This is a genomic window from uncultured Victivallis sp. (genome assembly GCA_944389935.1).
Lineage (GTDB): Bacteria > Verrucomicrobiota > Lentisphaeria > Victivallales > Victivallaceae > Victivallis.
On sequence record CALXOE010000012.1, the window covers coordinates 1 to 57,151 of the forward strand.

Annotated in this window: 53 protein-coding genes and 1 riboswitch (1 of these 54 cut by a window edge); of the genes, 18 read left to right on the forward strand and 35 right to left on the reverse strand. The window is 59.3% G+C overall.

Going from position 1 to position 57,151, the window contains the following annotated elements; all coding sequences use genetic code 11:
* Positions 1-73: 73 nt before the first annotated feature.
* From Q0J85_RS05435 to Q0J85_RS05450, 4 genes are all read right to left on the reverse strand, one after another.
* Positions 74-958, reverse strand: a complete 885-nt coding sequence (locus Q0J85_RS05435; RefSeq protein WP_294478965.1) for a hypothetical protein — start codon at positions 956-958, stop codon at positions 74-76.
* 110 nt (positions 959-1,068) lie between these two features.
* Entirely contained in the window at positions 1,069-2,037 is a 969-nt protein-coding gene (locus Q0J85_RS05440) for a LacI family DNA-binding transcriptional regulator (protein ID WP_294478967.1), read from the reverse strand.
* Positions 2,038-2,058: 21 nt separating this feature from the next.
* On the reverse strand, positions 2,059-2,862 hold the full coding sequence (locus Q0J85_RS05445) for a metallophosphoesterase (protein ID WP_294478971.1): 804 nt from the start codon (positions 2,860-2,862) through the stop codon (positions 2,059-2,061).
* A gap of 24 nt (positions 2,863-2,886) precedes the next feature.
* Positions 2,887-3,453: a hypothetical protein gene (locus tag Q0J85_RS05450; protein WP_294478972.1), complete on the reverse strand. Its 567-nt coding sequence runs from the start codon at positions 3,451-3,453 to the stop codon at positions 2,887-2,889.
* Between the two features lie 137 nt (positions 3,454-3,590).
* On the opposite strand from Q0J85_RS05450, the gene mtaB reads away from it, so the two are divergent.
* The 5 genes from mtaB (at position 3,591) to Q0J85_RS05475 (ending at position 10,851) form a co-directional block, all read left to right on the forward strand.
* The gene (gene mtaB, locus Q0J85_RS05455) at positions 3,591-4,880 is read left to right on the forward strand and encodes a tRNA (N(6)-L-threonylcarbamoyladenosine(37)-C(2))-methylthiotransferase MtaB (RefSeq protein WP_294478973.1); all 1,290 of its coding nucleotides are present in this window, start codon (positions 3,591-3,593) and stop codon (positions 4,878-4,880) included.
* A gap of 18 nt (positions 4,881-4,898) precedes the next feature.
* The gene (locus Q0J85_RS05460; RefSeq protein WP_294478974.1) at positions 4,899-5,822 is read left to right on the forward strand and encodes a PTS sugar transporter subunit IIA; all 924 of its coding nucleotides are present in this window, start codon (positions 4,899-4,901) and stop codon (positions 5,820-5,822) included.
* A gap of 28 nt (positions 5,823-5,850) precedes the next feature.
* The gene (locus Q0J85_RS05465; RefSeq protein WP_294478976.1) at positions 5,851-7,173 is read left to right on the forward strand and encodes an FAD-dependent oxidoreductase; all 1,323 of its coding nucleotides are present in this window, start codon (positions 5,851-5,853) and stop codon (positions 7,171-7,173) included.
* Positions 7,174-7,621: 448 nt separating this feature from the next.
* Positions 7,622-9,586: a hypothetical protein gene (locus Q0J85_RS05470; protein ID WP_294478978.1), complete on the forward strand. Its 1,965-nt coding sequence runs from the start codon at positions 7,622-7,624 to the stop codon at positions 9,584-9,586.
* 515 nt (positions 9,587-10,101) lie between these two features.
* Positions 10,102-10,851 (forward strand): hypothetical protein, encoded by a 750-nt coding sequence (locus tag Q0J85_RS05475; protein WP_294478979.1) that lies wholly within the window; start codon positions 10,102-10,104, stop codon positions 10,849-10,851.
* Positions 10,852-10,908: 57 nt separating this feature from the next.
* Here the strand turns inward: Q0J85_RS05475 and Q0J85_RS05480 are convergent, their stop codons facing one another.
* From Q0J85_RS05480 to Q0J85_RS05500, 5 genes are all read right to left on the reverse strand, one after another.
* On the reverse strand, positions 10,909-12,036 hold the full coding sequence (locus tag Q0J85_RS05480; RefSeq protein ID WP_294478980.1) for a substrate-binding domain-containing protein: 1,128 nt from the start codon (positions 12,034-12,036) through the stop codon (positions 10,909-10,911).
* A gap of 341 nt (positions 12,037-12,377) precedes the next feature.
* Complete coding sequence (locus Q0J85_RS05485; RefSeq protein WP_294478981.1) at positions 12,378-15,092, reverse strand: hypothetical protein; 2,715 nt, start codon at positions 15,090-15,092, stop codon at positions 12,378-12,380.
* Between the two features lie 14 nt (positions 15,093-15,106).
* On the reverse strand, positions 15,107-15,760 hold the full coding sequence (locus tag Q0J85_RS05490) for a type II secretion system protein (protein ID WP_294478982.1): 654 nt from the start codon (positions 15,758-15,760) through the stop codon (positions 15,107-15,109).
* Between the two features lie 235 nt (positions 15,761-15,995).
* Positions 15,996-19,148 carry a hypothetical protein gene (locus Q0J85_RS05495; protein ID WP_294478983.1) on the reverse strand — a complete coding sequence of 1,051 codons (3,153 nt, stop codon included), beginning with the start codon at positions 19,146-19,148 and terminating at the stop codon, positions 15,996-15,998.
* A 202-nt stretch (positions 19,149-19,350) separates the two neighbouring features.
* Complete coding sequence (locus Q0J85_RS05500; RefSeq protein ID WP_294478984.1) at positions 19,351-20,088, reverse strand: hypothetical protein; 738 nt, start codon at positions 20,086-20,088, stop codon at positions 19,351-19,353.
* A 443-nt stretch (positions 20,089-20,531) separates the two neighbouring features.
* On the opposite strand from Q0J85_RS05500, the gene Q0J85_RS05505 reads away from it, so the two are divergent.
* Positions 20,532-20,960: a helix-turn-helix domain-containing protein gene (locus Q0J85_RS05505; protein WP_294478985.1), complete on the forward strand. Its 429-nt coding sequence runs from the start codon at positions 20,532-20,534 to the stop codon at positions 20,958-20,960.
* A gap of 124 nt (positions 20,961-21,084) precedes the next feature.
* Here Q0J85_RS05505 and Q0J85_RS05510 read toward each other — a convergent pair whose 3' ends face one another.
* From Q0J85_RS05510 to Q0J85_RS05520, 3 genes are read right to left on the reverse strand one after another with little or no spacing between them, the layout of a single operon-like run.
* The gene (locus Q0J85_RS05510) at positions 21,085-21,981 is read right to left on the reverse strand and encodes a D-hexose-6-phosphate mutarotase (RefSeq protein WP_294478987.1); all 897 of its coding nucleotides are present in this window, start codon (positions 21,979-21,981) and stop codon (positions 21,085-21,087) included.
* Positions 21,978-23,135, reverse strand: a complete 1,158-nt coding sequence (locus Q0J85_RS05515) for a hypothetical protein (protein WP_294478988.1) — start codon at positions 23,133-23,135, stop codon at positions 21,978-21,980. Before Q0J85_RS05515 ends, Q0J85_RS05510 begins: the two co-directional genes overlap by 4 nt.
* Entirely contained in the window at positions 23,119-23,628 is a 510-nt protein-coding gene (locus Q0J85_RS05520; protein WP_294478989.1) for a nitroreductase family protein, read from the reverse strand. Before Q0J85_RS05520 ends, Q0J85_RS05515 begins: the two co-directional genes overlap by 17 nt.
* Before the next feature lie 174 nt (positions 23,629-23,802).
* Between Q0J85_RS05520 and hisF the strand changes: the two genes are divergently transcribed.
* The 4 genes from hisF to Q0J85_RS05540 are packed head-to-tail and all read left to right on the forward strand — an operon-like array spanning position 23,803 to position 27,839.
* Positions 23,803-24,567 (forward strand): imidazole glycerol phosphate synthase subunit HisF, encoded by a 765-nt coding sequence (hisF, locus tag Q0J85_RS05525; RefSeq protein ID WP_294478991.1) that lies wholly within the window; start codon positions 23,803-23,805, stop codon positions 24,565-24,567.
* Between the two features lie 48 nt (positions 24,568-24,615).
* Complete coding sequence (locus tag Q0J85_RS05530; RefSeq protein ID WP_294478993.1) at positions 24,616-25,950, forward strand: malic enzyme-like NAD(P)-binding protein; 1,335 nt, start codon at positions 24,616-24,618, stop codon at positions 25,948-25,950.
* Between the two features lie 33 nt (positions 25,951-25,983).
* On the forward strand, positions 25,984-26,895 hold the full coding sequence (locus tag Q0J85_RS05535) for a nucleoside hydrolase (RefSeq protein WP_294478994.1): 912 nt from the start codon (positions 25,984-25,986) through the stop codon (positions 26,893-26,895).
* 35 nt (positions 26,896-26,930) lie between these two features.
* The gene (locus tag Q0J85_RS05540; protein WP_294478996.1) at positions 26,931-27,839 is read left to right on the forward strand and encodes a family 43 glycosylhydrolase; all 909 of its coding nucleotides are present in this window, start codon (positions 26,931-26,933) and stop codon (positions 27,837-27,839) included.
* Between the two features lie 96 nt (positions 27,840-27,935).
* Here the strand turns inward: Q0J85_RS05540 and Q0J85_RS05545 are convergent, their stop codons facing one another.
* Complete coding sequence (locus tag Q0J85_RS05545; protein ID WP_294478998.1) at positions 27,936-28,649, reverse strand: SDR family oxidoreductase; 714 nt, start codon at positions 28,647-28,649, stop codon at positions 27,936-27,938.
* A gap of 92 nt (positions 28,650-28,741) precedes the next feature.
* On the opposite strand from Q0J85_RS05545, the gene Q0J85_RS05550 reads away from it, so the two are divergent.
* Positions 28,742-29,350, forward strand: a complete 609-nt coding sequence (locus Q0J85_RS05550) for a type II secretion system protein GspG (protein ID WP_294479000.1) — start codon at positions 28,742-28,744, stop codon at positions 29,348-29,350.
* A 95-nt stretch (positions 29,351-29,445) separates the two neighbouring features.
* On the opposite strand, the gene Q0J85_RS05555 is transcribed toward Q0J85_RS05550, so the two are convergent.
* The 4 genes from Q0J85_RS05555 to Q0J85_RS05570 form a co-directional block, all read right to left on the reverse strand.
* Positions 29,446-30,114: a hypothetical protein gene (locus Q0J85_RS05555; protein ID WP_294479003.1), complete on the reverse strand. Its 669-nt coding sequence runs from the start codon at positions 30,112-30,114 to the stop codon at positions 29,446-29,448.
* A gap of 156 nt (positions 30,115-30,270) precedes the next feature.
* Positions 30,271-30,951 carry a hypothetical protein gene (locus Q0J85_RS05560; protein WP_294479004.1) on the reverse strand — a complete coding sequence of 227 codons (681 nt, stop codon included), beginning with the start codon at positions 30,949-30,951 and terminating at the stop codon, positions 30,271-30,273.
* A gap of 28 nt (positions 30,952-30,979) precedes the next feature.
* Positions 30,980-31,756, reverse strand: a complete 777-nt coding sequence (locus tag Q0J85_RS05565) for a type II secretion system protein (RefSeq protein ID WP_294479006.1) — start codon at positions 31,754-31,756, stop codon at positions 30,980-30,982.
* 259 nt (positions 31,757-32,015) lie between these two features.
* Positions 32,016-32,429, reverse strand: coding sequence for a hypothetical protein (locus Q0J85_RS05570; protein ID WP_294479008.1), 414 nt, complete (start codon positions 32,427-32,429; stop codon positions 32,016-32,018).
* A gap of 173 nt (positions 32,430-32,602) precedes the next feature.
* Here Q0J85_RS05570 and Q0J85_RS05575 point away from each other — a divergent pair, with 173 nt between their 5' ends.
* A complete protein-coding gene (locus Q0J85_RS05575; RefSeq protein WP_294479010.1) occupies positions 32,603-33,247 on the forward strand; it encodes a GDSL-type esterase/lipase family protein in 645 nt (214 codons plus the stop codon).
* Positions 33,248-33,249: 2 nt separating this feature from the next.
* Here Q0J85_RS05575 and Q0J85_RS05580 read toward each other — a convergent pair whose 3' ends face one another.
* From Q0J85_RS05580 to Q0J85_RS05640, 13 genes are all read right to left on the reverse strand, one after another.
* A complete protein-coding gene (locus Q0J85_RS05580; protein WP_294479012.1) occupies positions 33,250-33,543 on the reverse strand; it encodes a hypothetical protein in 294 nt (97 codons plus the stop codon).
* Positions 33,536-34,966 (reverse strand): hypothetical protein, encoded by a 1,431-nt coding sequence (locus Q0J85_RS05585; protein ID WP_294479014.1) that lies wholly within the window; start codon positions 34,964-34,966, stop codon positions 33,536-33,538. The genes Q0J85_RS05580 and Q0J85_RS05585 overlap by 8 nt, the downstream gene beginning before the upstream one ends.
* An 84-nt stretch (positions 34,967-35,050) precedes the next feature.
* Complete coding sequence (gene amrA / locus Q0J85_RS05590) at positions 35,051-35,599, reverse strand: AmmeMemoRadiSam system protein A (RefSeq protein WP_294479016.1); 549 nt, start codon at positions 35,597-35,599, stop codon at positions 35,051-35,053.
* Positions 35,600-35,636: 37 nt separating this feature from the next.
* The gene (locus Q0J85_RS05595; RefSeq protein WP_294479018.1) at positions 35,637-36,962 is read right to left on the reverse strand and encodes an LptF/LptG family permease; all 1,326 of its coding nucleotides are present in this window, start codon (positions 36,960-36,962) and stop codon (positions 35,637-35,639) included.
* A gap of 31 nt (positions 36,963-36,993) precedes the next feature.
* On the reverse strand, positions 36,994-37,728 hold the full coding sequence (locus tag Q0J85_RS05600) for a UPF0489 family protein (protein ID WP_294479019.1): 735 nt from the start codon (positions 37,726-37,728) through the stop codon (positions 36,994-36,996).
* The gene (locus Q0J85_RS05605) at positions 37,725-39,656 is read right to left on the reverse strand and encodes an ATP-binding protein (RefSeq protein WP_294479023.1); all 1,932 of its coding nucleotides are present in this window, start codon (positions 39,654-39,656) and stop codon (positions 37,725-37,727) included. Before Q0J85_RS05605 ends, Q0J85_RS05600 begins: the two co-directional genes overlap by 4 nt.
* Before the next feature lie 23 nt (positions 39,657-39,679).
* Complete coding sequence (locus Q0J85_RS05610; RefSeq protein WP_294479025.1) at positions 39,680-40,591, reverse strand: hypothetical protein; 912 nt, start codon at positions 40,589-40,591, stop codon at positions 39,680-39,682.
* A gap of 1 nt (position 40,592) precedes the next feature.
* Entirely contained in the window at positions 40,593-41,150 is a 558-nt protein-coding gene (gene gmhB / locus Q0J85_RS05615) for a D-glycero-beta-D-manno-heptose 1,7-bisphosphate 7-phosphatase (RefSeq protein ID WP_294479027.1), read from the reverse strand.
* A gap of 10 nt (positions 41,151-41,160) precedes the next feature.
* A complete protein-coding gene (locus tag Q0J85_RS05620; RefSeq protein WP_294479029.1) occupies positions 41,161-41,580 on the reverse strand; it encodes a DUF721 domain-containing protein in 420 nt (139 codons plus the stop codon).
* Between the two features lie 8 nt (positions 41,581-41,588).
* Positions 41,589-41,951 carry a hypothetical protein gene (locus tag Q0J85_RS05625; RefSeq protein ID WP_294479031.1) on the reverse strand — a complete coding sequence of 121 codons (363 nt, stop codon included), beginning with the start codon at positions 41,949-41,951 and terminating at the stop codon, positions 41,589-41,591.
* 36 nt (positions 41,952-41,987) lie between these two features.
* The gene (locus Q0J85_RS05630; protein ID WP_294479033.1) at positions 41,988-43,118 is read right to left on the reverse strand and encodes a UDP-N-acetylglucosamine--N-acetylmuramyl-(pentapeptide) pyrophosphoryl-undecaprenol N-acetylglucosamine transferase; all 1,131 of its coding nucleotides are present in this window, start codon (positions 43,116-43,118) and stop codon (positions 41,988-41,990) included.
* Positions 43,115-44,359 (reverse strand): FtsW/RodA/SpoVE family cell cycle protein, encoded by a 1,245-nt coding sequence (locus tag Q0J85_RS05635; RefSeq protein WP_294479035.1) that lies wholly within the window; start codon positions 44,357-44,359, stop codon positions 43,115-43,117. Before Q0J85_RS05635 ends, Q0J85_RS05630 begins: the two co-directional genes overlap by 4 nt.
* A gap of 12 nt (positions 44,360-44,371) precedes the next feature.
* Complete coding sequence (locus Q0J85_RS05640; RefSeq protein ID WP_294479036.1) at positions 44,372-45,799, reverse strand: UDPGP type 1 family protein; 1,428 nt, start codon at positions 45,797-45,799, stop codon at positions 44,372-44,374.
* Positions 45,800-46,003: 204 nt separating this feature from the next.
* Here Q0J85_RS05640 and Q0J85_RS05645 point away from each other — a divergent pair, with 204 nt between their 5' ends.
* The gene (locus Q0J85_RS05645) at positions 46,004-46,705 is read left to right on the forward strand and encodes a hypothetical protein (RefSeq protein WP_294479038.1); all 702 of its coding nucleotides are present in this window, start codon (positions 46,004-46,006) and stop codon (positions 46,703-46,705) included.
* Positions 46,702-47,589, forward strand: coding sequence for a tRNA-dihydrouridine synthase family protein (locus Q0J85_RS05650; protein WP_294479040.1), 888 nt, complete (start codon positions 46,702-46,704; stop codon positions 47,587-47,589). The genes Q0J85_RS05645 and Q0J85_RS05650 overlap by 4 nt, the downstream gene beginning before the upstream one ends.
* A 100-nt stretch (positions 47,590-47,689) precedes the next feature.
* Here the strand turns inward: Q0J85_RS05650 and Q0J85_RS05655 are convergent, their stop codons facing one another.
* Positions 47,690-48,859, reverse strand: a complete 1,170-nt coding sequence (locus tag Q0J85_RS05655) for a cation diffusion facilitator family transporter (RefSeq protein WP_294479041.1) — start codon at positions 48,857-48,859, stop codon at positions 47,690-47,692.
* Positions 48,860-49,104: 245 nt separating this feature from the next.
* On the opposite strand from Q0J85_RS05655, the gene Q0J85_RS05660 reads away from it, so the two are divergent.
* The 3 genes from Q0J85_RS05660 (at position 49,105) to ribB (ending at position 53,888) form a co-directional block, all read left to right on the forward strand.
* Positions 49,105-50,637, forward strand: a complete 1,533-nt coding sequence (locus Q0J85_RS05660; RefSeq protein WP_294479042.1) for a potassium/proton antiporter — start codon at positions 49,105-49,107, stop codon at positions 50,635-50,637.
* Positions 50,638-50,854: 217 nt separating this feature from the next.
* Positions 50,855-52,999 carry a hypothetical protein gene (locus tag Q0J85_RS05665; RefSeq protein WP_294479043.1) on the forward strand — a complete coding sequence of 715 codons (2,145 nt, stop codon included), beginning with the start codon at positions 50,855-50,857 and terminating at the stop codon, positions 52,997-52,999.
* Between the two features lie 43 nt (positions 53,000-53,042).
* A riboswitch (FMN riboswitch) is annotated at positions 53,043-53,170 on the forward strand.
* A gap of 106 nt (positions 53,171-53,276) precedes the next feature.
* Positions 53,277-53,888, forward strand: coding sequence for a 3,4-dihydroxy-2-butanone-4-phosphate synthase (gene ribB, locus Q0J85_RS05670; RefSeq protein ID WP_294479044.1), 612 nt, complete (start codon positions 53,277-53,279; stop codon positions 53,886-53,888).
* A gap of 13 nt (positions 53,889-53,901) precedes the next feature.
* On the opposite strand, the gene Q0J85_RS05675 is transcribed toward ribB, so the two are convergent.
* The 4 genes from Q0J85_RS05675 to rpe are packed head-to-tail and all read right to left on the reverse strand — an operon-like array spanning position 53,902 to position 56,497.
* Positions 53,902-54,339 carry a hypothetical protein gene (locus tag Q0J85_RS05675; RefSeq protein WP_294479046.1) on the reverse strand — a complete coding sequence of 146 codons (438 nt, stop codon included), beginning with the start codon at positions 54,337-54,339 and terminating at the stop codon, positions 53,902-53,904.
* Positions 54,336-54,686 (reverse strand): hypothetical protein, encoded by a 351-nt coding sequence (locus tag Q0J85_RS05680; RefSeq protein WP_294479047.1) that lies wholly within the window; start codon positions 54,684-54,686, stop codon positions 54,336-54,338. The genes Q0J85_RS05675 and Q0J85_RS05680 overlap by 4 nt, the downstream gene beginning before the upstream one ends.
* A complete protein-coding gene (locus tag Q0J85_RS05685; RefSeq protein WP_294479048.1) occupies positions 54,683-55,789 on the reverse strand; it encodes a glycine cleavage T C-terminal barrel domain-containing protein in 1,107 nt (368 codons plus the stop codon). Before Q0J85_RS05685 ends, Q0J85_RS05680 begins: the two co-directional genes overlap by 4 nt.
* A gap of 3 nt (positions 55,790-55,792) precedes the next feature.
* A complete protein-coding gene (rpe, locus tag Q0J85_RS05690; RefSeq protein WP_294479050.1) occupies positions 55,793-56,497 on the reverse strand; it encodes a ribulose-phosphate 3-epimerase in 705 nt (234 codons plus the stop codon).
* Between the two features lie 210 nt (positions 56,498-56,707).
* On the opposite strand from rpe, the gene Q0J85_RS05695 reads away from it, so the two are divergent.
* Positions 56,708-57,151: the 5' end (the start) of a flippase gene (locus tag Q0J85_RS05695; protein WP_294479052.1), read on the forward strand. The gene runs 864 nt beyond the window's last position; 444 of the gene's 1,308 nt are visible here — the first part of the coding sequence; its start codon is at positions 56,708-56,710; the stop codon falls past the right edge of the window.

Consider the following 57,151-nt stretch of genomic DNA (forward strand, 5'->3'; position numbering starts at 1 on the left):
GCTTCGGCAGATCGTTCATTTTTCCTCCAGGTTTGATAGTCCCAGAGTTAAGATGAACCTTCTGCCTCTTTTTTCATTCCGCCGAATTAAAAACTTTTGAAATTACCTCGTAAAACATATACATGTCTCCCCCTTTCTCACGTCCACCCGGAGGAGAATGCAGGTCGATCACAAAAAGGATGCCATACTTCCGGGCTTTTCCGAACACCTCTTCGAGATGATCGAGTTTGCCGTCAAGCCAGCGATCGTATTCCGCCAGATCCCGATCGGTGTCGGCTTTTCCCCAGTCCCGCGTGATCTGGGCGCGAATCAGCTTGACGTTCCAGCGGGACAGAGTCTCAAGATCGTCATCGGTGAACGAGTGCGGCGACATCACGCCCCGCAGCGGCGGCATGGAGGCGACCCGTTCCGGATAGGAAACCCGGTAATCGCGGTTCACCGGCGAGAACAGGGTGTACACCTGCAGACTGGCCAGATCGAACTCCACTTTTCCGGAACTGTCCTGAAGCCCGAGCTTGAGACTTCCTTTCTCCGCAGTCGGGGAGATGGCACATGAGAACGAGATTTCCCGCCAGTCGAACGTCCCTTTCAGATGTGAGGGATGATGCCAGTACTCCTGCCCGTCGGCATCCCGGTAATAAAGCATGAATTTGATTCCGTTCCAGGAGTCCCGGGGCGTCGAAACATTCCACGCCCGTCCGCGTATGGTGAAACAGAGCGACTGGCCGCGGAACGGCACGAGATCTATCTCCGTACCGGCACAATTCATGGCGGCTTTCGCCTGTTCCGGCACCTCGATCACAAGCCGCTCTCCGGAAACCGTTCCGAAAGAGCCCGGCGCCCAGCGCGACGCCGGAATTTTAAACTCTTTCAACGGAGTCGGCTCCCCGCAGAAAACCACAGCGGGCAGTATCGACATCACGATCGTGCAGATCGCAGAAACCAGGATTTTCATCATTCACACCTCTCCATGCTGATCTTCTCCGACTCCGGGATAATCTGCTGTGAAATACCGGCTGATCGAACGGCAAAGCGTCAATATCGTCTACGGAAGCCCGGCGACCGGGATTACGCATTCAGATTCCTCACGCTCGAACGCACGATGAGCGAACTCGGCAGACGGATGTCTTCGCGCGGAGAGTCCGGTTCCCGAATCCGGGCGAGCAGCAGCGAAACCGTCTTTGCGGCAAGCGCGTCGAGATCCTGATTGATCGTCGTCAGTTCCGGCGTGAGCCAGCGGCAGATGTCTTCAAGTTCGGAAGTGATCAGCGAAATATCCTCCGGAATCCGGAGTCCGCGCTTCCGCAACCCGCAGGCCGCCTGGAGCGCCACACTCTCCCCGCAGACCACAAGCGCGGTCGGCCGCGCCGCGAGCACGCGGTCGAGCTCCCGCTGCGACTCCTCCCCGCCGGAGTTGTGGAAATGCCCCACTGGCAACGGCTCGATTCCGCTCTCTTTTGCAAAAGCCGTGTAAGCGGCAATGCGCTCCTGCCCCGCCTGATTTTCGATCCGGTCGACCGTAAGCCCGATACGCCGATGGCCGTTCTCATACAAATGCCGCAACGCCAGCGTCACCCCCTGCCCGTGATCGGTGTTGACCGAACTGCTGAACGGATACTGCTTGTTCACAGTCACGATCGGCATCGGCAACCGCTCGAACTCCGCCAGATGCTCCTCGATGTGGGGTTCGGAAAGCAGCAGCAGGACCGCCCGCGTGTAACTGTCGTAAAGCCGGGAGAGATCCCGGACCGGTATCACCTCCGTCAACATCCGGTTGCGGGTGATCTCGAAAACCGCCGAGGTGAGCAGCCGTTCGGAAAAACTCAGCCTCCGCTGCGGCGACGGCAGATCCGCAATCACGATCGCCACGCAGTCGCGCGCCGCAACCTGCTGCGGACGGTAATTCAGTCTGCGGGCGGCGGCCAGCACACGCGCACGCACTTCATCGCTGACCCGCGCCCGGCCCGTGAACACGCGAGAGATCGTCGCTTTCGAGACCCCGCACTGCCGCGCAAGTTCGTTGATGTCGCTCGCCACTTTCTGCTCCTCCCGTCGTGCTCAAAGCGTGATCGTGCGGAACGAAAAACTCCCGCGCGGCAAATCGCAGTCGATCTCGACCATGCTGCCGTTGCGCGTGACCGAACCGGCACAACACTCTCCACGCCCCTCGGCATCGACTTTCAGATACGGCTTGTGCACGTGACCGCAGAGCGAAAGATCGATCTGATGCTCCCGGAGCAGTTCCAGAACCCGCTTCTGCCCGAAAAGCCGGTGACGCATCCGCAGAATCGGATGCTCCTCCGTCATCGGATAATGCGACAGGAGAATGCGCGGACCTTTCTTCGGTTCCGCGCAGACCGACTCGATCCACCCCGAATCAGCGCGGGAGAGAAATCCCCAGGAGCAGAGCAGATTCGATGGGCGGCTCGTATTGACCAGCAGAAACTCCACCCCCGCATATTCGCGCCGGATCGGCAGTTCCGGGAAACGGTAATCCCCTTTTGACAGATACTCCGTCATCTCGCGCACAGCCCGCACGCACTTCGGACGCCGGACGTAACAATCATGGTTGCCGGGCAGATAGAGCAGCGGAATCTTCGAGTCGCGCAGCGGCGCGAGGATCGGACGCACTTTCGCAAATTCTCCCGGCTGCCCCGTACTCGTGAGATCCCCGGTACAGACCGCGACATCGGGTTTCGTGTCGAGAATATATTCGACCGCGCGCTCGAGTTTCCCGAGATCGTGCCGGAACTGACGCCGGAATTTGTAGTTGAATACGCCGACCCAGCGTTTATCGATATAAGCCATCCAATCCTCAGCCGCGCCGCCCGCATGCGGATCGGAAAAGTGAACGATCCTCATTACCACTCTCCTCTCCTCTGCGCCTCAATGGAACAGCACGATGAGCGTGACCGCAACGATCAGCGCCGAGACAACCATGGCCGCCGCGACCGGCATCCACACCGCAGTTGTTCCGTGCCGGATACCCTCGCGTTCCGGAGCGGAGGCGGAATCGCCTCCCCCTTTCAGGAACGCCGAGACCCGTCCGGAAGCCCGGTAATAGGCGAAACGGAGCTTTTCAAACTCACGCAGAACTTCCGGAGTTTCGCCGGGGGCGAGATTGCGGAATCCCTGCTCAAGCGAATCGAGCGCCTGGGAAAACCGCTCAAGTTCAGCGATTTTCCGGGATTCAAGTTCAAGTTCGGCCGCGACGGCGGCGCGATCGCGTTCGAGCCGGCAGCCGAAATCGCGCCGCTGGCGGTCGAATCCATCGGTTCGATCCGGGGTCTGCCGCATCGGAATCCGCGTCGAAAGCGGCGGCGGCGGTGCCGATTCCGTTCCCGTTTTGTCCTCCCGGGGGACGGCGGCGGGAGCTCCGGCCCGCGCCGCATTTTCCTTGAGCCGTTCGCGCATATGAACGAGGTTGTCGCTGATAAAATCGTTTTTCGCCATCTCGCGTCTCCTGCGTATTGTCGTTCGCTTCGCGTTAATATACCCTTTCTCCCGGGTTTGTGCAAGAAAATCAGACACTTCGAGTTGCAAAAAACAGGAAACGGTTCTATGTTACCAGCGGGAAAGGAAGTTCCATCTTGAATCGAAAAGCCATTGTTTTCACCCTCGGATGCCGGCTGAATTCCGCCGACAGCGCGCTGCTCGTCTCGCGCCTGACGGAAGCGGGCTATGAGGTTTCGGAGTCGGCGGAAAACGTCGCGCTCATCATCGTCAACAGCTGCACGGTCACGGCCGAGGCCGCGCGCAAAAGCCGCCAGATGGTGCGGAAATTCCGGAGCATGCACCCCGAAGCGGTGATCGTGGTCACGGGGTGCAGCGCCGAACTCGACCGCGAAGCGTTCCTCGCGGACAGCGCCGCGGACGTCGTGCTGACCAATCCGGAAAAGCGGTCGCTGCCGGAACTCGTGGGGGAGTTTCTCGCCGGACACGCCGGACTCGGCGGCGCGCTGAAAAGCATGCAGCAGCCAGTCACTCCTTTCCGGGAGAATGCGTTCGGGAGTTTTCCGTTCCGCAGCCGGGCGTTCCTGAAGATTCAGGAGGGGTGCGGCAACTTCTGCAGCTACTGTATCGTCCCTTACGCACGCGGGCCGGAGAGGTCGCGCGCATTCGACGAAGTGCTCGCCGACTGCCGGAAAGCGGTCGAAGCGGGCTTCCCGGAACTCGTGCTGACCGGCGTCAACATCTGCGCCTACTCCGATTCCGGGCGGGATCTTGGCGCGCTCGTTCATGAGATCGCCCGGATCGACGGCGAATTCCGCATCCGGCTGAGTTCGACGGAACCGGCACCGGGGAACCGTTCCCTGCTCGACGTGATGAGTTCCGAACCGAAAGTGTGCCGGTTTCTGCACCTCGCGCTGCAGAACGGCAGCGACCGGATTCTCGCGGCGATGAACCGCCACTACACGACAGCCGAATATGCGGATTTCGTGCGCGCCGCGCGCGAACGGATTCCGGGGATCCACCTCGGCAGCGACCTCATCGTCGGATTTCCCGGCGAAACGGAGGAGGATTTTGCGGAGAGCTGCCGGTTCGTTGAATCGATGGAATTCGCGAATCTGCATATCTTCACCTATTCGCCGCGCGCGGGCACCCCGGCCGCCGCACTGCCCGGCCGGATTCCGCCGGATGTCGCGAAAGAGCGCCACAAGCGGCTCGAAGTGATTGCGGCGGAGTCGAAACGGCGTTTTATCGCCGGCCTGTACGGACAGAAACTCCCGGTGATCTTTGAACGGATCGATTCCGACGGGATGGCGCGCGGCTGGAGTGACAATTACGTCGAACTGCGCGTACCGGCGGACGAGGTTCCGCTCGACCGGATCGTCCCCGTCGAAGCCACCGCGGAAAATACGGCAAGCAACCTGGTTTGACAGATGCAAGGAGGAGCCATGACCGACAACGCAACCCATTTCTACAGTTATCTCGCCACAGGAAACATCATCTGCCGGAGCAGTTCCCAGACCGGGTCGGAGGTGATCGAGGAACTCGCGAAACTGCTGGCACGCAACAATGCCGGACTCTCCGCCGCCAACATCGTCAACGAAGTTCTCGCGCGCGAAGCGATGTTTCCGACCGTGATCGCTCCGGGGCTGGCGGTGCCGCACGCGCGCCTCGCGGAACTCGACAAACCGCTGGTCGCGATGGCGACCAGCACGCAGGGGATCGACTTCGGCGTTCCGGAAATGGGTCCGGTGAAAGTCGTCGTGATGCTGCTCACGCCGGGGGACGACCCCGGGCTGCACCTGCAGCTGCTCTCGGCGCTCGCGAAAGATTTCGGGGCGGGGGATGAGATCGAAACGGTGGCGGCTCTGCCGACTCCGGAAGCGGTCACGAGTCACTTCAGCGGCTCGGGGTTCACGATCCCGGAATTTCTCCGGGTCCGCGACGTGATGACGCGCCAGGTCACGACCATGCTGGAACAAGATACGCTGCAGCGTGCGATCGAGCTCTTCGCCACGACCGGGGAATTCGAGATCCCGGTCATCGACGATGATGGAGATTTGCGCGGCGTGATTTCGCTGCTCGATCTGCTGCGGTTCAGCATGCCGGAACATGTTCTCTGGCTGGAAGATCTGACGCCGATGTACCGGTTCCAGCCGTTCTCGGAGGTGCTCAAGGGGGCGAACGACACGAAAGTGGCGGACGTCATGCGCACGGAGTTCGTGAGCGTCGATGAATCGGTTCCGGCGGTTCAGCTTGCGAAGCTCTTCCTCGTCAACAACATCAAGCAGCTCATTGTCATTGATTCTGCCGGGAAGCTCGCCGGAATCGTCAATCTGAAGAAATTCGCATCCCGGCTTTTCTGGGAATAAGTTCAAACTCGTTCTGTGGCAATGGGAAATGGAATCGTATCGCTATCACGGGAAAATCGGAATCTCACCGGCTTGGGATGTCATCGTCGTCGGCGGAGGTCCGGCGGGGTGTGCGGCGGCAGCGGCGGCGGCGCGCGCCGGAGCGAAAACCCTGCTGCTCGAAAGCACCGGGGCACCGGGCGGCATGGGAACCTCGGGGCTGGTTCCGGCCTGGTGTCCATTCTCGGACGGAGAGAAGATCATCTACCGCGGCCTCGCTGAAACGGTGTTCCGCCGGGCGAAGTCCGGAATCCGGCATGTGAATGAAAAACTGCTGAACTGGGTTTCGATCGATCCGGAGTCGCTGAAGCGGACCTACGACGATCTGCTGGAAGAATTTGGCGTCCATGTGCTCTTTCACACATTTGTCGCGGCCGTGGAAAAGGCCGACTCCGGCAGGATCGACGCGGTCATTGCGGGCAGCAAAGCGGGATTGACCGCTTTCCGGGCGAAGATGTTCGTCGACGCGACGGGTGACGGCGACATCGCCGCATGGGCCGGCGCGGAATTCAAACTCGGGGACGAAGTCACCGGGGAGACGCAGCATGCCACGCTCTGTTTCCAGCTCTCGAACGTCGATTCCTACTATTATCAGCACAGTTGCCGTCTGCACGGCAGCAATCCGGACTCGTCCATACACCGCATTGTGAAAGAGGGGAAATATCCGGAGATCATCGACACGCACCTCTGCCAGAATTTCAACGGTCCCGGTACGGTCGGATTCAATGCAGGGCACCTGAAAAACGTCGACAGCACCGATCCGGAACAGGTTTCCGCGGCGATGATCCGGGGACGGAAAATCGCCCGGGCGTTCCTGAATGCGCTCAAAGAGTACGAGCCGGAGGCATTCGGCGGCGCCTTTCTCGCGTGCACGGCGAATCTGCTCGGGATTCGGGAGGGGCGGCGCATTGCCGGAGAGTACGAACTTACTTACCACGACTATCTTGCGCGGCGCGATTTCGAGGATGAGATCGGGCGCAACTCCTACTATCTCGACATTCACGGCATGAGTGCGGATATGCGCGCGGTGATCGACAAGGCCGGGCGCTACAAACCCGGCGAGTCGCATGGGATTCCGTTCCGCTGTCTGCTGCCGAAGAAGCTCGACAATTTGCTGCTTGCCGGACGGTGCATCTCGAGCGACCGGATGACCTACGGCAGCGTCCGGGTCATGCCGGTCTGCCTCGTGACGGGGGAAGCCGCCGGGACGGCCGCCGCGATGGCGGCCGTGCAGGGCAGCGCTCCGCGGGAACTCGACGTCGCCCGCCTCCGGCGTGACCTGCTCGCCCACGGCGCATACTTCAACCCGTAAACGGGATACCGGCTCAAAACACCGGCTCCTCCCGGGGAGAGGGGGCGGCGTGCGGAGAGTTTCTTCAAAGGGAAATTTCTCCGCCGAAACAGGAGATTTTCGAGTATGAAATTTCTGCCTCGGATTGAAATCGTGGTCTTTCTCTTCTGGGTGGCTATTTTCGCCGGCTGGTTGATCCGTCTCTTTCCGCTGCACCAGGAGTGGAGCGGGCTCCAGTGGATCGGCCCGGACGGAGCGCTCATCGGCGCGGGAGTGCTGCTTGTACTTTTCGTTCTCGGGAAATTCGCCGCAGCGATCCGGAAACAGACTCTCCGGCGTAAACTCGAAACTGCAGGAAATCTGCCGAAACCGGCAGGAGACGGCTGCCGCCCGGACATTCCACTTTCCCTGGAACCGGAGGAGTCCGCGACAAGCCCCCCCTTTTCCGGAGAAAACAGAAAACGCTACGTTGAAGGGACTCTTTGCGGAAAATGTCCGTTATGTGCGGGCTGCCGGTTCTGCCGTGCTGGGGCTGGCGACCCTGCCCGGCGTTCTGCACGAAGTCGAACCGTACTTCTGTTCGAGAGAGGATCATACTGTTTACCTCTTTGAGCTGCTCGTCCTCTTTCTGCCGCTTTTGACGGCCGCCAGCGTCTGTGCTGTTGCGCTGGGGATCGCTCTTCAGCAGAACCGCTGGATCGCGGTCATGCGGGAAGAACGGCGTCATCGGAGCATTTCGACATGGGAGGATCTCCGGCTCTGCCTGCCGGGAATCCGCTACTGGTTCCTCGGCCACTCGCTTGCCGGAGAGCTTCCGCGTTCGTCGCACTGGTTGCCGTGGGGAATGATCGCGGGGGCGGCGCTTTACTGGATTACGGGACTCGTCATCGGCCCGTTGAATCCGATCCCGTTCTGCGCGCTCGCGGTGAGCGCGGGTTGCTGGCTCGGAGCGGGCCGACGCATCGCCGATGTGCCGATGGAAAGACGGGAATGGCTCGGCTGGCTTGGGTTGCTTATCGCTTTTCTGCTGGTGACGCTGCCGGGATACCTCCTTTATTACGAAACACAACATGAGATTTGGAGGGAAACCCGTCTGCTCCAGAATATTGGAGTTCCCGTCAACCGCGGGGAATTGAAGCAATTTTTGAACCGGGGAGGAGCGCCGAATGCGGAATTCGGAGCGCTGGTGAATCGCTGTCGAAACTTTCCGCTGCCGATGTCGACGATGGAGTATTTCGCCTCTCCGGAGAGCGGACGACGGAAGCTCAAAGCCTGTCTTGCCGGGAAAGAGTACCGGGCGGATTTCCTGCCGCCTGAGTCGCTAATCGCATCGGGTGAAAGTTTGAAATATCCGCGTCCTATTCCGGACGGATTGCTGATCGATCCAGGATTTCGTTCCGAGAGCTATCTGATTGCCGCCGCGCGCTGTTACAGTCTCAGGATCATAGCGGCGCTCGAGGAACAGAACGGGCAGGAAGCCATGCGGTTGTTCCGGCTCATGACCCGTTTTCTGGATTTGATTCCGGAAAGCGATTTTCTCCTCGAAGCGCTGGCAGTTCAAGGGATCGAAAGCATTCGATGCGATACCATCGGCGCGCTGCTGGGGAGCGGTCTGCTGAATGATGCGCAACTGCGGGAAGTCGCCGACTCCAATCGCGGCCGGCTCGATCGACTTCGAGCCTCCTTTCATGGCGGGCGACGCGGTACCGCGTACCTTTCCCTGGAATTGCTTCCCGCGCTGGCGGTTCCGTATCCGGATGTGCTGCTGGTTTTGAGGCTGAACGTGCAAAATTACATCGGACCGGAGATTCGGGACGGCACGCTGGAGTTTCTCTTCCGCGGCAATACGCCCCTCTTTCCGACGCTCCCGTGCCTCTGGACGGAAACCGTTCAGCAGCAGGACCGGCTGCTTGCGATGCGGCATCTGCGAATCGTGACGGAGTATCTCGACCATCCGGAGAAGTGGAGTCCTGCGGCGGACGAGGCCCTGAAGCGGGAATTGGCAGACGCGAAATGGTATCAGGAGCCGTTCGTCGGCAGGAATCCTTTTTTCGGACGGGATCAGCTGCTGCGGGCGGAGACGCGCTGCCGCATGACGGAACTGGCCTTGCAGGTCGAAAGGTATCGGCGCGGGAAAGGGCGTCTGCCGGAAACGCTTGAGGAGCTCGGCACCCCGCTTCCCGTGGATGCCCTGAGCGGAGAAGCGATCCGTTTCACGCATATGGCCCGAGTGTTCCGGCATGAGAACGAGCGTATCGTTCCGATTGATTTCCCCGGCTGGCAGCTCTCCGCGCCGGGAGAGAATTACCGAATGCCGCCGAAATTCCAAAAGGAGTGGCGGCGCGACACCTTCACGGTCCTCACCGAATGGCCCGCTCCCGCGCCTCCGGAACCGAACCAATTACGTCCCCCCTGCAACTCAGATACAGACTGAAGCGTAAAGACGCGGCAGGTTCCCGGAAGAGCAAATTCATTCTCCGCTTTTCGCGGATAACGTCCGGAAAATCGAGCATATTTTAAAGAAGATACTTGAAAAAAAACCGTTTCCGGCTTGATTATAGTGAAACCGTCATTTAAAGAAGCACAACAACTTAAAAAGGCAGTGTCCGATATTTTGTGAACATTTGTTCCAAGTAATTGCAGATTGCAAATATGACTTGAACCTGCATAAGTTCTTACAATTCAGAAAATGCTATCGCGGAGATTCAACGGCGTCCATTGCGAAACTTGCAATCGGCAAACGATGGGACATAGTAACGCAAGGCTTTTACACCAACCTTTTCATAAAAGTTGTCCACCCCAGGGGAGAGGCGCAGAAAATGCAGCGCCAGCGGCTATCCCGTATGGACACAAATCAGGAAAAAGAGTCCCGGCGGATAGACAAATCCGCCGGAACTCACACTTTCCGGGGCGCAGGAAGTAACCATTCCGCCGGGGCAGTGCAGAACAATGCCGATATTGCTGCGAGGCGGCAGCGCGTTCCGCGCCGTTCACCCGGCCGAGATGAAAGTCAAATGCGAAATCGAAGTCGGCGCCATGCGCGAAACGCTGTCGATTCCGGTGCGGGCCGCATGGCTGATGCCGTATGGCTCCTACAGCCGGGAACCGGTGATCCGACTGAACCGGCAGGAACAAGTTTATCAGCATGTTCCGTTCGGCGCGGAATTCATCGACATGGTATGGAGCGGTCCGGAGGATTTGAGCGCGGAAATTTATCCGAAGTACGACAATCGCTCTTTCCAGGTGAAAATCGTCGTCAGAGATGACGTTCATTCCCAGCCGTTTCCGGCGGCAAACGGTACGAATGGCGACAGCGTCCAGCTCGCGTTCGGCCTGCCCGACCGGAAAGGACACTGGGAGTTCTGCCTGATTCGGCGTGACGACGGAACGCCGGTCATTGCCGGAACATTGGCACCCGATGGAGTTAATCCGGCCGTCACGGCCCGGCAGCTCAAGCTGCGCACAAGCCGCGACGAAACAGCGAAACAGACCGTCTACGAAGTTGAAATTCCATGGAATGCGGTTGGACTTGACCAGCCTGAACGGCTGAAGCAGTTCAGGATGAGCCTGATCGTAAACGATTGCGACAACGGCAAAACCCGCGAAAACTCCATTCTGGTTTCCGATGGCGTTATGGGCAATAAGGAGGTGAAACGGATCGACACGTTCCCGGTCGTCGATCTGATGCCCCGGAGATAACCACCGTACGACAATGCCGGAGGGAGGCGTCCGCCCTCCCCCGCAAGCGGCGGAAAATCAGGCGGGACGGGCGGGGACGGGGACGAGGCCGACGCTCCCGCCCTCGCAGAGCGTCATGTTCAGCAGGATGTGTCTGCCACCGGCATCCGGGTTGCGGATGCGTTCGAGCAGCGCCTCAAGTCCGAGTTCTCCGAGGCGGCGCGGATCACAGCACATCGTGCTCAACTGCGGTGAACAGAACTCCGCAATCTGCGCGTCGCGGCCGATCGCCATGATCGACAGATCCGCGGGAATCCGCATGCCCGCCTCCTGGAACACCCGCATCGCCCCGAACGCCATGTGGTCGTTCAGCGCCAGAATCGCGCTGGCGTCGTTCAGACCGTCCCGCAGCAGCCGACGGGCGCAATCCTCTCCGCCGGAGACAGTATCGCCGTCCCAGTCGGTCTCCTCAATGAATGCGATCTGTCCGGCCAGCCCCAGACGGTGCATCTCCGCATAGAAACCGGCCATGCGTTCGTTGAGCCGCATCTTGCGGGGTTTGACGGAGATCATGCCGATCCGCCGATGGCCGTGCTCATGCAGATAACGCACCGCCCGGGCCGCGCCGCCGAGATTGTCCTGCGTCACGCAGATGGTTGACTCCAGATCGCTCTGGTTGTCGATCAGCACCACAGGCACAGAACACTTGGCGATGAACTGCTCAGCAATGAAATCCGGCGTCGGCCCGACCAGCATCGCTCCGGAAATGCGCCGACTCGGGAAAGCCAGACGTTCGAGCGAAAAATTCCGCTCGTTGGCGCTCCACGGCAGTGTAAAATAGACGAGATTGACGGTCTGCCCCGGAAACCCGGCCGCCTCCGCGCCGTTGAGAATCTCCGAGAACATCGAAGACTGAATCCCTTTTTCAATCCAGCGCGGCAGCACAAACGCGATCTGCAATTCGGCTGAAGCATGGAACAAACCGGCGGCGAGTCCGGCGTTGCGCACCCGGAATCCGCGTCGCGGCAGCGCTTCGAGAACGCCCGCTTCCACGAGTTCGCGCAGCGCGAGGTGGATCGTCTGACGGCAGGAGGTGAGTTCCGGCTCCAGCTCCCGGATCGACGGCAGAAACTGCCGTTCCGGGGTTTTCCGTTCGACGATCCGCTTGAGGATCCGCTGCTGTACGGTGTTGATTTTGCTGCTCATTTTTCCCCAACCGCAAACGGGAGCGGCCTCTTGACGCAATCCGCCGTGACATTTTCCGCGAGCGGGACATCTCCCCGGAATAAGGGGGTAAACCCGCTCGAATCGTGACCGTTCGATGTACTCCCAACATACACCTCCCTCGCGCAGTCGTCAAGGTGAAGCTCTCTGATTTTTCTGAATTCGCCGCATTCCGGGATGCAGAATGCGAACCGGCTACCGTCTTTCCATCGGAAAATTCCACCGCGAAACGTCTGCCCCCAGAAGTTCTCTTTCCGAGCCCGCAGATCGCACACTGCATATCGTAGCTGATGAATCAACATGAATGCTTTCTCCGGAGTGCTTCAGGGCATAACGGTCACATTCATGACTGAGTCGGCGATCCGCCCGAACTCTTCGGAATCAACAATGCTCCGAAGCTTTACCGGCGCGGAAGAGTTCTTCGCCTTGATTTTGAACTCGGCGACAATCTGACGTTCCGTCCCGGCCGGAATCTCATAACCGACGCTCTCCGGAGTGCAGCTCCACTCCTCCGGCAGCTCCAGGCGGACGGTTCCCTTTTGAGTCCCGGAAGAAAGGTTCGTCAAGCGTACAAAAACCGAGTGTTCCTGCCCGGGGGTGAAGTTCATGGCAATATTCTCCCGGTCATAGACTGACTTCCGTTTCGGGAATGTTTTGGATTCCGGAAGAATGCATTGAATGAGCGGATGCCACAATTTCGCGGCAGCGGTACGACCCGGTTTCCGGAAGATCGTCAGGGAATGTCTGGCCGCCTCGTCCAATATTGCCGGAGATGCTCCGAAAATGAATTGAGGTTCATCTGAGAGCTTCAGGTGTAAGATGCCGCCGTGACAGGACTCCGTCCGGGCATTTCCCATCATGTCATGAACGATGACCTCGGGAACATCGACCGGAATCGATATCGGGATCGGCTCCGGCTCCATATTGAGGACAGAACCATTCCACAAGATGCTCTTTCCCGGCATCTGCCCTTTCCAGGCGGATGTAGGGACACGTTGCGACACGACACGCTGGCGGGTCAACGTAGCCCAACAGGCCAAAATCGGTTTTCCGGCCGGATCACGAAACGCCCGGATGAATGGAATCGGTTTCAACGAGAGATCCGGAGTGTCCGTCACAACGGCTCCATGTCCGGACTCAAGGACTTTTTCCTCCCCTTCCGTTGCCTGACCGAACCAGCTACGGATGAATGTCTCCCGGTCGGATGCGTCGTTCGGGGAATCGACCGATGAAAGTTCGCCAATGTATTCCGCGCCGTCGAGCATGGCAGTCATTGCCGCATAAGCGGCCAATCCCGGCAGAGGACGTCCATTCTCATACAACCCGAATCCACCGTAGTTCTCCAGAACAAACCACAGTTTCGCGAACATTCCGTAAGCCATGGCCTGAAGATAACTGCGAACCATATATGCCGCAGCGACATTGTCGTCGCTGACCATGGCGAGCGGATACTGTTCGGGACGCATGTTCGGATTCAGTACCAGATATCCGTTTTCGGTATCGCCAACGGGTCGCTCACCATACTTTTCCATCAATTTCCGCAACAGAACCACACGGTCATGAAGCCAGAAAATCGATGTCATTGTGCCGTTGACTTCCGGCGCCCGCGGGAAGCAGTGAAGATGTACGAAAAGTACGTCGAAATAATTCCATGCTCCATTTTCCGCGAACTCATTCAACCATGCGAGATCGACTCCTGCGAAGCCGGCAGTTCCAACCTGGATTGACGGGTCGCGCTGTTTCTGCTTGACATAACTGATTTTCTGCTGTTCCGCAACAGAGACCGCAAGCCCGTGAATGTTGTTTTCATTGCCGTTCTCACTGAACCGGAAAAGACCTGGCGGAAGTCGCAGGATCCGTTCCTGCATAGGGATTATCTCCAATCCGTTCCGTTGATATTTCCCATGCCATTCAGAAACGGAATCCGGCAGAAAAGAGCCATCCTTTGAACGAAGCGGAATATTCTCTTCTCCGGGACTGGATGACCATGCCTGCCGGACAAAATGAACGCCGATCTTCGCCATCAGCTCCATGATATCCGGAGTGCGGGGATTCCATATGTAGGTCTGCATTCCGAAGATGGTTCGATCTTTCCAGCGACGTTCCCCGGGCGGAATGAGCGCATAGCCGGTTTTCAACGGTCCGGCGGAAATGGTGAACGTCCCCTGCTTGTCCGCGGGGAATGTACGGCGGATCCGCTGTATTCCGCCCGGAAGCATTTTTAACCGGAGCGGTTCATTCAGCAACTCCGCACCGCGATGATCCTTGATTTCCAATGTATACTCTTTCTGCAATGCTTCATCGCGAAGATTGAGAAATACCAGTTCGCCTTGCGGGGTCTCCGGATTGCAGAACACTCCGAACGGCCGGGTGAAAAATCCCCAGCCGATGACGTCGTTTTCCGGCGAAAGCAGACTGCCGGAGAACTTCGGGGGCTCTCCCGAATATGGAACCAGCATCATTTCAAAACTCGATGTCAATTTTCCATCTTGCGTCTTCTCCCACCTGGTACCCGAGTCGCAATAGCTGCGCGGAGAGAATGAGGATTTCAGGAACGGAATGTCCGGACTGAACTCGGAAAGCGCCCCGAATCCTTTCCGCCGGAACAAATTGGTCGTTCCGGTCGGAAATCCGAAGAGAATCCGGCGGCGGATCGTTGATTCTGGCTGCCCGGAGAAAGTTTGAGTAAATTTCAGATGCAACCAGCCGCTCCGAGCAATGATTTCTGCCGTTGCGGCCATTTGACCGGCCTCATTTCCGTCGAACTGGAACGTAAGTTTCGCGTCCATCCCGGTGGAATCGTTGCGGGCAACTTCCACCAAGGCATCTCTGCTCTTGTACCGGGGCTTCCACTGTTCCGTGTGACCGTCAAACCAGACAGAGTCTATCAAGGAATGGCTGGTTCCGTCCGGATCAATGATTTCCAGTTTGATTCCCCCGTCCAGGATAAGCCGATAGGAGTCTCCAAGATAGATGTTCTCCCCGGCGCTCAAAAAAGCGGCCCAGACGAGAATCAGAAAAAACGACAGATGCTTCATGAATTCTTCCCGCTTTATTTGTCTGGATTAAAGATCTCTTCGACAAATTTCTCCGTAACCTTTCTCATCTGCGCGTGACCATCGACAAATGAAGCAACGCAGACGGATCTTCCGTTGTGACGAAAATTGATCCGGGAACGCCACTCCCACTTAAACGTTCCGCCGGCATCATTGTTTGCTCCGACATCCGCAGTCAATATGATTCTGGATTTGAGTTTTCCCAGTTGCCTATTTCCAAGATGATCATTCATGCCGATATGTCCAAACATCCACTGTCCGTCCGTCATATAGCAGTAATCAGCAAGTTTGTCCAAGCCGTCCTGAAACGAGGGACAGTTGAATATTGTGCTTTTGCGTTTCATCAATGACTGCGGAGTCAACTCCGGACAATACGGGATCAGCCGTTTGGGCCAGCAGCCGATCGGAGATCCGGCATAAACCGGAGTAACTATTTTATCGTTGTAATCCTGCGCATAAAGATGGATTTTCTGCGCCAACTGTTTTGCGTTGGAAAGACACTTGGTCGTGTGTGCGCGATCACGTGCACTGTTCAGCGCCGGCAGCAACATCCCCGCAAGAATCGCAATGATCGCAATCACAACTAAGAGTTCAATCAGTGTAAAATATGATTTACGACCCATCTTATTTTGATCTGAAAATTCGCGCATGATGCTTCCTTTCCTGCAACTGAATGGTTAAGGGGTCTCTCTTCTATCAATTATACCGGAACTACCACACAATGTCAATACCCCTGTCATTCCGTTATCCAAGTTAATTCATGACAAAAACAGGACAGATGAGGCAAAAAAAAACGCATTCCGCCCCTTTTTCTGTCCAGAAAGCAAAAGAGTCCCGGCGGACAGGGAAATCCGCCGGAACTCTTTTTTCGTCGACTCCGGACGACTACTTCCGCAGCAACCGCGGAGCGATTGTGATGCCGAGCGGCTGCACCTGGTACTCGCGGCAGAACATGTCGCCTTCGGTTCTCCACGCACCCGGCCCGGCCCAGGAGATCCGGAACGAAAGATGCACCGACCCCTCGCAGTTCACGCGACTGCCGTAGAGCGTCAGGTCAAGCGCATGTTCGCCTTTCGCCACTTTCCCGAGTTCGCACTGATACGGCGCGAATGCGAGATCCCCGACCGGTTTCCCGTCGAGCGACGCGCTCACAAGCGTCCCGCGGAATCCTCCGAGCGGGATTTCACGCGAAGCAGCCGTTCCACCCAGAGCATGAGGAACCGAGGTGACGCGCGACGGAAGCCGCAGCAGCAACTCCTCCTCTTTCTCCTGGAGGAACCGGCAGTGATACGTGATGTTTCCGCCGTAGAACGGCAGTCCCTGCCGAGTCACATCTCCCCAGGCCAGTTCGCGGACCGGCTCGACGATCCGCGCAGAATCCCCGCGCAGTTCCACGCCGAAGTCTCCGAGAATAAAGCAGCGTTCCACATTGCCCGACCTCGTATAGGCGATCCGGATGAGCAGCTCATGCGTCCCCGACGCAAGCCTCGGCAGAAATCCCGTCTTCAACGAACGATCGATCCAGTACCCGTTCTCTTCAAACGGAACTTTCACGCCATCGAGGAAAATCTCGGCGTTCTCCGGCTCCTCCATCGCCAGAAGCGGAGACTCGACGTCGATCAGAGTCTCAACCGTGTAGCAGAGTTCAAGCGTTCCGAGCACCTCGGTCGACTTTCCGTAGACCCACGGCTGAACAATGTGTCCGCCGCGCGGCCGCAGCCCGAGCCGACTCCGGACACGGTTGTCGAGCCGCAGAATCTCCTCAGGCGGCTGCCACTCTGCGTCACTGGCCATCCGCCACTTCGGACGGTCGAGCAAAAGAACATTCGGTTCATCGAGCGAAATCGGAAACACCCCGGAGATGTGATCCACCGTCGCGGCCTCCGCCTCCGCGTCCGTCAGCAGCGGAATGCCGATCTTCTCTCCGCGGCACTCGTTCGCAGCAAGCAGCTTCACAAGCAGATGCCCGTGCGGATACATCGGAAATTCAAACTGCGTCCATCCGTTCTCCTGCGTTCCCTCGACCGGAATCTCCCTGCCGGTCATGGTATCGAGGTAAATCACCTGCCAGCTGCCGCGAACCCGGACGTACAGATCCTGCGCGTTGCCGATCCGGTCGGTATCGACAAGAAAGAGATAACGGACGCCCTGTTCCTCGCGCATCTGATAGAGCAGATTCCCCATCGGATAACCATCGCACTTCCGGATCGCCGCCACATCCCGCAGATCCTCCACCGCCCGGAGGACCGATTCGCGCGTGAATGAGATCCGCTCCGACTTCTCCGCAAGCTTCAACGCCCGATCGGACTCCACCGCGTCACAGCAGACCGGCACATCCCCGGCGAAAATGACGCGACCGCCCGCCGCCCGAAACTTCTCAAGCCGGTCGAGCGTCGTTCCGCGCAGCGTGATCGACGGCGGAACAATGACGACGTCATATCCCATCTCTCCGACAATGAAGCTCTTCCCGATCTGCACCGGAGAGAGCTCCGGCAGCAGAGATTCGGCGATGAAGTCGAAATCCACAAGTCCATTCAGCAGCCACTGAATGATCGACTCAAACGTCTCCCAGAGCGATGAACGGCGCGAAGCGGTCATATCCTGCGGTCCGTACACGAGCCAGTAGGACTCGATCGGATGAATGACTCCGACTCTCACCCGGGCCCGTCCGCGACTCATCGCCGCATTCACCCGGGCGAAGTGATCCGCAATAATCGGATACTTTTTGTACCAGGGCGACTGAAAACTGATCGAAGCCGGGTAATCCCGTTTCGCCTCCCCCGCCATCGACACCCAGGAGAGATGCGGCACCCGAACCGTGACGCCGAGCGCGGCCTGCCAGTCACCATGTCCCTTGTGTCCCTTGAAATCCCAGTCCCAGTCGGTCACTCCGTTCAATTCCGAGAGCACGCCGCCACGGCCATACTGACGCGATGCGCTCTGCGCCTGTTTTGCCGTGCTGTACTCGAACCCGTCGCAGAGCATGTCGATGCCGGGCAGCTGAAATGAACGGTAACTGCGCATCGCCTCTCCGAGTGCCGAAGTCTGAGATTCGAGAGTGTGTTCCTCCATCATGTGCCCGGAGAAACGGATGCCGTGATTCTCGCACCAGCTGCCGATCGTGTCGGCAAAAGCTGCGGCAAACCGCTCGGCGACATGATCGTGATACCGGTAGCGAGCCAGCGAATATTTCCCGTCCGGGAGCTCCCAGATCACCTCGGGAAACGTATCGAAGAGGTCACAGCCGTAAGCGGCGCGATAGCTCTCGGGCAGATCGTTCGTGTACGGGAAGACCGCATCGCGTTTTTCGCGGGCGAATTTCAGCGCGCTCTTGCGGGTAAACTGCGGCTCGTCGGTGAAGATCGCCGGGATCGTCTTGCCGAATTCGGAGCCGACTTCGCGGAAATAGGCCTCATAGGTTACCTCGACGAATTTCCGGATTGCGGCGGGATTGAGCGTATCGACATAGGTCTGGTCATTGTACCATGGATCCGGCTCAGCTACAATCAAATAGGCGTAGAATTTCTCCGCTCCCCCGGCGGGATTCTCATCCTCGCCGATGCGGTGATAGTCTGCGAGCGCGCCGGAGTCGTCGAGTCGAACCGACCAGGCGGCGAGAAACCGGCCGGAGTTGTCGTTTTCCGGGTTCGGGGCCTCTGTCCGGCGGTTCGGGGTGAAGAGCAGATGCCGCGCGCGAAACTCCGGATTCCGGGTGACAAAACCGCCGGCGGCGCCGGAGGGCCAGCGGTCCTCGTCATAGAGCCAGGCGAGCATGTCGAGATCTTTCGCGGTGCGGACGCACTCTTTCACGCAATTCATGAATTCGGGGCTGAGATACGGCGTGTCCAGTCCGGTGCGGGCGTGCATGTGAAATCCGCCCATGCCCATCTGCTTGAAAATCCGAATCTGCCGTTTGAGTTCTTCCGGCTCGAGTTTGCAGTTCCACGCCCAGAACGGCGTATCACGGTAAAGAGCCCCCGGAGACGCAAAAAGGTCATCGAACTTCACCTTGCGGTCGGCAGCATACAGACTATCCATTCAGTTACCTCGCTTCTTATTCTTTAAGATTCAGGTTACAGTTATAGAATACTCTGCATTTTGCGTATTTTCCATCACAAACGAATCAAAAAACCGCACAAAATAATCAAAACGCTCTTATGACATGACGGGGGATGAAAAAAACGCCGACTCAGCAGGAAGAGAGGTAAAAATTATCCCTCCCCGGTCGATGCAGCGCCATTCACTTCTCCAGCTTTCCTGCGTAATGTGCTTTGGCTTTTTCGATTGCCTCGTTGAATTTTCCGCTTTTCAAATCAGCGAGAAATTGATTCAGACAATCGGCCATGGCAAATTGAGCGGCCCGTCGGTCCCCATACCATTCATAAGCCTTGTTATTAAAAAAGTTTGCGAATGGAAACCCGAAAGAAAGCGAATAATATTGCTGTTCTGCGTAGTAATCTGCGATTCTTTTTCCGGAACGGTCATAGACGATAATCACTGCATCATTGACCCGGGGGCAACTGATTACCATTCCAAAAGTTGGAATAGCAACTAAAAAAAGGGGAGCGTCTCGAACCCAGAGCTGCCAGCTTTTCCATGGGAATCGCCCGTCGCCGATTCTCCCGGCGAGGACGAGTTCCGGGGAATCGCTGCGGATATTGAATCCGAGCGTTTCAAACGCATCAGTGACCAAATACGAAAACGACTCATCCGGACGATACGCGTAATGGGCCGTTGTTGAAGTTCCAAATGCATTTACAGTGCTGTTTGTCTGCCAGTCGTAAGCGGTGGCATTTGCCGTACTGCTGCTGAATCCGGTCTGCTGCAGTGTGGTGAGGGTGAATCCCTCCAATCGCAGATTCAAATCGAATTTCTGCGAACGATCCAACGCGACCGCGGGTGTTTCGTAAACCGTCCAGCATCCCGCGAGCAAACACCCGACTCCCGCACAGAACATTGCCATGAGAAAACGCATCATGATTCCTACTCCCAAATCAGAAAACAGCGGAAAATTTGAGCCGCCCCCCAACCACATAACCAAAAACCAAAACGATTGTTAAGATGCGTAAGAAAATCATTTGAACTCCAACAGAAATCTTTCATCCTTTCCTGAACGGGAATTTTCACTTGAATTTCGGTTTATCCGATCTTCTCGGTGGCGTCGACAGCCACGTTCTGGCTTTTAGCGGTCGTGATATTCCAGTTCTATCTGCAATTTCCTGTTGTGTCAGTCCATCGTCGTATTGACGACGCAACGCCGAGCGAAGCTCCTCAAAAACAGCCATAAGTCGTTCTCCTTCGCGTTCATCATCCCCTTTATAAAATATTACCGAATACCCCAAAATCAAAATTTTTTAAAAAGAAATACTTGAAATAGTTTTTCATAAAAACATACATTAATCCAGAAAGGAGAACGAAAACATGGATCAGACAGAAGTGTTTACGCTTCAAGAACTCGCGAAGATAAAAGCGATAAAGCAGGAAAAAGGCATTCAATCTGATGCAGAATTGATTCGCTTCCTCTTGAATGAAATGGAAAAAAATTTTTGCCGCAAATGTTTATACCAAAACAAACCAGGTAAAAATTATGAAAAAAACGAAACGGGAAACGTGGAACTTGCGATTGCGATCGGCGACAGGATTGCCGAGCGAATCGAGTCGCGTTTTGCGGTCATGCCAACCCTGACGCTGGATCAGGCGGCGGAAACTCTCGGGATTTCAAACGAAAAAATGCGCCAGCTCTGCAATGCGGGGAAGATTCCGTTCATCCGGGTAGACAAGTTCTACCGGATTAAACCGGTGGACATCAACCGCTATCTGGAGTCGAACTATCACCCGGGGAAAATATGACGATGGAATTCTGAAAAACGGTCTGACAAGAACAAGCCACCGGTCAAAGCATACACCGAGATTCCGGCGGGGATCTGCCCGGGCTGTAACATCCGCTTACAGGAAGTACATCCCGGGCGTCGGGTTACCGTTTCACGGTGATCTTCTGGCTCAGAACGTGACTCCCGCCGGGCGGGAGCGTGCGGCGGTCTTTCGAGGCGTTGACCGCTTCGATGCAGACCATCGTATGATACTCCTCGTCGCCGAAATCCGGCATCGCGTGCGACTTGTGAATCCACGGATTCCAGACCACCGTCGAGGCGCTCCCGAACTTCTCCACCACAATCGTCCGGTCGAAGCCCGGATCGAGAATTTCCACCGCGCCGGTCGTGTCAAGATAGATCCGGTCCACTTCGCAGTCAATCCGAATGTCGCCATCCTGCACACAGCCGAACGCCTCCGCTCCGACTACGCGGTTTTCGTACTCCACTGCGTCGAGGCCGCGGATCGCAATCGCTTCCGCCGATTTCACATTGAAATAGGTGTGAAGTGCATCCGTGATCACCTGTTCGCTCTCAGAGCAGTTCTTCATCGTCAGCGTCATCTGGAGAATCCGCCCGACCAGGAACTCCATGCGCAATTCAAACGCGAACGGCACCGCCATCGCCGTCACATCCTCCGGCGCAAGGACAAACGCAATCCGCGTGGCGTTCCCCTCCTCTGCAACCTCCGCGATTCGCCACTCCGAGAGCCGCGCAAATCCGTGCGCCGGCAGCTCCGGATCCGCCGCCGCTCCGAAATACGGCCAGCAGACCGGGACTCCGCCCCGAATCGGCTTATTCGCCTCAAACCAGCTCGATTTGCTCATCCAGACCACCGGGATCTCCCCCGCCGGGACGAACTTCATCAAATGCGCACCGTGCAGACAGATCTCCGCCTCGGCTTCCCGGTTGCAAATCACGGCAGTGACGAATTTGCCGGGCCCCTCCCGGAACGTCACGGATTTTGATCCGAATCTCTCATTCAACTCTTCCAGATTCATTCTTCCCTCCACTCTTCCACCGGAACGCGCGGACAGCGCCCGAGATTGGCCGCACACACCGATCCGGCGAACAACCCCTCCGACGCCGGCGCAATCCGGAGTTGAAATCCTTTCTCCGCCAGCCGGCGGTTGCCCCACAGATAAAACGCGATACAATCATCGAGATCGAGGTGCTCAAGCTCCTTTCTGCCGGGGCGCTCGAGATGAGCCGCCGCCCCGCAGATACCGGGCACCAGCCCCGTCACCCGCACATTCGACCCCGCCCGCCGCACAAAGTCGCGGAAAATCCGCCGCGCCGCCGCACTGGTCAGGCACGGGAACGCCGTGCCGCGGCCGCCGCATTCGATCCGCCTCCCCGACTCCGGCAGCTCCGCAGCCGCATAGTCGAGAACCGTCTCCTCCGCCTCCGCGTCAGAATCCGGTCCGGCAGAGACGTCGCCGGGCAGCGACCACGCAAAACTGTTCCGGAACCGCCACGGCCGTTTTTCGATGACTGCTTCCACAGGGAACGCGAACACATTCCGCGTCAGGACGATTTCGCCGGCGCTACCCGCGAGTGCATACTCCCCCGCCACCTCCGGCAGACGCATCGCGGCACGATGACGCCAGAGATCTCCGCCCGCGTTGAATTCAACGCGCGCTCCGTCCGGAGCGGTCAGACGGACCGAAACAATCAGCTCGCGTCCGCGCAGAAACTCCGTATGCTCTTCTCCCGGGGAGGCGGTGCGGAACTCGCTCTCGCCGTAAACGAGATACTCCAGCTTCGCCCACGGCCCGGGAAACACGACCGGCTCGAGTTCGACTGCGCTGACGATCCCGCGCGAAACAGCGCTCACATCCACCGTCCACAAAGCGATGCCCGATGCCATCTCGAGTTCCCGTTCGATCCGGTATTCGCAGCCGAACGGAACAATCGACTCCATATCGATCGAAGCCGACTGCGAACCGAGCGATTCGTGGCAGCGCAATTTCCTGACAAGCGCCCCCGTCTCGGCAAAACCTCCGCAGCGGACGCGGCCGAGCCTCAGCAGCGAACGCTTTCCGGCGGTCAGTTCAAACACCCGGTCGCCATCCGGACGAACCGTCCCGGTGAATCCCGGCCCGGCGATGATTTTCCCCTCTCCGGCCATGGGTTGCTCAATCGACGATTTCAAAGATTTCCTCCTCGGGCTTGTGCTGAAGCGGAGCAGCTTCCGCGGCGGCGTAACCGAGCGAAGCCAGGGCGAGCGCACTCCACGGAGCTTCGAGTCCGAGCGCCTCGTTCATCTTTTTCAAATCGTATCCGCACACCCAGCAGCTGGCCAGTCCTTCCGCGGTCGCCGCGAGAATCGCATGTTCGAGCACGATTCCGAGATCCATCTCGATGATCGAATGATCGTCTCCCGCCCGGCGCCACGCCTCTTTCGGATTCCCGAGCGCAACGAGAATCACCGGAGCTTCCGGCAGAAACCGCTGCGGGCAGGCTGCGCAGATCGCCGCGCGCATCTCCGGATTCCGAACCGCCAGAATCTTGAACGGCTGCCGGTTGCACGCCGTCGGCGCCAGCGACACCGCATAAGCGATTTTTTTGAGCAACTCGTCCGAAACCGGACGATCCGAGTAATGACGAATGCTCCGCCGGGTGGTGACAACATCGTAGAAATCCATGGAAAAACCCCCTTCCTGTCATACGGTTTTCATCTCTCCATACAATGTAGCCGGGAAGCGGCCGGAAAGCAAATTTTCCCGCCGAAAAACCCGGGATTTTCCGTGCAAAAACCGGATTTCCGTGTTATATTATAAGGACGTTGAGTGATGGATTCATAACGAAAAGAGGGCCCGATGCTGGCAAAACGTATTATTCCCTGCCTGGACGTGACCGGAGGCCGGGTGGTCAAGGGGGTCAACTTCATCGACCTCGTCGATGCGGGCGATCCGGTCGAAATCGCCCGGAAATATGATGAACAGGGAGCGGACGAACTTGTTTTTCTCGACATCACCGCTAGCAGCGATGCGCGCGAAACGATGGTCGACGTCGTCCGCCGCACCGCGGAACAGGTCTTCATCCCGCTCACGGTCGGCGGCGGGATTCGCTCGGTCGAGGATATCCGCCGCATGCTGCTGGCAGGAGCCGACAAGACTTCGGTCAACACCTCCGCAATCCTGCGCCCGGATCTGATCCGGGAAGGAGCCGAACGGTTCGGCAGCCAGTGCATTGTGCTTGCGATCGACGCGCGCAAAGTTCCCGGCGAAGAGCGTTGGATCGTCTACACTCACGGCGGCCGGAACGCGACGGAACTCGACGCGGTCGAATGGGCCGTGCGCGGCGTCGAACTCGGCGCCGGAGAGATTCTGCTCACGAGCATGGATGCCGACGGAACCTGCGCCGGATATGACTGCGAACTCACGCGCCGTGTCTCGGACGCGGTTTCCGTTCCGGTCATCGCCTCCGGCGGCGCCGGTACGCTCGAACATCTCGCCGAAGTGCTCGGGAAAGGGCATGCCGACGCGGTTCTCGCCGCAAGCATCTTCCATTTCGGGACCTATACGATTCCGGAAGCCAAGCGATTCCTCCGGAAGCGCGGTATTCCGGTCCGGGAAAATTAACGAAACTCAATCAGATCGATTCATTCACCACTTTCGGGAGAAACAACCATGACCAAGGAAGAATTGAAACTCCAGGCGCTCGCCTATCATCGCGACGGGAAACCCGGCAAAATCACCGTGAACGCCTCCAAACCCTGTGACACCGGCGCGGAACTCGCTCTGGCCTACACCCCCGGCGTGGCCCAGCCCTGCCTCGAGATCAAGGAGAATCCCGCCGCGGTCTGGGAGTACACTTCGCGCGGCAACCTCGTCGCCGTGGTGAGCGACGGCACCGCAGTGCTCGGTCTCGGCAACATCGGACCGGAAGCGGGTCTGCCGGTCATGGAGGGGAAAGCCGTGCTCTTCAAACGGTTCGCCGATATCGACTCGATCCCGCTCTGCCTCGGGAAAGTGTTCAACGACAAAGGACGCTCCGACGCGGCGAAAATCATCGAAACTGTCGAGCGGCTCGAACCGACTTTCGGCGGAATCAACCTCGAAGACATCGGCGCACCCGCCTGCTTCGAGATCGAGCAGACGCTCAAGAAGCGCATGAACATTCCGGTCTTTCATGACGACCAGCACGGCACGGCGATCATCAGTCTGGCCGCGATTCTCAATGCACTCAAACTCACCGGGCGGAAGATCGAAGAGTGCCGCTTTGTCGTGAATGGAGCGGGCGCGGCGGGGATCTCATGTTCGCGTTTCTACATCACTGCCGGTGCGAAGCGGGAAAACTTCATTCTCTGCGACTCGAAAGGCGTCATCCACAAGGGACGCACCGACCTGAATCCGGAGAAGGCCGAGTTCGCCGCCGACACCGATGCGCGCACGCTCGCCGACGCGATGAAAGGGGCGGATATCTTCCTCGGCTTCTCCGCGCCGAACTGCGTCACCGCCGAAATGGTCAAATCCATGGCGCCCTCCCCGATCATCTTCGCGATGGCCAATCCGGTTCCGGAGATCTTCCCGGATGTCGCGCTCGCGGCGGGAGCGGCGATCGTCGGCACCGGCCGCAGCGACTACCCGAACCAGATCAACAATGTGCTCGGATTCCCCGGGATCTTCCGCGGTGCGCTCGACGTTCGGGCGCGCGACATCAATGAAGCGATGAAGCTTGCGGCCTCCGCGGCTCTTGCGGAACTCGCCACCGAAGCCGTTCCCGCCGACGTGAAAGCCCAGCTCGCCGAAGCCTACCCCGACGACGCGAAAGCCGGCATGTTCGACGGTGAACCCGGCAAAATCAACATCAACTGTGTGATTCCGAAGCCGTTCGATCCCCGCGTCGTGCCCCGTGTGGCGCGTTACGTGGCCGAAGCGGCGATGAAATCCGGCGTCGCCCAACTCGAGATCGCCGATCTCGACGCCTATGAGAAAAGCGTCGCCGACCGCGTGCGGAAGTGATTTCGCGCCTCGCGGAAATAAGGGAGCCGACCGATGAGAGACAAACCCATTCCGGTCATTCTCGACACCGATATCGGGAACGACATCGATGACAACTGGGCGCTCGGGCTGCTGCTCAAAACGCCTGAACTCGCCCCGAAACTCGTGCTCTCCTGCACGGGGGACACGGAATACCGGGCACTCGTCGCGGCGAAATTTCTCGATCGCGCGGGGCGGCCGGAGATTCCGGTCGCGGTCGGCGTCCCGGCCCTCGAGCAGCCCGCCCCGGAGACGTTGCGCGAGTGGCTGGGAATCTATACGGCTTCCGACTATCCGGGGGAAGTCCGCTGTGACGGTCTCGAGGAAATGGCCCGGACCGTGGCGGACGAACCGGGGGAGACCACCGTCATCGGGATCGGGCCGCTCACCAACCTTGCGATGTTCTGCCGCCACTACCCGGGGCTCGTCTCCAAATGCCGTCTCGTAGCCATGCTCGGCTCCGTCTACCGGCATCATCACGGAGAACCGGGAGCAATCGCGGAATACAACGTCAGGATCGACATTCCCGCTGCCCAGACGGTGTTTGCCGCCCCCTGGCGGGAGATCGTCATCACGCCGCTCGACCATTGCGGGCTCATCCAGCTCGACGGGGAACGTTACCGCTCAGTAAAGGAATCCGCGGATCCGGTCGCCGCTCAGATCATCTCCTGCTACCGGGCATGGCGCGCCAGTTTCGGGCAAACCGGCGAAGCCACGGAAACCAGCACTCTCTACGACACGGCGGCGGTTCATCTCGCCTGGACGGACGCCTTCACGCAATTTGAGACGCTGCCGCTCGTGGTGGACGATCCGGGATTCACCCGCATCTCCCCGCGTTACGGCCGTCCGGTCAAAGTCGCCGTCGGCTGGAGCGATCTGGACGGATATCTGGATCTTCTCGTCGCGCGGCTGCTCAACCGGGCATGAATTCCGAGTTCTGTCATTCAACGGGAGAAAGGATCATGATGTATTTTGCCGACAATTCGCGCGGAAAAACTTACGCGAAAGATCCCGCTGTCGTCTTTTTCGGCGGCCGTTATCTCATGTACTATTCGGTTCCGCCGTGGTGGGACGGCCGCCCGAACGACGGCTGGATCATCGGGGTCGCCGAGAGTTCCGACCTTGACAACTGGACGAAACTCACCGATCTGCCCCGTTTCACGGAACTGGAGAAAAACGGCTTCTGCGCGCCGGGCGCCATCGTGCTCGACGGCAAAGTCCACCTCTTCTATCAGACCTACGGCAACGGCGCGAAAGACGCGATCTGTCACGCCGTCAGCGACGACGGAATCCACTTCACCCCGGACGCGACCAACCCGGTCTTCCACCCGACCGGTGAGTGGACCTGCGGCCGTGCGATCGATGCCGACGTGATTCCGTTCCGGGGAAGGCTCTGGCTCTACGTCGCCACGCGCGACCCGCTTATGGAGATTCAGAAACTCGCGGTCGCCTCCGCTGCACTCGACAGCGATTTCAGCCGGCAAACCTGGCGTCAGGAGTGTGACGACTCCATTCTCCAGCCGGAACTCCCCTGGGAACAGAAGTGCATCGAAGCCCCCGCCCTCTGTGAGCATGACGGGAAACTCTATCTCTTCTACGGCGGCGCCTACAACAACTGCCCGCAGCAGATCGGCTGCGCCGTGAGCGATGATGCCGTCCACTGGAAACGGGTTTCGGATTCCCCGGTCCTCCCCTGCGGCGAACCGGGCAGCTGGAACAGCTCTGAATCGGGGCATCCTTTCGCGTTCACCGCTCCCGACGGCACTCAGCACCTCTTCTATCAGGGCAACAACGACGGCGGCAAAAGCTGGTATCTCTCGCGAAAGCTCATCCGCTGGGAAAGTGGTCTCCCCTGTTTCGACCTGCCCTGACTGCCGCAGAGCCGCGAAAAAACGGGGAGCGGGGGAGCGGGGAATCTACCCGCCCGTTTCCCCCGGATGATCGACAGGAAGCAGTGAACAGCCTGCTCAAAGGCTCTGACCGCAGTCGACGCAGAGGATCTGCCCGGTGATCGAGTCGTTCCGGCAGAGGAAGAGCACTGCGGCAGTGAGGTCGTCGAGTTCGACCTTTCGCCGCAGCGGCAGCGTCGGAATCGTCCTGGCCATTTTCCCGTCGGGAAGCCACGGCGGCGGCAAAACCGGCCCCGGGGCAACCGCGTTCACGCGCAGATTCCGGGGGCCGAGTTCGCGCGCAAGTTCGAGCGTCGCGTCGGCCAGCGCCCGGCGCGACAGCGCATACGCGCCGCCGTGCGCGGAGCGGTGCGTCACTTCCTGATCGAGCAGATTCACGATCGCCCCGCCCTCCGGCAGCTCCTGCGCCGCAAACGCGCGCATGAGCGCGAGCGGACTCCAGAAATTCACCTCGAACTGCTCCCGGTCGTGCGCTTCGTTTCCGGAAACGAGTTCGTCCGTCTCGAACATCGAGGCGTTGTTGACGAGAATGTCGACCTGACCGCATTCGGCGAAGAGTTTCGCGGCCGCCCCCGGAATCGCGAAGTCGGCCATGAGGATCCGACACCGTTCGGGACGCGGCAGCGAAGCGGCAAGCTCGGCGGCCTCCTCCCGCGAATGGCGGACATGCAGAATGATATCCGCCTCTTCCGCAGCGAATGCGCGCACGATATTTGCTCCGACCCGTCGCGCGCCACCGGTGACGAGGACGGTTTTTCCATCAATTCTCATGATTTTTTCCTGTTCCGCTTTTGAAAATCCGTTTGAGGCATATTATATTCCCAGTAGGGAAAAGTTTCAACCCAGACAAGAAAGGTTGTCCGATGAAAAAGCATTTTACACTGACCGAAATCCTGGTCGTGGTCTTCCTGATCGGGGTCCTGACGGCCATCGGCTTCGGGATGTACAGCTACGCGATGAACTCCGCCAAGGAGAGCGCGGCGAAAGCGCTCCTCACCCGCCTCGAGGCCGCCCTCGAAACCTGCAACACCAAACTCGGCTACATCCCGCCGAGCGCCACGAGCGGAGAATTCAACGAGATCCGCTTCAAAATCAACGACGGGGCAAGCGAGGACGGTTCCATCGCCGAACTGACGTTCACGGAGAGTTTCGCGGCAGACAAACAGGTTGCTGCGGATTATCTGAAAGATTTCCTGCGTACCATCGATGAAGAAACGCTCAAGAAGAGCCTCCAGAAAGACAGCGCCAATAATTGTTACGTTCTGATCGACGGCTGGGGCAACAAGATCTACTACGCCTATCCCGGCAGATTCAACAAGACCGGTTATGACCTCTACTCCGCCGGTTCCGACAACCGGCTGGGGAAAGATGCCGAGTCGGTATCACCGGAAAACCTGAACAAAGCCAAGCAGGAGACGTTCAAGGACACCGCCACCAACGAGATGCTCTGCGACGACATCTGCAACTTCTGAACGGAATGAAGAGCCGAAAAAACCTGCCGGGTGCGCCCAGGCAGGTTTTTTTATAGACAAACGCGATGTTGTCCGCAGACAAGGGATGGCAGATATCATTTTTTCCGGAACTTGCCATTGGCGACTTCCACGACAATCGCCTTGGCCCGGTTCCCTTTCACCGCCGGATCCCAGATGTGCCATGCGACCAGAAGTTTAACCTGTTCCGGGGTGCCGCCCAGGTCAATGACTCCCACAGTCGTGGCATACTCGTAACGATTCCGGATCCGGAACTGTTCATCGGTGCGGATGCAGAAATTAGGCTTGCCGTAACACCCGAGCCAGAATGACCCTGCAGCGTACTTGATGGTCTGAATCCCCAACGAAGATACAAATGGAATCACATGGCGTTTTACAAACCGGAAATTCCTGTCATATTCATAGATGTAATTCTCCGTCTTCCCATCCGGCAACCCGCCGCCGACAAAAAATCTGCCGTTATGAAATTCCACGCAACCTGCCCCGTAAACGACTTCAGGCACCCGGTATTCCCGGATCAATTTCAGATCGGAGTCGTAAACCCGAATGAAATTGCGTGATTCGGCATTTCCGATTTCGCGGTTCCAGGAACCTCCGCCGTAAGGGACATACAACTTGCCGTCAACCAGACACGGATCCCCGCAATGGTAGGGTACCGGAACACTTTTCAGTACCTTGCCGTCAAAATCCGTTTTGACCAGAGTGGAGGCAAAAGACCAGTAAATGACCTCTCCGTCAGAAGCCATTCCCTGAACGTGGTCCTTGTAACTGCCCTCACATGCAATGACACTTCCAACCGGAAGTTCCGCCGGTGAAACCGCAGAAACCGGTCCGACGAACCCGGCTGTTGCAACAACGGCCCCCAGAAGACAAACGATTTTCCGCCCCAAACTCATTTGAACTCAATCCCCTTCCATGTAATAATAACGTTCATCAAAAGCCTTCAGATAATCGGAAACCGGCTCGGTATTGAAAAAAGCATCCGGTTTCGGCAAAACCGCCGCATTGACCCGGTTCTCTTTCAAGATCCGTTTCGATACGGGCTCTTCGCAGATCACAATAAACGGCATTTCGTTTCCGTTTCGGCTTCTTATTTTGCGGACCTCCCGAAGATCGCGCGGCAAACCGACCAGCGAAACAATGGAGCTGTCCGCAGCAATCGACGCAAGTACCCGGCAGAACTCAGAAGCATCAAGCCGGTCGGCTCCGGTAAGTGCCTGCGGGTTGGCCAATGACACCGTGTAAACGGAGATTTCGGGACAATCCCCGAACTGTGCCAGAATCTGTTGGAACTCGTTGACTTCCTCTGCCTCTTTCATATGCTCAAAGATAAGCAGCGCGATTTTCCCGGAAGCGTTCAGTTTCTTAAGCTCAACCCCGATCCTTGCCCCCTGGGACGCGTAGTAACCGCATTCCTTGGCGGCAAACTCCTGATCCGGCGTCCATGTAATCCCGAATACCGTGGAAACCAGAAGGCCGACAAAGCAGATGCCGGCAGCGATCCGGCCTCCCAGAGCACGACTGCGGCAGCAGACAAGAAATCCGATAAACGCCGCCAGACTGATAAGCAGCCAACACCACATGATAAGTTCCCCCCATGGGATCCGGTACTCAGAAGGAAGCCCAGCCGGCGAGTTTTTTTCCGTTCATAACCTGATACGGAGAAGCGTACACATCCCGCTCCCCGGCAAGCTCCTCGTAACGGAGTGTGCGGACGCTGCCGTCGACAAATGCGAAATTGCCACTGCGGTTCGGATGGCGCAGTGCGTGGATTCCCCAGCTGTAAGTTGCCGGGCCGCGCGACGGATACCAGAACTGCGTTGCGACACTGCCGGAAAGCGTCCAGAGGTGACATCCCCCGTTCGCATTCACCATCTTCGGGACACTGTCACCGAACACATACGGATTCGAACCGGGATGTTTAGCCATGGCCTGCAGAACGGTACTGCGTTTCACGGCATTTCCCACATGGGAATTGCAACCGGAAAGGTTCGTGTAAGGTTCATACCCCCAGGTGCAGATCGCAATGCCGTAACTTGTATCTTTTCCATCCTTGTTGTTTTTCTCATCCCATGCGAACTGCGGCTCCTCCGGGCAATGGTAGAGCTTTGAGTTATGGGTATAGAGCCGGTCCAGCACATTCGTCCAGTTGCCCCAGCCACCCGTGGCGGGAGTGTAAAGAAAACGTCCAGGAACCTGATAATCCTCATAGTCGTCAGCATAAAAAGCCATGGCGATCCCGATCTGCTTCTCATTGTTGATACAGGCGGTAGTCCTCCCGGCAGAACGGGCTCTCCCCAGCGCGGGCATCAGCATTCCAGCCAATATTGCGATAATCGCAATCACAACTAAAAGTTCGATCAATGTAAACGGATGTCTTCTCTGCATTTTTGTCTCCTTGCGGTAATTGGCCAATTCCGATCTCTGTAAGAACCTGTCGGGTTGAACACTTTTTCTCCCGGCCTGTTCGACTTCTTTTTCAGGAATGCATTTCATTTTGATTGAATTTGCCTGTTTTATCTGATATCTGCATAACATATCCCGAAATTGTTCAAAACCTGTTCAGTGGATATGACAATTCTGTTAAAAGAGGCCAGGCATAAAAAACAGATCAGAGAAACAGAGAAGCTGCGGGAACGGAAATTTTTTATTGAGCCGTCTTGCCACGGCCTTCGGCAAGCAGGATTCCGCCGCCGGTGACAAAGCAGAAAGCGACATCGCCGAGAAACGGGAAAGCGGCAAGCCCCAGCGCCAGACCGTGAATGAGCAGAATCACGCCCTCAAAGAGCGCCCCCCACGCGAGCAGCGGGAGCATCGAAGCGTATTTCCGCGGATTGAGCGCACAGCACAGATAGAGGAAGCCGATGATGCTCCACCCTCCCGTCGCCATGCGGAAGTGATAGCGGATCATCGGGTCATCGGTGACACAGCTCTTGCCCATCCCCTGAAGAACGAACTCCATCCACTCCCACGGCAGCAGCGTTCCGACGATCGAAACGCCCCACCCGAACGCCGCCGCCCACACCAGCAGCCGGCAGATCTGTGATTTCGCAACGCTCATGTCTGCCTCCGAAAGTTTTCATCGTCCGATGGAAGAATGTACCCCCTTTTTCCGGGGAAAGCAAACTTGCGGCTCAGCTTTTCCTCCGGAAAACGCTCCACGTTCGATTGCAAAAACAACCGACCGGATGTATGTTTTCCAACCGACATTGCAGAATGAGAAAGGAGAGGAAAATGGCCGGCAGATATGATGCATTGTTTGATCAGGAGTCGCTTCGCGAGATTCAGGAGTTTTTCGATAAGCGCGACCGCTGGCGGGACATTCTGGAATATCGCCAGCTCTCCGCCGAAGTCGGCCATGTGAAAAACCTCTTCTACGGCGATTCGATCACAGACATCTGGCCGCTGCATGAGTTCTTCCCGAACCACTCGGTGCTCAATCGCGGAATCGGCGGCGACAACGTCAACGGTCTCTACCTCCGGCTCGACGCCGACGTCTACGCCTACACCCCCGAAAAGGTGTTTCTGCTCATCGGCATCAACGGAATCGAGTGGCCGAAGCAGACGATTCTCGACAAAACCCGCGCCGTCGCCTCGATGATCCGGGAGCACGGCAGCAGGGTCTACCTCGGCAGCATCCTGCCGCTGCGCTCGCCGGACGCCTGGGACCGCTTCCAGTATCAGGACAAAATCGTTGAGATCAACGAAGAACAGCGGGAGTGGAGTCTCCGGAATCTCGACGGATTCCTCGACTATCACTCCCGCGTGAAAGACGCCTCCGGCCAGCTTGCGGCCGAATTCGCCCGGCCGGACGGAACGCACCTGACCTTTGCCGCCTACCGGGTCTTGTCCGACGTGGTGCGTCCGTATCTGGCGTGATCCTAGCAGACCGTACAGCGCGAAGCGCGCACGGTTCCGTCGAGGTCGCGGCAGCGGCGCACCGAGCCGATGTCATACACGGTTCCGCGCCAGATGAGGCTGCTGCCGGGCGGAATCTCATCGTCCCCCGGAATCAGGAACTCGAATGCGGCGGAAGCGCCGTCCGCCGGGGTAAATCCCCGGTTTTCCACAACCAGCGCCCGGACCGGGCGCTCAGTATACTTGACTTCGCCATCTGACAAGCCCGGCTCGAGCAGACGCAGAACCACGGTTTCGGAACAGCGGAATTCAGACATGTTCCACCTCCGCGTCCTCCGCCGGGATCTGCCCGGACTCGATTTCCCGACGGATCTCTTCACGCCGTTCCGGATCGATCCGGCGCATCTTTTCGAGCAGGAAAAGCGCCGTGCGGGCCACCTCCCGACGATATCCGCTCCCGCCGGGGAACTGATTGAGTTCGATCAGTGATTCGATGGAGGATTTCAGGTCGGTCACGGCGAACTCCCGATTGTAGGCGACGGCCGGAACCGGAATCGTCCGGTCGAACCCGTGCATAAGCTCCCAGCAGCGCAGTTCCGCCTGTTCAAGCTGGTCGACGCGGCTCGCGAGAAACTGCTTGATCTGATGATGGTCCCACGCTTTCGCCTCGGCGGTCTGCGCCGCGCGCGACGGCTGAATCAATGCCATGCCGACCACGTCGAAGAGTTCGCGCTTGAGCGCGTCGTTCTCCGAACGAATCGCGGAGGTGTCGGTTCCGGAGGGGGAAATGTAGCGGCTGATGCCTTTCTCTTCCGGGCTCTCCCAGATCGCCGCAGAGCGTGCAAGCAGGTGACTGAACTTCTCCCCCGTGCCGGAACCGCCGCCGTTCACGGCGGGTCGCGCGCCACGGGCAAAACTGTCGGAAATGACCAGCAGCCCGAACATCTGTTTGACGATGTTCATCTGCGCCTCGGATTCGTTGTTCAGGATCGCATCGGAAATCCGCACCACATCCTCGAAATAGTGGCCGCCGCCGATCCCGAATCCGTCCGGCTCAAATGACAGCAGCGCCGGAACGCATCCGAGCCCGTGACCCGCCCTGGCCGTCCGCACCACGGGGCCGTTCCCGCCGGAACGCTCGAAAATCACCGTTTCATCGCGGGTGAAAAGTTTCCGGCGCAGCGAGGGGACCGGCGGCAGAAACGGTCCGCGGTCCACGAGTTTCCGCTCCTCCACCAGCAGCCACTCGAGCTGGCCGTCGGATCCATAGGCCCAGTCAGCGACCTCGAGCGGCGACCATGCCCGCACCGCCGGCCGGATCCGTTCACGTCTCTTGCGCTCACAGTCGAGCTCCCCCGAAAAATAGGGCATCTCGACCGTCAACGCCGCTCCGCCATAGATGTTCAGCATCGTGGAGAACTGCCGCATGACCTCGTTCGCCCGCAGCCCCGTCCGGGAAAAATCCTCGACCAGCTCCGGATCGGCGCCGTCGCGCTGCGGCTCAATCGACAGAATGAACTGCGTAATCAGACGCGCAAGTTTGCGCGGATAGTTGAAGTAATAGGCGCGGCGCAGCCGTTCCGCAAACTCCGGCTCCACCTCCGACACATGGCGCACCAGCGCCCGCCGGATATACGCCTCTCCGCCGCAGTATGCGGCGCGCGAACGTTCCCACACCTCGCGGTTCGCCCGGTGCAGCGCATGCCGCCGCCGGAACAGATATTCGTAGTCCTGATTCATCGAAAGAGACCTTTCCTATTTCCGCCCCGGCGTACCCGTGCCGGCGCTGAACTAAGGAAAAATGTCAACTTTCCCGCTCAGGATCTACTCTCCGAACACCTCGGCGCGGAACGTCTGAAAAAGCGTCCCGGGCTGCCGCCAGCCGTCGGCCGGCAGCCCCGCCTTGCGTGAGAGATACTCGAGCGTCGTGCGCTGATCCCACCCCTGCTCCGGGGCGACCTGCGGCAGAAACACCGCACCCCGCCCCCCCTGACGCAGGATGATGCCGTCGACTCCGAGCTCGAATTTCAGCGGATCGGCGATCGGTTCCGGCAGCGTCAGGATCGAAACTTCAATCACCGTCTCGCGCAATTCCTCCGGCTCGAGCGGCGGAAAGCGCGGATCGGAAAACGCCGCATTCAGCGCATTCCGCACCAGATTCTCTTTCAACGGCTCAAACGGCTCGAGATTCCCGATGCAGCCGCGCAGGTTTCCGCAGCAGTCGTGCAGCGTGACGAAACAGGAACGCCGTTCATCGAGCCCCGGAATCTCCGGAGCTTCCGGCATCGGGGCATTGTGAAGTTCGCGGTCGATCACCTCCCGCACAAATGCGAGAATCCTTCGCCGTTCCTGTGTGTTGAATTCCTGCGTCATGATTCCGTCTCCCTGTTCCTCCGGAGTCCCCGGAAATTCAGTTCCGATCGTGGAAGATTCGATATGCGCTGAATGCGATGAACGCCACCGTCGGCGCCAGTCCCGCAAACACCGGATTCAGAATTCCCCCCTTGCCCAGCACGAGAAACACCTGCGCCGCAACAATGTAAACCACAATGATCACCACTGCCGTGATGATCGCGAGCAGACTGCCCGTGCGTTCATTCTTCGTCGCCAGCGGAATCCCGAGAAACACCGCAAGGAAACAGGCCCACGGGAACGCAAGCCGGTAGAAAAACACCGTCATGTAGATCGATTCCACCCGGTCGGCCATATTCGGCGTGCGCCGGATCAGATCCCAGATCACCCAGGTCGGCAGATCGTCTTTCTCCTTGATCGCATTGAGAATATCGTTCGGAGACTCATGGATCTTCTCTTCGCCGAAGCGCAGTTCCGTAAATGGAATCTGCTCGTGAATGGCCGAAATTCCCGTCCCCGACGCGGAGACGGTCAGATCTTCATTGCGGTCGTAGGAGATGAAACTGCCGTTGCGGAAACTCCACTCTTTCCGATCCGGATCGTAACTCGCCTCGGAAGCGAAAAAGTCGACCTTGCGCCCGAGCAGCTCGCGACGGACGAGCTTCTCCCGCTCCGCGCGCGGCAACCCGAGAAACCGGTCCGCCTTGGTCGGAAACACCTCGCGGATCATCTGAAGCTGCGCGGCCTCGATCGGAACGAGCACGAGCGAATCGATCATCGGATCCGACCAGTAGGTCTTGACCGTCACATTATGCTGAGTGTTGCCCGTCGTGAAATTGTTGAACAGCCAGTGGCGCTGCTGATCGCTGCTGCGGTAGGTCAGAAGCCCGCGCACGAACTGCCGTTTTTCCGTCACATTCGACTTGATCATTTCGGCCGCCCGTTCCGTGAACGGCACGAGCGCCTCGTTGAAATAGATGTTGATCCCCGTGACGATCAAGCCGACCACGAAAATCGGCCCGCCGCACCGGAAAAGCGACACACCCGAGGCACGCATGGCCGTGATCTCCATATTCTTCCCGAACGTCGCCATCGTCCACATGCAGCCCAGCAGCATCGAAATCGGCAAAATAAACCGGATATTCCCCGGCAGCTTGTACGCGAGATAAAGCAGAATGTCATGCAGCGACGCCTTGTTCTCGAGAAAATCCGAGATATCCCGATACACGTCCCCGAGAATGAAGAGAATAATGAACACCAGCAGAAGCACACTGTATTTGATCAGGAACTCCCGCAGGATATAACCGTCCAGCTTCGGCAGCGGAAACCAGCGGCGCGGAAGCAGGACCAGATCTTCGTATCTTGTCTGTTGTTTCTTTTCCATATTTTCCATATAGCGGTAATATACACCCGCATCACTGCCAAAAAAAGTTCTCTTTCAAGTTTTTTGAGGATTTGTTGCGCATTTCGCCGCCGGAGCGGGCCTTTTCGCAGAGCTTCCGGAACGAGGCCAGCAGCGATTCGGCGGTCACCCCGGGGTCGATCCGCAGCAGCCTAACCCACTCCGCCTCGAGCGAAACCGTCACGAGTCCAGCCCGGCGCAGCAGCTCCTCAAGCACTTCCCCGTCAACGGGCGCGAGAGCACGTTCGACGAGCAGATAGTCGAGATCGAGGTCGAAGATGAAACCCGCCTCCGGCACAAACTCCGCCTCCGCCAGCCGCGCCCGCAGAAAATCACTCTCGAACACCCGGCCGGCGAGCGGCCGGAACCGCTCCGGATCATTCAGCAGAATCTGCATATCCGGCCAGGAACGGTCACACACCACCTGAATCCGTTCATTCGCGCACCCCGGATGATCCGCGTGCGCCACGATCACGGCACGCTTCACCACCCCGCCGCGCAGTGCCAGATCGATCTGCTCGTCGTGACGCAGAAGCGCCAGCGCCTCCGCGATCGACGAATCGGAACGGTAGTCGAACGCTGCGACGCGGCGAAGCCGATCCGCTTCGTCCGCCGCAGCCCGCCCGAACGCCGGCAGCGTGTCGGTGTGATGATCGCAGGTGAACAGAGCGGGCGCGGAATCGAGCCCCCGCCGATAGCGCGCCCACTCGCCGAGTGCCTCGTGGTGCGAAGAAACAACCCGGATCACGCCCGCGCCTCCTCTTTCCCGCGGCCGCCGAACGGCAGAAAGAGATAGAAGCTCGTCCCTTTGCCGGGCGCGCTCTTGAATTGAATCCACCCCTGATGGTTCGAGATAATGCCGTAGGCCATCGCCAGTCCCATGCCGGTGCCCTGTCCGACCGGCTTGGTCGTGAAGAACGGTTCAAAGAGTTTTTTGCGCGTCTCGTCGGTCATGCCGCTGCCGTTGTCAGTGACGCGGATGAAGAGATAATCGGCCGGATCGACCGTTCCCCGCTCCGGCGGCGGCTCGAGCGGCACCGGCGAACTTGAAGCCGGCCCCGCTTCGATCGTCAGAATCTGTTCTCCGGGATTGTTCTCCATCGCGTCGATCGCGTTGATCATCAAATTGAGCATGACCTGCTGCAGCTGCAGTGCATCGGCCCGAACGGGTCCGAGCCCGTCGGGAACTTCAACCGAGATCGACAAATCGCGCTGTTTGCGGGGGCCGAGCAACCCGAGGCTGTTCTCAAACACCTGTCGCAGATCGAGATCGGTCACCTGATATTTTCCCTTGCGCGCAAACCCGAGCAGCTGGCTGGTCAGAGTCCCGGCCTGCTCCGCGATCGTGGAGATTTTTTCAAGGTGATCAACCACCTCAGGATTGTCGGGGTGGTGCAGAAAGTTGATCACGTCAACATGTCCGAGAATCGCATGAATGTAGTTGTTGAAATCGTGCGCAATTCCGCCGGCGAGCATCCCGAGCGCCTCGATCCGCTGGGAGTGGACGAGCTGCTCGGCCAGGCGGGCTTTCTCCTCCGCCAGTCGATTCTCTTCGGTGATGTCGCGCCCGATGAGCACAAGCAGAAGCTGCCCCCGGATCTGAATCGGCGAAAGTGAACAGCTCAACAGTTTTTCCATCGGCGTACCCGGGTCAAGACGACACTGAAACCGCACCGGCGACTCCAGCTCTCCCCCCAGCTCCAGGCCGGGACGGTCGATGATCTGCACCCGCGGCGCGAGCAGCCGGTTTTCAAGTTCGTCGGGTTTTTCACATCCGAGCAGCCGTGCGGCGGAGAAGTTCGCATCGACGATCCGCCCCTCGCGGTTCAGCATCACGATCATCTCTCCGGCATTTTCGAGCACGAGCCGGTAACGGTCCGTCCACTCCCGCAGATTTTCCTCGAGCTCTTTCGACCGCCCGTAACTGCCGACAAACGCGAAGAGAATGTCCAGCGGACTCTTGCTGCCGGAGCGGACATCCACCTCGATCTTGCTCAGGTAAATCGACAGCAGCACCCCCTGCCAGAATCCACCGATCAGCCGCGCCAGAAAGTTCCCGTCGAAAAACGTGAACGGAATCCCATAAGCCCAGGCGCTCACCTGAGAGAGCAGCATCCCGAACAGCAGAGTCGTCAGCAGTGCCGACAGAATCGCGAACGACCGTCTCAACCCGAAATTCTTCAATCGCGTATACGCGATCGGCAGAATCAGGAAATCGAACAAATGCATGAGCGCCACCACATTCATCGATTCGCGGCTGCCGGCAAACAAACTGTCCAGAGTGAGCGCCTCCGTCCCGCTCGTAAGCGAAAAACCGTACCAGTTGCACTGCAGCCTCGTCAGCTCTCCGAGATACAAATAAAGCCCGAACAGCACCGCCGCCCCGATGATGATGCGCTGCGCCGCCAACGTTCCTTCCGTGATGTAAACCATGAGATACGCGGTCAGAATCGGCAGGAAAACCACCACCCGCCCGACCTCGAAATCATACGTTCCGAACAGCACCGCGCGAATGTCCGCAGCACTGATGAAGTGCGAAAACAGCAGGAGCAGTCCCATCGACATGTAGAAAGGCACGCTGCCGATCGTGCGGCGCTGGCTGTACAGCAGCCCCAGGCCGACGAAGATGAACGTCATCTCCAGAAAGGTCAGCAAAAGTGCATGCACATGTTCCATATCACCCGTGTTCTCCCGAGGAATTACGGATTGTTCTTCTTCCGCTTCAGTTCACGCAGGTGATGTCTGCGGTCGTACATGTGAAGCTGCAACGTGTTCCAGCCGTTGTGCCAGAGCACGTAGAAAGTCGGTCCGAGCGCCACGAGCGGATTCGCATAGGTCATCGCCAGATAGATCGTGAGCGTCGTATTCTTCTGCCCTAGAACCTGACTGGCCTCGCGCCGGAACTTCTTCCCTCCCAGAAACTGCCCGACCCAGAAGTTGAACACGCAGATCACGAACGAAATCACCGCAATCTCCAGCAGAATCGTCTTCGACAGATGCGCCTGCGAATGCAGATAAGCCGAGGCGTTCGCGATGATCAGAAAAATCGCCGCGACCCAGAGGAAAAATGAAACATTCTTGTATTTTTTCGGCAGCTCCGGCGCATGTTTGCAGAACAATCTCACCGGAATCGCCGCCGCAAGCGGAATCCCGATCACCACGAGCAGGCTGTTCACCACGCTCATGAATACTCCGGGCGCCGGATTCCCGATCGCCACCGGAATCAGGAACGGCAGCAGAATCGCCATTCCGAAATTCGTCGCGAGAAACGCGCTGACCGCAAAATCCACCCGCCCTCCGAGCAGATTCACAATCACCGCCGCCGCCGTCGCCGTCGGCGTGATCCCCGTGAAAAACGCCGCCTGCGCCAGCTCATTTCCCCCGAGCGAACGCAGCAGCACCCAGCTTCCCATTCCAACCGCCACATTCGCGCCCAGAATCTTCAAGTGCGCCACCCGCACCTCGCGCCACGAAACTTTCACCTGCAGAAACACCAGGAACATCATCACCACAATGAGCCAGCGGATCAGCCAGTTGAACGCCGAAGCCCACGGGCACGCATAACCGAGAACAAACGCCGCAATCATCGCGGTCGTACGCAAATGCTGCATCTCAATGCGCCTCCCCGTCCAGAGCGAGAAACCGTTCGACCGCATCGGAGAGATCCTCCGCAACCTCGATCCCGGAAACATCTTCGTTCCGAAGCACTTCCATTCCATACCCGGTTTTGACGAGATAACAGGCCAGACAACCCGCCGCCCGCCCCGCCGCAATGTCGCTGAGACGATCACCAACCATCGCCGAATGCGCCGGATCGATGTCGAATTCGCGGCAGGCCGTCAGAATCATGCCCGGCTCCGGCTTCCGGCAACTGCACGGCGAACCGTATTTCGGATGGTGCGGACAGTAATAGAAGCGGTCGACGGCGGCGCCCTCCCGCGCCAGAAGCTCCTGAATCCGTTCATGCACCGCCTGTACATCCGACTCGCCGTACATGCCGCGCGCCACACCGGACTGGTTCGTCACCACGATCGCGAGAAACCCCGCCTCATGCAGCCGCCGCAGCGCAGCAGCCACCCCCGGCAGAATCACCGCCCTGCCGGGATCGGAGAGGTAATCGACCTCCTCATTGATCACCCCGTCCCGATCTAAAAAAAACGCTTTTGTCATCTTCTGTTCTTCATCTCTTTATTCTGGAAAGGCTCCCTGATGGAACCAGACGGATCTCCTTGCAGACCCCCTCCCCGACCGCGGCCGCTATGCGCGCGAGGAACAGATCCAGCGACGGTGCCAGCTCGCGAATCAGCGCACTGTGCCGCACCTCCAGCGACAGTACGCCCTCCTGCAGGCGCGCGGGCTGCGCACACGCGGCGAGTTTTCCCGGAATGATCTCATTCCAGTGGGTCGATATCCTGATAAACTCCCGGACCTCCCGGTCGGCAAGATTCCGGCACACTTCGCTGACCACATCGGCGATATTGACCGCCTCCTGCGTGTAGGCTGAAAACTCCACCGCGGCGCGTTCACGACCATACCAGCTGTTCAGCAGCGGCAACACCTTTCGGCGACGCCAGGTCTGTTCTTTCCGGGAAAGACTCATGGCGCCTCTCAGATATTCACGTCCAGCCCGATGAGCGACAACGGCAACATCAAGGTATGGAGGATCAGCATTCCCGGCGCAATGGCTCCGCGGATCACATAGACCAGCCCCCGCCGGAAACTGCCGAAACACATGTAACCGAGTCCGTAGGGAACCAGGAACATCCGGCAGACGTCCTTCCCCATCCGGAAGAGACAGCGCCCCGCATTGTAGACGCTGCGATAGATGTAGGGAGCGGATTTTTCCGCGGCTTTCACCGCGATCGGCGCGAGAATCGCCAGCGTGATCGGATCGAGCGCCTCCGCTTCAGGCATGGGGAAACACGTGACAACGAAAGCGGCCAGCAGACAAATTGTGATGAATCTTCTCATGATTTTCCTGAAAGTTCCGGATTTCTGTTATCTCATTCACGGCTGCTCCCGCAGCCGGTTCGTCAATTCCGCAATCAACCGTCCGGCGGCATCCGGAACAGCGCAGGCAGCCGCCCCTCTTCCGAGTCCGGCAAGTGTTTCAGGCGCGGCGAGCAGACGGTCGAACAACGCTTCGAGCCGTTCCGGGGAACACTCCGCGTTCGGCAGAAATTCGGCTCCGCCGGCCCGCTCGAGAACGCGCGCATTGTCATCCTGGTGATGTTCCGCCGCAAACGGATACGGAATCAGCACGGACGCCTTTCCGAACCGCGCGAGTTCCGCAACCGTGCTGCCCCCTGAGCGGCAGACCACGAGATCCGCCGCCCCGAGAAACAGCTCCATGCGACCGCTCGACTCCAGAAGCAGCAGCGGAAACGAGACCTCGCCATAGGCCTGTTTTGTCGCCTCAAGTTTCCCCGGCCCCGCAAGGTGGAGCAGCTGGAAACGCCTCCGCCCCTGCAGACGTTTCAGCGCCGCCGGGACCGCGGCATTGAAAATCGCCGCCCCCTGGCTGCCGCCGAAAACGAGAATCGTCGGCACTTCAGATTCGAGTTTCACCTCGAAAAGCCGTTCGAGCTCCGCCATCGCCTCCGCCCGCGAAATTCCCGCCGCAGCCTCAAGTTCGGGTCGCAGCGGCATTCCGGTCACGAGCACCTCGCAGCGGCATTTGTCCGCATTGCAGGGCGGGAACGCCGTCGCCAGCAGCTTCGCACCGGAACTGAAAAAACGGTTCGCCTTGCCGATCCGCGCATTGCCGTCGTGCAGAAACACCGGAATTCCGCGCAGATGAGCCGCCAGAATCGGCGGCAGCGAAGTGAACGATCCCATCCCGAGCAGCGCCTGCGGCCGAAACCGCTTCAACTCCCGCAGTGACGCGCCGAGCCCCCCGAGCGCGCCGAATCCGAACGCGAAAGCCGTACCGATTCCGCGCGGCGACGGCATCCGCGGCAGCGCGACGGCCGGAACACCGTACGACTCTGCGATCTCTTTCTGACGCGGCGCATTCACGCCCGAAAGCAGCAGCAACGCCTCCCCGCCGCCCGCGCGCAGGGCGCGCGCGACCGAGAGACCGGGGTAGAAATGGCCCCCCGTTCCTCCGCAGGTGATGGCCAGACGCTCAAGTTTCATGATTCTTCTCTATTTTTCCGGAACTGGCGATTCCACGGCAGAAACCAGAGCTTCGAGCGGATCGCGTTCATATATTGCACATTGTAGTTCGGGCAGATGTTGTCGAAAGCGATGGAAACGAGGATTCCCACCGCAATCAGACTCGCCATGATGTTGCTGCCGCCGTAACTGATAAACGCCGCCGGCATCCCTTTCGTCGGCGCGGCGCCGGTCACCACGGCGATGTTGATCGCCGCCTGCAGCGTGATCCCGAGCGTAAGGCCGCAGCCGAGCAGCATCCCGAGCCGCGAACGCGAGTTCATACTGATCCGCAACCCGAACCAGGTGAAGCAGACGTACAATCCGAGCACGAAAAGCATTCCGAGCAGCCCGAGCTCCTCCCCGACGATCGACAAAATGAAATCCGTATGCTGTTCCGGCAGATATTTCTGCTTCAACCTGCTCTCCATGAATCCGACCCCGGTCCAGCCGCCCGACCCGAACGCGAGCAGAGAGTTCCAGAGCTGGTAACCCCCCCCCGACCGGGTCTCCTCCGGCCGCAGAAAGGTCGTAACCCGTCCGAGCCGGTTCGGATCGAACAACACCACGTAGAGCGCCGCAAGCCCGGCAAAAACCGCCGGAACCGCCAGATAGTACCAGCGCAGCCCCGCCATCACCGCGATGGCCACGGCCATGGTCATGACCAGTGCGGTCGTGCCGAAGTCGCGCCCGATCAGGATTCCGCAGATAACCGCCCCGGAGATTCCGATCAGCGGCAGAATCCCGCGCCAGCCCCGGAGCTGATTGAAGGTCCGGATATTCTCCGAACAGTATTTCGCCACGAACAGCGCAACCGCGATCTTCGCAAATTCCGAGGGCTGAAGCGTCATCTCCAGTCCCGGCAGCCGGAATTTGATCCAGCGATTCGCCCCGTTGATCGCAGGAAAACAGAACGCCGCCACCAGCAGCAGCACGAACGACAGCCCCATCAGAACACCGCTCCACGACGCCAGTTTGCGGTAACCGATCAAAAAGGCGGCCGTGCCTCCGGCAAATCCCATCGCCGCCCAGATGATCTGATTGCGGAAGTATTTGAGTCCATCCGTATTGTAGCTGGCGGAATAGAGCATCGTCAACCCGAAGACGACGATCAGCGTCACGACAAGAAGAAGCAGACGCATCGCATTGAGCGAAACGGCGCTTTCGTACGTGTCGAGCTCTACCGGCGCGGCCGGTTCGTCATTCAGGAAGAAGCTCTTCAATCGAAACCTCCGTCACTCCAAACAGAGTTCCGCTCCGCGCGCAATCTCCGTGAGTCCGTGCGCTTTCACGTAGGCGACGGCGTCCTCATCGTCGAAGACGGCCAGCGGCGAAAGTTCAATCTTCGCATCGACCTTGCCGTCGGCGGTACGCGGAATCTTCACCCCGGCCGCCTCGAGACGACGCGCATCGCGGTCGATGAGCATCTCGCGGCAGCTCTCGACCGAATCGACTCCGGTCGGATTCTTCGTCGGCGCGAAAATGCTGCGCCGTTCGCCCTCGAGCACCATCGTCCGCTTCGCCAGCGGCATGGCGTCGAAGATGAACGACTCGAGCTTCACGGCATTCGGGCTTTCGGGCTTGACCGGGTTGCCCTGTTCATCGACATATGGAACTTTCTTGTCCGCGCGGTGCCACGGCAGTTTGAGGCTGCCGCCTGCGGTCAGGTGCTCGATGAACGAACGCGAAATCATGTGAATCGCGGGGCTCCCGGCGATGAAGCGCAGCGAACCGTCCGGATTGCGGCTCTCGGCCAGCTCCGCGGGCAGATCGCTGTATTCGATGATCTCGAGACGTCCTTTCGTCACGCAGAAGTTGCCGAGTTTCTCGAACGGCCCGGTCTTGGCCAGCATGATCGCGGACATCTCGGAGTTCTCGAGGTCATGCAGCCCGAGGAAAAGCGGGGAAACCACCGGCACGAGCGGATTGTCCACCTGGAAATACGAGAGATAATCGACCCCCTCTTTCGCCATCCGGTCGAGAGCGCCGGAGCGGCGCAGCGCCAGCAGCGTGCCGCCGTGGCCGTCCGGAGAGAGCGAGAGCGACGACTTCGTCGCGAGCAGCAGCTTGCCGTCATATCCGCACGCGGGCATCGTCCCCTGCGTGAAGAAGAACACCTGTTCCGGCTTGAGCCCGAAGAAGTTGTTTTCGAGGAAGAACTTTTCGGTCGCCTCGCGGTTCAGCAGACTGGTCATGATGTACCAGGTGAGCGGGCGTCCGAACTTCTCTCCCGCGCGCCGGATCGATTCTGCGAAGTAACGGAACAGCGGACGCCCGGTCACCGGACCGATCGGATAGGTTCCTTTCGGTCCGTCGAAGCCGAGCCGGGTTCCCTGTCCGCCCGCGACGGTCAGGCAGCTGACCTTTCCGGCCTTGAGCAGTTCGACGCCGCGTTCGATCGCGCGCTTGTACAGGGCAGCCTGTTCCGCGTCGCGCGGCACGAGCGGGAAATACGGTGCGGGGCCGAGGTCGTCCGGAATCTCGGTTTTCGGTTTGTTCAGCACATACTCCCGGATCAGATTCGCCATGACGGAGAAATCGATCGCCTCGATCTGCGCGGCGAGTTCCTCCCGCTCCGCGTCGGAAAGTTCATTCCAGAAGCGCAAAAGCTGCTCCTGACCGGCGACTGCGGTTTTCTTCAAAAGTTCCTGATAACGGTCCATGATCTCAAGCTCCTCCCGAATATGAAAAGATCGTTCCATTCGCATACATCGATGCGGCGTAAACGCCGCCGGATACAATATAACCCGTTTCCGCGTTCTCTGCCACCATCCGGCAAGAGATTTCCCCGATCTTTTCCCGAAAAAAAATTGCGCGCGGCACCATTTGCGTGTATCTTAAACCAGCAACACCGGGAAAGGGTGACCATGACGGAAAAAAAACAGAAGAAGAAACGGGGATTTTTCCGAAAAATCCTGATTCTCACATCCGGCTTACTGCTGGTGATTTTCGCGGCGGGGTTCTGGTTCGCCTGGCTGCTGTTCGGCAACGTTCCGCAGTTTGAAATCGATCCGCTGCAGCCGGAGGATTACCTGCTTATCAATAAGCTCATGGGGCGGTTTTCCCGTGAACTCATGAGCGGGGAAGGCGCGCCGGAGGAGTCCGAACTCGTGCTCTCCCCCGGGGAGGTCAATTCACTCATCCGGATCGCGGACAACGGAATCGATCTGCGCAAACCCTCCGCTTCAGGGAAAACGAAACCGGGATTCAAGAATCACAACGTCCGCTTCGAGAACGGCCGGTTCGAGATTCTCGTACCGGTCAAAACGAAATTCACCTGGCTGCGGGGCGGCGTCATCATGGCCGACATGAGCGTAAAGCCGGAGAAAGAGGGCGACAACCTCACGCTCGACATCTCCCGCGCCCGCGCCGGCTCGATCACGATGCCCGGATTCCTCGTCGACCGGTTTCGCGAAAATGCCGTAACGACCGGCCGCGCCGACGAAAACTATCAGAAATTCGACCGTTGCGTGAAATCCCTGAAAATCGACGCCGACCATAATCTGCACATCGTCTATCGACCGCGCGAATTGAGCAGACTCATCCTCTCCGGAACGCTTCTGAGATGAACATTCCGGAGTTCTGGCCCGGCCCGATGGAGGGAGTCATGACTCCGGCGCTGCTGCGGGCCGCCGCGGAGCTGAACCTCGTGCAGCGCTGGATGACGCCGTTTCTGCGCGTGACCGGCGTCCCGAAGCGGAAACATCTTGAAGCGTTTCTCGCCCCGTTTGCCGGGGAGATTCCGGTGACGATGCAGCTTATGGGGACCGATCCCGCGGCAGTGGCCGCGACCGCCGCGGCGGCAGCGGCCATCGGCGTAAAGGCGTTCAATCTGAATTTCGGCTGCCCGAGCCGCCAGGTCACCTCCGGCGGAGCGGGCGGCGGGGCGCTGCGCGACCCCGAAAGCATGATCCGCATGGTCGAGACGGTGAAGAGAGCGATTCCGGCCCTGCCGCTGTCGATCAAGCTCCGCACAGGGTGGAATGATCCGGCAGAACAGGAATTTTTTCTGCCGCGTCTCGCGGCGACGGGTTGCGTCGACACATTTTTCATCCACTTCCGGACGGTGAAGGAGCAGTATCTTTCCGTACCGGGGCGCGAAGAGCGGTTGCAGCGTTCGCTCGAACTGGCCGAACCGATTCCGGTCGTGCTGAACGGCGACGTGGCGACTCCGGAGGCGGCCGCCGCGCTGTGGAAAGCTCTCCCCGGCGCGGCCGGAATCATGTGTGCGCGCGGCTGGCTGCACGATCCGTTTCTGCTGCGGCGGCTCGCGGGACTCCCCAGCCCCGGCCCGGAGGAGGGACGCGAAACGTTTTTCCGCGCGGTCACTTCCGGCGGCTTCCCGGTCAACAAGTCGATCGAGCTCTCGAACTTCATCTGGGGGAGAGAGGGCAACCCTTATTTCCGCCGTCTCATTGCGCTGCCGCCGCACACGCTCTTTTCCGCGGAATAAACGGATGCTACCAGCGGCGGATATAGCGGCGAAACTCTCCGGGCGTCCGCGCAAAAGAGTTCCCTTTGCGGACCTGCTGTGAGAATGCGCCCGACGCCGGTCAGACGAACGCATGTTCAATGCGGATCACGACTTTGACCGGCTCGCCGCCCTCGCCGCCGAGCTTCCGCTGGAACATCTCGCGCAGCTCGGCGGGATTGTGCGGACAGTCGCGCGGCACGAGCAGATCGAACCGGAGCTGCAACGCTTCAGGTGTCCGCGCCATGCGGAAGTCATAGACCTGAAACCGCTTATCGAACTCATGAGCGGTTCCTACCGCGGCCAGCCGCCACTTCTTGTATTCGGGGTCATCTTTCTGAAACGGATCGCAGTGCAGCACGAGCCGCACCGGCAGGACGCAGGCGACCTGCCGCTCGGTGTTCTCAAGTGAATCGTGAATCGAAACCGGATCCGCATCGGAATTCACCTCCGCGTGCGCCGTCGCAAAGTACCGGCCCGGCCCGTAGTTGTGCATCATGAGGTCGTGGATGCCGCAGATATCGGGATTCTCCAGCACCTTTTCCACCAGGCGCGAAACGAGCGCCGGATCGGGGGTCTCCCCGAGCAGCGGATTGATCGTGTCGCGAACGACCTTCACCCCGCCGACGACCACCAGCCCGGCGACGATGACACCCGCAATACCGTCGACCGGGAAACTCGTCAGCGTACTCGTGTAGAGGGAGACCAGCACCACCGACGTGGTCAGAATGTCGCTCAAGCTGTCGAACGCGGTCGCGCGCAGCACCGGAGAGTCGATCCGTTTCGCAAGCGTCCGGTAGAAGAAGAACATCCAGAGTTTTACAGGAATCGAACAGGCCGCGAGCACGAACAGAAGCGCCGAAAGCGTCACTTCAGCCGGCTCGAAGATCCGTTCAATTGAACTCTTGAAGAAGTCGAGCCCGACCGCGATGATGATGACCGCCACCACCAGCCCCGCCACATACTCCATGCGTCCGTGACCGAACGGATGGCGGTCGTCGGCGGGCCGCGCCGCCATGCGCGCGCCGAAGAGCGCGATCATCGCCGAGCCCGCGTCGGAGAGATTGTTCACCGCGTCCGCGGCGACCGCGATACTGCCGGTCAGGAGCCCGACCGACAACTTTACGATGAACAGCAGAACATTGCAGACGATCCCGACCGCGCCGCCGAGGACACCGTAGGATTCCCGCACGCGCTGGTCATCGGTCCGGTCAGGATGTTTCACAAACAGACGGATCAGCAAACCGGTCAAAATAAACCTCTCATATTTCAGATGTTTCCCGGGATTTCAGATCCCGGATTGTTCCGAAACGGCCGGCAACATTTCCGGCCATCCTTATAAGATAGCCGTTCCCGCTGTTTTTTCCAGCAAAAAGCCGGAAGAAACCATCGGATTTACCGGATTGCGTCTTGAAAACCGCCTCAGTCTGTGATATTTTTTATGAAATTCCCAATTCCACAAATCACATATTTTCAGAGTCTGGAGCCGACCGCTGTATGAATGATATCGTTTCAAATCTTCCCGGTTACCTCACTGTACTTGCGATTCTGATTCTCGCGGGTGCGTGTTCAAGCAAACTCTCGAGCCGGTTGAATGTCCCGGTTCTGCTCGTGTTTCTCGGCGTCGGCATGCTGGCCGGGACCGATTTTTTCGGGATCGTGGCATTCGACAACGCGACCGCAGCCAACACGATCGGCAGCATCGCGATGGCATTCATCCTCTACTCGGGCGGATACGACACCTCATGGAAATCGATCCGGAACGTACTCGGCTACGGCAGCGTGCTTTCGAGTCTCGGGGTTCTGCTGACGGCGTTGTTCGTGGGACTCTTCACATTCGGGCTCTTCGCGCTCGGATTCCGCTATTTCCCGAGCTGTCTCGGATTCACGCAGCAACCGTCGCTGGAGTGGTGTCTGCTGCTCGGGGCGATCGTCTCTTCGACCGATGCGGCGGCGGTCTTCGCGATTCTGCGCAGCCGCAGCGTGAGCCTGAAAGGGAGACTCAAACCGCTGCTCGAATATGAATCCGGCAGCAACGATCCGATGGCCGCATTCCTCACGATCTTCATGGTCGGGATGATCCTCTCGTCCGGGGGCTCTTACTGGATGATTCTGCCGATGTTTCTCATCAAAATGTCGCTTGGCGTCTTTTACGGCTTTCTCATCGCGAAGCTCGCGGTCTGGCTCTTCAACCAGATCGACTTTGAATACGACGGTCTCTACTATGTGCTCGGAATCGGCGTCGTGATGCTGACCTTCGGAGCGAGCGAATTCAGCTACGGAAACGGCTTCATGGCCGTCTATGTCGCCGGCGTGGTCATGGGCAACAGCAAATTCATCTACCAGCACGGGATCGGCCGTTTTCACGACGGCATCGGCTGGCTTATGCAGGTCATGCTGTTCGGCATGCTCGGACTGCTCTCGTTTCCGAAACAGCTGCCGGATGTCGCGATTCCGGGACTGGCGATCGCGTTCTTTCTGATGCTGATCGCCCGTCCCGCGGCGGTGTTTCTCTGCATGTTCCGCAGCAAGTTCACAATGAAGGAACGGCTTTTCGTCTCCTGGGTCGGACTGCGCGGCGGTGCGCCGATCATGCTCGCGACCTACCCGCTCATGGCGCATCTGCCGGATGCGTGGAAAATGTTCAGCATCGTATTCTTCATCGTTCTCATGTCGGTTCTCGTGCAGGGGAAGACCCTCATGCCGTTTGCGAAAAAACTCAAGCTCGACAAACCGCTCAAAGTCTCGCCGCGCGTCCCGCTCGAATTCGAGAACACCGGCACGCTCAACGGCGACCTGTGTGAATTTGAAGTCCAGCCCTGCGCGCCCTACATCGGCCGCAAACTCTCGGAACTCGGGCTGCCGAAAGGGGCGCTCGTTCTGCTGATCCGCCGCGGACGCGAATTCGTCGTTCCGCACGGCAGCACCGTGATCGAAGCGCACGACGGGTTGATGATCCTCGCCGACTCCAAAACCCTCGCGGAAACCGCCCCCGTCCTCGCCTGTGAAACCGAAGAGGAGGATGCGTAAGTTCAACCGCTCCCCGCCCCCTCAACCGTCCCCTCCACGGGACGGTTTTTTTGTGCGCCGACTCAAAATTCATGATAAAAAATCCTGTAAACAAGATCAATATTCATAAAAACAGCACAATCATCCATTCTCAAACAGAAATTCCGATCTATATTATCAGGAATGAGGCGGGGAAATCGTTTCCCGCCGGAAGTCCGAATTACTCAGGAGAGACACCATGCGGAAAATCAGCGCCTCGAATTATGTCGAAACCATGAAACCGTGGCTTACGAAACTGCCGGAGTATCTGCGGCATCCGGCGGGGCGTCCCGACCTCGTGTTCTACGGCACCGGGGAATCGGCCCACTGGCCGACTCAGAGCAATCTGAACGTCTCGGCCGCGCTGGCAGTGCTGTCCAGGGCGCCGGAACTCGAGGAAGCACAACGCGATGAAGCCGGAAGAACCGCGCTGGCACTGCTGCGCTACGCGATGGCGACCCATCTCACGGGGGATTTTCCCGCGACCGACGACAGACGCTGGGGCTGCCACTGGATCAGTGTCCTCGGACTCGAACGCATGAGCCATGGACTCAACGCGATCCGCGACCGGCTCACGGAAGAGGACAATGCGAGACTGCGCCGTCTCGTGCTGTGCGAGTCGGACTGGCTGCTCGACCACTATCCCGTCGTGGCCGGAATGGTCAACTCCTCCGGAAAAAACAAACCCGAATCGAACATCTGGAACGGCGGCTTTCTGCTGCGCGCCGCACTCGATTATCCCGACACTCCGCGCGCAGCGGAGTACCGCGCCAAGGCTGCGGAGTTCCTGCTGAACGGGCTCTCCCATCCGCTCGACGCCGCGAGCGAGACGAAATACAACGGAAAAACGCTCCGCGAATATCACGTCGGATTCAACTTCACCCCGAACTGGTCGCTCGACCATCACGGTTATCTGAACGTCGGATATATGGTGATCTGCCTCTCGAACCTCGCGATGCTGCACTTTTACTGCAAAGAACGCGGCTATGCCGCGCCTCCGGAACTCTATTTGCACGTGCGGGAGCTGTGGAGCCGCGTGAAACACTTCCTCTTTCCGGACGGGCGGCTGCTGCGCCTCGGCGGCGACACGCGCGCCCGCTACACCTACTGCCAGGATTATGCGATTCCGATGTGGCTCTTCGCTGCCGACTTCCTCGGCGACGCCGACGCGGCGGAATTGGAAAAGGGGTGGATCGACCTCGTCCGCACAGAGGCCGCGTACAATGGGGACGGCGGCTTTTACACGCGGCGGCTCGCGCAGCTGCGGGATGTGAGTTACTACTATTTCACACGGCTCGAATCGGACGCGATTCTCACGCTCTCCTACGGGGCGTACTGGCGGCGGAAATTTGCGATCGCCGATTTTTCCGAGACCTTTGCTTCCAATCCGCCGGACGCCTGGCAGGATGAGTATCACGGCGCGACGTTCCTGCGCGACGGCAGCACCGTACGTTCGTTCGTCTGGCACGGCGGCCAGGGACCGACCGGGCTCTGCGTCCGGGCCGAACGCAGCGACATGGCGGAGTGGCAGGGAAATCTGCGCGGCGTAATCCGCAGCGGAAACACGCCGGAAGCGACGCAGGGCGAGAGCAGCCATACGCTCTTCCCCGGCGGCTTCGTGAATTCGGGTGCGGCCGACTGGATCGAGAACGATCCGCACGGCGAGGGGGAAGGCGTCTACAGTTACGCACGCCACAAGAGCGCCTGCGCCGCCCTCCCCGACGGGAAGACGATGCTGTTCCTCGAGTATGCGGAGATGCTCAAAGAAGCGACTCTTGCGGAGCTTTGCGGAATGAACCTCCGGATGCCGAACGACCTCTTCAACGCGGAGAGCCGCACTTACCGCGCGCCCGGCGGAATCGAATTCACGCTGGCGGGCCATCCGGACCAGCCGGAGGAACGCGCCGTCGCCGCCGACCGGCTTTCGATCGACGGTGAACTCAACGTATTCCTGCTCTACGGCGGCGAAAAACTGCTCATCCGGCGGAAAGCGGGCCGGTCCGGTGCCGTCATCCGCCAGCAGCACGGCCCGTGGATGGGCTCTCTCGGGATCGACCAGATCTGCTGCGGGGGGAAAGGATGCCCCTGCCGTCCCCTCCCCGGCGAACTTCTGCTCGACGACGGATACGCCGTCGCCGCGGGCGGGGAGCTGGAAGAACCGGTTTTCCGCCGGATTCCGCAACCGGGGCTTCTCCGCATGGTGGAATTCCGGAACGGGGCCGGCTGCTGGCGCTTCGCCGCGAATTTCGGTCCGGAACCGGTCGCAGCGGAAATCCCGGAAAACTTCACGCTGCTGGCCGGCTCCCTCGAACCCGGCTGCGCCGCCCTCTGGCAGAAAGCGTAACAACTCCGACTTGACAAATCCCCGAACCGGCAGTATTGTAAATCCGCGTCTTCGGGGCGGGGTGCAACTCCCCACCGGCGGTATGACAAGCCCGCGACCTTCTGCAAAGCGGAAGCTGAACCGGTGAAAATCCGGTGCCGACAGTGACAGTCTGGATGAGAGAGGACAGGAGAAAGCGGAGCATCCGGCTCCGCGGCGATGCCGTTCCGCCCCCGGGTTGTCCGGGGGTTTTCTTTTTCCTGCCTGAACACCCCTGCAAACCACAGGAGGAATGAAGATGGAATTCGATCCGATCGAAGAGGTGATCGCGGCATACGGCCGCGGCGAAATCGTCATCATCACGGATGACGAAAACCGGGAAAACGAGGGCGACCTCATTGCGGCGGCGGCAAAAACCGACGCGGCAACCGTGAACTTCATGCTGATTCACGCCCGCGGGCTCTTCTGCGTGCCGCTCGCGCCGGAGATCGCCGCGCGCATCGGCCTCGCGCAGCCCGCCGGGAAACACGATCCGCGCTGTACCTGCTTTACGCAGAGCGTCGATGCCGTCGAGGGGACGACCACGGGCGTTTCGGCGTTCGACCGCGCGACGACCGTCCGCAAACTCATGGAGGAGAACGCTGCGCTCGACGACTTCTACACGCCGGGACACGTTTTTCCGCTCATCGCCCGGCCCGGCGGCGTGCTCGAACGGCCCGGCCACACCGAGGCGGCTGTCGACCTCGCCCGGCTTGCGGGACTCCCGCCCGGCGGCGTGCTGTGCGAGATTCTGAATCCGGACGGCACGATGGCGCGACTGCCGCAACTTCAGGAGTTCAAACGGAAATTCCACCTCAAAATGGGCAGCGTCGAAGCGCTGAAAGAGTATCGTCTCGCCACTGGACGCTGATAAGTCCGGCCGGTCATTGCGGACCGCAGCCGGGCAGCCCCATGACGCTCTTGACCGGACACTGCACTTCAGGGAGTTCCGCCGGCGGGCGCGGTTCCGGTTCCGGCGACTCCCCGGCCGGAGCCGGAAAACGTTCGGAGAGCGAAACCCGGCTGCCCGCCTCCGCCGCCAGATAGTCGTCGAGGGCCGGGATGACCTCCGACGCGGGACGATTCCGCAACTCGCGGATGAGCACCTGCAAATCCTCCCTCGCCGCCCGGTTCGCCTGAAACAGACTCCCGACCGCCCCGAGGTGCATCGAAATGACCGCAATCAAAGCGAAATAGTTGAAGCCGAACAGGATCTTCGAGATCAGCGGCAGCTTTACCCGCACAATGACCCAGACCGGCAGAACCAGAAAAACCCCCATCAGGAGCAGCAAATAGAGCAGTCCGAGCGCCAGCGCATTCATCGTTCCGCCTCCCGCACCGCCTCGTACCAGAGGCGGTAACGCGCCCGCACGCCGGCCTGCTCGAATGCCGTGCTCCGATCGAGTTTCTCAAGAGCGTCGGCCAGTTCGCGCGGATCGATTCCCGACTCGAGTGCATCGCGTGTCGCCCGGACCGCCTCGGCCTCCGCATGCAGCGCATAACTCCGCTCGAACTGGAAGTAGAGCATCGACCACGCGCCGAGCGCGACCACCAGAATCGAACTCATCACCCACAAATACCGGTTGTACTTCCAGCGGCGGAAAAACAGCGGCCAGCCCGCGATCAGAGCGATTCCCGCCAGAACCAGAGGGAAAATCAGCATCTTCACGGCAGCCACCAATCCCCCGGCGCCGATCCGCCGTCGTAGAACGGCAGCGGAACGACCGTCCCGGTCAGAACAGCGCCGGTCACTTCGAACCGCAGGGATTCCCCGGGCTTTACAAGCGACGCCTCAAGGCGGCAGAGTGCCGCCGCCGCATCGAGCGACGGGCAGAAACTTCCGGAGGTCACCCGGCCGATCACCTCGTCGCGCGCGTTGAGTACGAGCGTTCCCTCCCGGGCCGCCCGCCGTCCGTCGAGGCGCACTCCGAAAAGGCGCTGCCCGGGGAAGCGCGAGCCGAGAGAGGCCCGGCCGGTGAATTCGCGCGGCTCCTCCGGGTGCAGCAGCGCGCCGAGCCCGGATTCGGCCGGGGTGAACTCCGGAACAAGCTCGCTCCCGCACGCGGGAAATCCCATCTCGAGCCGCAGTGAATCGCGCGCGCCATACCCGGCCGGCATGACCGGTTCCGTCTCAAGCAGCAGATCCCAGAGCTGATCGACATAGTCCAGATTGAAGAGCAGCGAAAATGCCTCCTCCCCGGTCGAACCGGCATGGACCGCAATCGCCCGGAATCCATCGACCTCAACGCTCCCGGCGCAGCCGTACTCCGGCAGCTCCCGCACATTGAGCGTTTCGAGCACGGCACGGGATTTCGGCCCGGCCAGAGCGATTCGCGCGAGAAGCCGCGTGAGGTCCTGGGTTTCGACCCCCTTTCCGGCGCACAAACCGGCGATCCGGGAGAGACTGCCCGCATCGAACTCCGGTTCCGTGAGCAGCAGAAAGTCCTCCTCCCCCATCCGCGCGACCAGCGGCGCCCCGAGAACTCCGCCCTGCTCATTGAGCAGCAGATTCCGGCGGCAGCGCCCCGGTTCAAGGTCCGCCACCGGGCGGGCGAACCAGCCGTCGAGCGCGGCGGCGGCTCCCGCCCCGGCCACCCGGAGCTTCCCAGAAGCGCACAGATCGAATACCGAACAGTGCGTCCGGGTGTGACGGTGCTCGGCGATGATCCCCTCCGGATACGCGAGCGGGACATTCCAGCCCGCCCGGGGAACCATCTTCGCGCCGAGTTCGATCTCGTATTCGGTCAGCGGTGTCGTAATCAATGCGCCCATCTCTCACAACTCCGAGTCGAGCAGCGGCCCGGCCGCATGCAGTTTCGCGATCGCGGTTTCCATTCCCGCCGGATGGCGGAACACGCTCGTGCCGGCCACGACCATATTCACGCCGTGGGCGGCGACGGTCCGGACGGTTTTCTCGTCGATTCCGCCGTCGGCCTCGAGCTGAACATGCAGCTTCCGGCGCAGAATCTCGCGTTTCACGGCGGCGCATTTCGCCATCTGGCCGGCCATGAAACTCTGCCCGCCGAAACCGGGCTCGACGGTCATCACGAGCACGAGGTCGATCCGGTCGAGCCAGGGAAACACCGCCTCGGCCGGCGTCGCGGGCTTCAGGGAGATCCCGACCGTGCAGCCCGCTTTCCGGATCGTGTCGATCACCTCCCCGGTCGGCTCGGGGCATTCCAGGTGGAACGTCAGGTGGTCGCACCCCGCCTCCGCGAACGCCTGCGCATAACGCGCCGGTTCGGAGATCATCAGATGGGTGTCGAAAAGCATTCCGCTGCGCTTGCGGACGCTCCGGATCACCGGCGGGCCGAACGAGATGTTCGGAACGAAGTGTCCGTCCATCACATCGAGGTGGATCACATCCGCCCCGGCAGCTTCGGCGCGGGCGATCTCCTCCCCGAGCCGGCTGAAATCACAAGCCAGTACCGACGGGGAAACGAGAATCCGGTCGGTCGGCAGTTTCCGCAGATCATTCATGTCATACTCCTGCTGTTGTGTCTTTCAGGAAATATAACTGTTTCAGGCTGATTTTTCAACCATCCGGAGGGCGGCGGGGAATTTCTGCAGCGGACTTTCCCGGAAAAATCCCGCCGATTTTTTCCGATGCGCCTTGAAACGATCTTTTTCAAAGGTTATCTTAGAGTGCTGTTGTTGATGTTTCACCGGCCGGAGCCGGGAGTTGTTCCGATGTTTTGTGCGGCGATAGATTTTTTCAGGAAGAGTTTCCACCATGCAGGAGTGCGCAGATACGGCGCGAACACGTTGTGGCTGCTGGCGGAGAAAACGGTCCGGGTTGCCGTGGGCTTTTCGGTCGGAGTCTACGTGGCCCGCTGCCTCGGGCCCGCACAATACGGACTGTTGAACTACGCCATCAGTTTCGTGGCGCTCTTCTCGGTTTTCAGTTCTCTCGGACTTGACGCGATTCTCGTGCGCGAACTCGTGCGCACGCCTCAGCGCGCCAATGTTCTCATGGGGAGCTCCCTTCTGCTGAAACTCGGCGGATTCGGAATCATGGCCTCCTGCGTGGGAATTGTGCTGCTCTTTTCCGGCACCGCGGAGTCCCGCCTCCTGATCTGGATCATTTTATCTGGTTATTTCTTTCAATCCTTTCAGGTTCTGGATTACTTCTTT

Bases quoted from the DNA above. Each gene is read 5' to 3' on its own strand.
- Q0J85_RS05435 (WP_294478965.1), bottom strand. From the start codon at position 958: ATGATGAAAATCCTGGTTTCTGCGATCTGCACGATCGTGATGTCGATA.
- Q0J85_RS05445 (WP_294478971.1), bottom strand. From the start codon at position 2,862: ATGAGGATCGTTCACTTTTCCGATCCGCATGCGGGCGGCGCGGCTGAG.
- Q0J85_RS05450 (WP_294478972.1), bottom strand. From the start codon at position 3,453: ATGGCGAAAAACGATTTTATCAGCGACAACCTCGTTCATATGCGCGAA.
- Q0J85_RS05460 (WP_294478974.1), top strand. From the start codon at position 4,899: ATGACCGACAACGCAACCCATTTCTACAGTTATCTCGCCACAGGAAAC.
- Q0J85_RS05465 (WP_294478976.1), top strand. From the start codon at position 5,851: ATGGAATCGTATCGCTATCACGGGAAAATCGGAATCTCACCGGCTTGG.
- Q0J85_RS05475 (WP_294478979.1), top strand. From the start codon at position 10,102: ATGCCGATATTGCTGCGAGGCGGCAGCGCGTTCCGCGCCGTTCACCCG.
- Q0J85_RS05480 (WP_294478980.1), bottom strand. From the start codon at position 12,036: ATGAGCAGCAAAATCAACACCGTACAGCAGCGGATCCTCAAGCGGATC.
- Q0J85_RS05485 (WP_294478981.1), bottom strand. From the start codon at position 15,092: ATGAAGCATCTGTCGTTTTTTCTGATTCTCGTCTGGGCCGCTTTTTTG.
- Q0J85_RS05490 (WP_294478982.1), bottom strand. From the start codon at position 15,760: ATGCGCGAATTTTCAGATCAAAATAAGATGGGTCGTAAATCATATTTT.
- Q0J85_RS05495 (WP_294478983.1), bottom strand. From the start codon at position 19,148: ATGGATAGTCTGTATGCTGCCGACCGCAAGGTGAAGTTCGATGACCTT.
- Q0J85_RS05500 (WP_294478984.1), bottom strand. From the start codon at position 20,088: ATGATGCGTTTTCTCATGGCAATGTTCTGTGCGGGAGTCGGGTGTTTG.
- Q0J85_RS05505 (WP_294478985.1), top strand. From the start codon at position 20,532: ATGGATCAGACAGAAGTGTTTACGCTTCAAGAACTCGCGAAGATAAAA.
- Q0J85_RS05510 (WP_294478987.1), bottom strand. From the start codon at position 21,981: ATGAATCTGGAAGAGTTGAATGAGAGATTCGGATCAAAATCCGTGACG.
- Q0J85_RS05520 (WP_294478989.1), bottom strand. From the start codon at position 23,628: ATGGATTTCTACGATGTTGTCACCACCCGGCGGAGCATTCGTCATTAC.
- hisF (WP_294478991.1), top strand. From the start codon at position 23,803: ATGCTGGCAAAACGTATTATTCCCTGCCTGGACGTGACCGGAGGCCGG.
- Q0J85_RS05530 (WP_294478993.1), top strand. From the start codon at position 24,616: ATGACCAAGGAAGAATTGAAACTCCAGGCGCTCGCCTATCATCGCGAC.
- Q0J85_RS05535 (WP_294478994.1), top strand. From the start codon at position 25,984: ATGAGAGACAAACCCATTCCGGTCATTCTCGACACCGATATCGGGAAC.
- Q0J85_RS05540 (WP_294478996.1), top strand. From the start codon at position 26,931: ATGATGTATTTTGCCGACAATTCGCGCGGAAAAACTTACGCGAAAGAT.
- Q0J85_RS05545 (WP_294478998.1), bottom strand. From the start codon at position 28,649: ATGAGAATTGATGGAAAAACCGTCCTCGTCACCGGTGGCGCGCGACGG.
- Q0J85_RS05550 (WP_294479000.1), top strand. From the start codon at position 28,742: ATGAAAAAGCATTTTACACTGACCGAAATCCTGGTCGTGGTCTTCCTG.
- Q0J85_RS05555 (WP_294479003.1), bottom strand. From the start codon at position 30,114: ATGGCTTCTGACGGAGAGGTCATTTACTGGTCTTTTGCCTCCACTCTG.
- Q0J85_RS05560 (WP_294479004.1), bottom strand. From the start codon at position 30,951: ATGTGGTGTTGGCTGCTTATCAGTCTGGCGGCGTTTATCGGATTTCTT.
- Q0J85_RS05565 (WP_294479006.1), bottom strand. From the start codon at position 31,756: ATGCAGAGAAGACATCCGTTTACATTGATCGAACTTTTAGTTGTGATT.
- Q0J85_RS05570 (WP_294479008.1), bottom strand. From the start codon at position 32,429: ATGAGCGTTGCGAAATCACAGATCTGCCGGCTGCTGGTGTGGGCGGCG.
- Q0J85_RS05575 (WP_294479010.1), top strand. From the start codon at position 32,603: ATGGCCGGCAGATATGATGCATTGTTTGATCAGGAGTCGCTTCGCGAG.
- Q0J85_RS05580 (WP_294479012.1), bottom strand. From the start codon at position 33,543: ATGTCTGAATTCCGCTGTTCCGAAACCGTGGTTCTGCGTCTGCTCGAG.
- Q0J85_RS05585 (WP_294479014.1), bottom strand. From the start codon at position 34,966: ATGAATCAGGACTACGAATATCTGTTCCGGCGGCGGCATGCGCTGCAC.
- amrA (WP_294479016.1), bottom strand. From the start codon at position 35,599: ATGACGCAGGAATTCAACACACAGGAACGGCGAAGGATTCTCGCATTT.
- Q0J85_RS05595 (WP_294479018.1), bottom strand. From the start codon at position 36,962: ATGGAAAAGAAACAACAGACAAGATACGAAGATCTGGTCCTGCTTCCG.
- Q0J85_RS05605 (WP_294479023.1), bottom strand. From the start codon at position 39,656: ATGGAACATGTGCATGCACTTTTGCTGACCTTTCTGGAGATGACGTTC.
- Q0J85_RS05610 (WP_294479025.1), bottom strand. From the start codon at position 40,591: ATGCAGCATTTGCGTACGACCGCGATGATTGCGGCGTTTGTTCTCGGT.
- gmhB (WP_294479027.1), bottom strand. From the start codon at position 41,150: ATGACAAAAGCGTTTTTTTTAGATCGGGACGGGGTGATCAATGAGGAG.
- Q0J85_RS05620 (WP_294479029.1), bottom strand. From the start codon at position 41,580: ATGAGTCTTTCCCGGAAAGAACAGACCTGGCGTCGCCGAAAGGTGTTG.
- Q0J85_RS05625 (WP_294479031.1), bottom strand. From the start codon at position 41,951: ATGAGAAGATTCATCACAATTTGTCTGCTGGCCGCTTTCGTTGTCACG.
- Q0J85_RS05630 (WP_294479033.1), bottom strand. From the start codon at position 43,118: ATGAAACTTGAGCGTCTGGCCATCACCTGCGGAGGAACGGGGGGCCAT.
- Q0J85_RS05640 (WP_294479036.1), bottom strand. From the start codon at position 45,799: ATGGACCGTTATCAGGAACTTTTGAAGAAAACCGCAGTCGCCGGTCAG.
- Q0J85_RS05645 (WP_294479038.1), top strand. From the start codon at position 46,004: ATGACGGAAAAAAAACAGAAGAAGAAACGGGGATTTTTCCGAAAAATC.
- Q0J85_RS05650 (WP_294479040.1), top strand. From the start codon at position 46,702: ATGAACATTCCGGAGTTCTGGCCCGGCCCGATGGAGGGAGTCATGACT.
- Q0J85_RS05660 (WP_294479042.1), top strand. From the start codon at position 49,105: ATGAATGATATCGTTTCAAATCTTCCCGGTTACCTCACTGTACTTGCG.
- Q0J85_RS05665 (WP_294479043.1), top strand. From the start codon at position 50,855: ATGCGGAAAATCAGCGCCTCGAATTATGTCGAAACCATGAAACCGTGG.
- ribB (WP_294479044.1), top strand. From the start codon at position 53,277: ATGGAATTCGATCCGATCGAAGAGGTGATCGCGGCATACGGCCGCGGC.
- Q0J85_RS05675 (WP_294479046.1), bottom strand. From the start codon at position 54,339: ATGAATGCGCTGGCGCTCGGACTGCTCTATTTGCTGCTCCTGATGGGG.
- Q0J85_RS05685 (WP_294479048.1), bottom strand. From the start codon at position 55,789: ATGGGCGCATTGATTACGACACCGCTGACCGAATACGAGATCGAACTC.
- rpe (WP_294479050.1), bottom strand. From the start codon at position 56,497: ATGAATGATCTGCGGAAACTGCCGACCGACCGGATTCTCGTTTCCCCG.